This is a genomic window from Pseudomonas sp. LB3P81, from assembly GCF_054897965.1.
This window is the reverse complement of record NZ_JBUBVG010000001.1, coordinates 1,940,041-1,994,907: the sequence shown is the minus strand read 5'-3', so window position 1 is coordinate 1,994,907 and position 54,867 is coordinate 1,940,041. Positions and strand designations below refer to the sequence as shown.

At 59.6% G+C, this 54,867-nt stretch carries 56 protein-coding genes and 5 pseudogenes (2 of these 61 cut by a window edge); 40 read left to right on the top strand and 21 right to left on the bottom strand.

Going from position 1 to position 54,867, the window contains the following annotated elements; all coding sequences use genetic code 11:
* Window positions 1–167: the 5' portion of a hypothetical protein gene (locus tag ACYZTL_RS09265; RefSeq protein ID WP_007935837.1), read on the bottom strand. Its footprint begins 34 nt before the window's first position; 167 of the gene's 201 nt are visible here — the first part of the coding sequence; the start codon lies at window positions 165–167; its stop codon lies off the left edge, out of view.
* 669 nt (window positions 168–836) lie between these two features.
* Here ACYZTL_RS09265 and pcaR point away from each other — a divergent pair.
* The 11 genes and pseudogenes from pcaR to pcaC all read left to right on the top strand — a co-directional run bounded on the left by pcaR (window position 837) and on the right by pcaC (window position 11,010).
* Complete coding sequence (gene pcaR / locus ACYZTL_RS09260; protein ID WP_008025635.1) at window positions 837–1,679, top strand: pca regulon transcriptional regulator PcaR; 843 nt, start codon at window positions 837–839, stop codon at window positions 1,677–1,679.
* Between the two features lie 127 nt (window positions 1,680–1,806).
* Entirely contained in the window at window positions 1,807–3,153 is a 1,347-nt protein-coding gene (locus ACYZTL_RS09255) for a 4-hydroxybenzoate transporter PcaK (protein ID WP_084321750.1), read from the top strand.
* Window positions 3,154–3,425: 272 nt separating this feature from the next.
* On the top strand, window positions 3,426–4,283 hold the full coding sequence (locus tag ACYZTL_RS09250) for a CoA transferase subunit A (protein ID WP_461951534.1): 858 nt from the start codon (window positions 3,426–3,428) through the stop codon (window positions 4,281–4,283).
* Window positions 4,283–5,062, top strand: a complete 780-nt coding sequence (locus ACYZTL_RS09245; protein WP_461951533.1) for a CoA-transferase subunit beta — start codon at window positions 4,283–4,285, stop codon at window positions 5,060–5,062. The genes ACYZTL_RS09250 and ACYZTL_RS09245 overlap by 1 nt, the downstream gene beginning before the upstream one ends.
* The gene (gene pcaF / locus ACYZTL_RS09240) at window positions 5,059–6,264 is read left to right on the top strand and encodes a 3-oxoadipyl-CoA thiolase (protein ID WP_461951532.1); all 1,206 of its coding nucleotides are present in this window, start codon (window positions 5,059–5,061) and stop codon (window positions 6,262–6,264) included. The genes ACYZTL_RS09245 and pcaF overlap by 4 nt, the downstream gene beginning before the upstream one ends.
* Window positions 6,265–6,300: 36 nt before the next feature.
* Window positions 6,301–7,005: a protocatechuate 3,4-dioxygenase subunit beta gene (gene pcaH / locus ACYZTL_RS09235; protein WP_461951531.1), complete on the top strand. Its 705-nt coding sequence runs from the start codon at window positions 6,301–6,303 to the stop codon at window positions 7,003–7,005.
* 1 nt (window position 7,006) lies between these two features.
* A complete protein-coding gene (gene pcaG / locus ACYZTL_RS09230; RefSeq protein ID WP_461951530.1) occupies window positions 7,007–7,573 on the top strand; it encodes a protocatechuate 3,4-dioxygenase subunit alpha in 567 nt (188 codons plus the stop codon).
* A 266-nt stretch (window positions 7,574–7,839) separates the two neighbouring features.
* Window positions 7,840–8,394, top strand: a pseudogene (locus ACYZTL_RS09225) (MFS transporter); the annotation flags it as partial.
* A 45-nt stretch (window positions 8,395–8,439) separates the two neighbouring features.
* Window positions 8,440–9,804 carry a 3-carboxy-cis,cis-muconate cycloisomerase gene (locus tag ACYZTL_RS09220; protein WP_461951529.1) on the top strand — a complete coding sequence of 455 codons (1,365 nt, stop codon included), beginning with the start codon at window positions 8,440–8,442 and terminating at the stop codon, window positions 9,802–9,804.
* An 11-nt stretch (window positions 9,805–9,815) separates the two neighbouring features.
* Window positions 9,816–10,607, top strand: a complete 792-nt coding sequence (gene pcaD / locus ACYZTL_RS09215) for a 3-oxoadipate enol-lactonase (RefSeq protein ID WP_461951528.1) — start codon at window positions 9,816–9,818, stop codon at window positions 10,605–10,607.
* A gap of 10 nt (window positions 10,608–10,617) precedes the next feature.
* Window positions 10,618–11,010 carry a 4-carboxymuconolactone decarboxylase gene (gene pcaC / locus ACYZTL_RS09210; protein ID WP_461951527.1) on the top strand — a complete coding sequence of 131 codons (393 nt, stop codon included), beginning with the start codon at window positions 10,618–10,620 and terminating at the stop codon, window positions 11,008–11,010.
* A 119-nt stretch (window positions 11,011–11,129) separates the two neighbouring features.
* Here pcaC and ACYZTL_RS09205 read toward each other — a convergent pair whose 3' ends face one another.
* The 4 genes from ACYZTL_RS09205 to emhA form a co-directional block, all read right to left on the bottom strand.
* Entirely contained in the window at window positions 11,130–12,383 is a 1,254-nt protein-coding gene (locus tag ACYZTL_RS09205; protein ID WP_461951526.1) for an OprD family porin, read from the bottom strand.
* Between the two features lie 431 nt (window positions 12,384–12,814).
* Window positions 12,815–14,275 carry an efflux RND transporter outer membrane subunit EmhC gene (gene emhC / locus ACYZTL_RS09200; protein WP_461951525.1) on the bottom strand — a complete coding sequence of 487 codons (1,461 nt, stop codon included), beginning with the start codon at window positions 14,273–14,275 and terminating at the stop codon, window positions 12,815–12,817.
* The gene (gene emhB / locus ACYZTL_RS09195) at window positions 14,272–17,436 is read right to left on the bottom strand and encodes an efflux RND transporter permease subunit EmhB (protein WP_461951524.1); all 3,165 of its coding nucleotides are present in this window, start codon (window positions 17,434–17,436) and stop codon (window positions 14,272–14,274) included. Before emhB ends, emhC begins: the two co-directional genes overlap by 4 nt.
* A 3-nt stretch (window positions 17,437–17,439) precedes the next feature.
* Window positions 17,440–18,597, bottom strand: coding sequence for an efflux RND transporter periplasmic adaptor subunit EmhA (gene emhA, locus ACYZTL_RS09190; protein WP_461951523.1), 1,158 nt, complete (start codon window positions 18,595–18,597; stop codon window positions 17,440–17,442).
* Between the two features lie 265 nt (window positions 18,598–18,862).
* On the opposite strand from emhA, the gene emhR reads away from it, so the two are divergent.
* Window positions 18,863–19,495, top strand: coding sequence for an efflux system transcriptional repressor EmhR (gene emhR, locus ACYZTL_RS09185; protein ID WP_461951522.1), 633 nt, complete (start codon window positions 18,863–18,865; stop codon window positions 19,493–19,495).
* A 390-nt stretch (window positions 19,496–19,885) separates the two neighbouring features.
* Here the strand turns inward: emhR and ACYZTL_RS09180 are convergent, their stop codons facing one another.
* The 3 genes from ACYZTL_RS09180 to ACYZTL_RS09170 form a co-directional block, all read right to left on the bottom strand.
* On the bottom strand, window positions 19,886–20,935 hold the full coding sequence (locus ACYZTL_RS09180) for an alkene reductase (protein ID WP_461951521.1): 1,050 nt from the start codon (window positions 20,933–20,935) through the stop codon (window positions 19,886–19,888).
* Window positions 20,936–20,956: 21 nt separating this feature from the next.
* Window positions 20,957–22,123 (bottom strand): MFS transporter, encoded by a 1,167-nt coding sequence (locus ACYZTL_RS09175; RefSeq protein ID WP_461951520.1) that lies wholly within the window; start codon window positions 22,121–22,123, stop codon window positions 20,957–20,959.
* 77 nt (window positions 22,124–22,200) lie between these two features.
* Window positions 22,201–22,503 carry an ArsR/SmtB family transcription factor gene (locus ACYZTL_RS09170; protein ID WP_150712826.1) on the bottom strand — a complete coding sequence of 101 codons (303 nt, stop codon included), beginning with the start codon at window positions 22,501–22,503 and terminating at the stop codon, window positions 22,201–22,203.
* A 171-nt stretch (window positions 22,504–22,674) separates the two neighbouring features.
* Between ACYZTL_RS09170 and ACYZTL_RS09165 the strand changes: the two genes are divergently transcribed.
* Window positions 22,675–23,253, top strand: coding sequence for an acyl carrier protein phosphodiesterase (locus ACYZTL_RS09165; protein WP_461951519.1), 579 nt, complete (start codon window positions 22,675–22,677; stop codon window positions 23,251–23,253).
* A gap of 123 nt (window positions 23,254–23,376) precedes the next feature.
* On the opposite strand, the gene ACYZTL_RS09160 is transcribed toward ACYZTL_RS09165, so the two are convergent.
* Together ACYZTL_RS09160 and olsB are read right to left on the bottom strand one after the other, a co-directional pair.
* Window positions 23,377–24,168: a lysophospholipid acyltransferase family protein gene (locus tag ACYZTL_RS09160; protein WP_461951518.1), complete on the bottom strand. Its 792-nt coding sequence runs from the start codon at window positions 24,166–24,168 to the stop codon at window positions 23,377–23,379.
* Window positions 24,168–24,923 (bottom strand): L-ornithine N(alpha)-acyltransferase, encoded by a 756-nt coding sequence (gene olsB / locus ACYZTL_RS09155; protein WP_461951517.1) that lies wholly within the window; start codon window positions 24,921–24,923, stop codon window positions 24,168–24,170. Before olsB ends, ACYZTL_RS09160 begins: the two co-directional genes overlap by 1 nt.
* A 155-nt stretch (window positions 24,924–25,078) precedes the next feature.
* Here olsB and ACYZTL_RS09150 point away from each other — a divergent pair, with 155 nt between their 5' ends.
* The 7 genes from ACYZTL_RS09150 (at window position 25,079) to ACYZTL_RS09120 (ending at window position 30,748) form a co-directional block, all read left to right on the top strand.
* Window positions 25,079–25,966, top strand: a complete 888-nt coding sequence (locus ACYZTL_RS09150) for an acyl-CoA dehydrogenase (RefSeq protein ID WP_461951516.1) — start codon at window positions 25,079–25,081, stop codon at window positions 25,964–25,966.
* Window positions 25,967–26,150: 184 nt separating this feature from the next.
* Window positions 26,151–27,245, top strand: a complete 1,095-nt coding sequence (locus tag ACYZTL_RS09145) for a serine hydrolase domain-containing protein (protein ID WP_461951515.1) — start codon at window positions 26,151–26,153, stop codon at window positions 27,243–27,245.
* Window positions 27,242–27,571 (top strand): amidase, encoded by a 330-nt coding sequence (locus ACYZTL_RS09140; RefSeq protein ID WP_461951514.1) that lies wholly within the window; start codon window positions 27,242–27,244, stop codon window positions 27,569–27,571. The genes ACYZTL_RS09145 and ACYZTL_RS09140 overlap by 4 nt, the downstream gene beginning before the upstream one ends.
* A gap of 174 nt (window positions 27,572–27,745) precedes the next feature.
* A complete protein-coding gene (locus ACYZTL_RS09135; protein WP_461951513.1) occupies window positions 27,746–28,336 on the top strand; it encodes a YceI family protein in 591 nt (196 codons plus the stop codon).
* 1 nt (window position 28,337) lies between these two features.
* Entirely contained in the window at window positions 28,338–29,495 is a 1,158-nt protein-coding gene (locus tag ACYZTL_RS09130) for a phospholipase D-like domain-containing protein (RefSeq protein ID WP_461951512.1), read from the top strand.
* A gap of 126 nt (window positions 29,496–29,621) precedes the next feature.
* Window positions 29,622–29,918 (top strand): transposase, encoded by a 297-nt coding sequence (locus tag ACYZTL_RS09125; RefSeq protein WP_461951414.1) that lies wholly within the window; start codon window positions 29,622–29,624, stop codon window positions 29,916–29,918.
* Between the two features lie 35 nt (window positions 29,919–29,953).
* Window positions 29,954–30,748 carry an IS3 family transposase gene (locus ACYZTL_RS09120; protein WP_461950135.1) on the top strand — a complete coding sequence of 265 codons (795 nt, stop codon included), beginning with the start codon at window positions 29,954–29,956 and terminating at the stop codon, window positions 30,746–30,748.
* A gap of 69 nt (window positions 30,749–30,817) precedes the next feature.
* Here the strand turns inward: ACYZTL_RS09120 and bglX are convergent, their stop codons facing one another.
* On the bottom strand, window positions 30,818–33,109 hold the full coding sequence (bglX, locus tag ACYZTL_RS09115) for a beta-glucosidase BglX (protein ID WP_461951511.1): 2,292 nt from the start codon (window positions 33,107–33,109) through the stop codon (window positions 30,818–30,820).
* 238 nt (window positions 33,110–33,347) lie between these two features.
* Between bglX and ACYZTL_RS09110 the strand changes: the two genes are divergently transcribed.
* The 6 genes from ACYZTL_RS09110 to ACYZTL_RS09085 all read left to right on the top strand — a co-directional run bounded on the left by ACYZTL_RS09110 (window position 33,348) and on the right by ACYZTL_RS09085 (window position 38,240).
* Window positions 33,348–33,956 carry a LemA family protein gene (locus ACYZTL_RS09110; RefSeq protein WP_461951510.1) on the top strand — a complete coding sequence of 203 codons (609 nt, stop codon included), beginning with the start codon at window positions 33,348–33,350 and terminating at the stop codon, window positions 33,954–33,956.
* Window positions 33,957–34,090: 134 nt separating this feature from the next.
* The gene (locus tag ACYZTL_RS09105; protein WP_461954288.1) at window positions 34,091–34,855 is read left to right on the top strand and encodes a TPM domain-containing protein; all 765 of its coding nucleotides are present in this window, start codon (window positions 34,091–34,093) and stop codon (window positions 34,853–34,855) included.
* A 28-nt stretch (window positions 34,856–34,883) separates the two neighbouring features.
* Window positions 34,884–35,501: a TPM domain-containing protein gene (locus ACYZTL_RS09100; RefSeq protein WP_461951509.1), complete on the top strand. Its 618-nt coding sequence runs from the start codon at window positions 34,884–34,886 to the stop codon at window positions 35,499–35,501.
* 269 nt (window positions 35,502–35,770) lie between these two features.
* A complete protein-coding gene (locus ACYZTL_RS09095) occupies window positions 35,771–36,988 on the top strand; it encodes a class I SAM-dependent methyltransferase (protein WP_461951508.1) in 1,218 nt (405 codons plus the stop codon).
* 125 nt (window positions 36,989–37,113) lie between these two features.
* Complete coding sequence (locus ACYZTL_RS09090; RefSeq protein ID WP_461951414.1) at window positions 37,114–37,410, top strand: transposase; 297 nt, start codon at window positions 37,114–37,116, stop codon at window positions 37,408–37,410.
* A gap of 35 nt (window positions 37,411–37,445) precedes the next feature.
* Window positions 37,446–38,240 carry an IS3 family transposase gene (locus tag ACYZTL_RS09085; RefSeq protein WP_461950135.1) on the top strand — a complete coding sequence of 265 codons (795 nt, stop codon included), beginning with the start codon at window positions 37,446–37,448 and terminating at the stop codon, window positions 38,238–38,240.
* A gap of 67 nt (window positions 38,241–38,307) precedes the next feature.
* Here ACYZTL_RS09085 and ACYZTL_RS09080 read toward each other — a convergent pair whose 3' ends face one another.
* Window positions 38,308–39,198: a DMT family transporter gene (locus ACYZTL_RS09080; RefSeq protein ID WP_461951507.1), complete on the bottom strand. Its 891-nt coding sequence runs from the start codon at window positions 39,196–39,198 to the stop codon at window positions 38,308–38,310.
* A 339-nt stretch (window positions 39,199–39,537) separates the two neighbouring features.
* Here ACYZTL_RS09080 and ACYZTL_RS09075 point away from each other — a divergent pair, with 339 nt between their 5' ends.
* From ACYZTL_RS09075 to ACYZTL_RS09065, 3 genes are all read left to right on the top strand, one after another.
* Complete coding sequence (locus ACYZTL_RS09075) at window positions 39,538–40,119, top strand: DJ-1/PfpI family protein (protein WP_201255973.1); 582 nt, start codon at window positions 39,538–39,540, stop codon at window positions 40,117–40,119.
* A 14-nt stretch (window positions 40,120–40,133) separates the two neighbouring features.
* On the top strand, window positions 40,134–40,439 hold the full coding sequence (locus ACYZTL_RS09070) for a ribbon-helix-helix domain-containing protein (RefSeq protein ID WP_214381205.1): 306 nt from the start codon (window positions 40,134–40,136) through the stop codon (window positions 40,437–40,439).
* Window positions 40,440–40,618: 179 nt separating this feature from the next.
* The gene (locus ACYZTL_RS09065) at window positions 40,619–40,963 is read left to right on the top strand and encodes a YegP family protein (RefSeq protein ID WP_461951506.1); all 345 of its coding nucleotides are present in this window, start codon (window positions 40,619–40,621) and stop codon (window positions 40,961–40,963) included.
* A gap of 120 nt (window positions 40,964–41,083) precedes the next feature.
* Here the strand turns inward: ACYZTL_RS09065 and ACYZTL_RS09060 are convergent.
* Window positions 41,084–41,242 (bottom strand): annotated as a pseudogene (locus ACYZTL_RS09060) (dihydrodipicolinate synthase family protein); the annotation flags it as partial.
* A 42-nt stretch (window positions 41,243–41,284) separates the two neighbouring features.
* Here ACYZTL_RS09060 and ACYZTL_RS09055 point away from each other — a divergent pair.
* Window positions 41,285–41,383: pseudogene (locus ACYZTL_RS09055) on the top strand (cupin domain-containing protein); the annotation flags it as partial.
* A gap of 155 nt (window positions 41,384–41,538) precedes the next feature.
* Here the strand turns inward: ACYZTL_RS09055 and ACYZTL_RS09050 are convergent.
* Window positions 41,539–42,558, bottom strand: coding sequence for a DUF4917 family protein (locus ACYZTL_RS09050; protein ID WP_461951505.1), 1,020 nt, complete (start codon window positions 42,556–42,558; stop codon window positions 41,539–41,541).
* A 157-nt stretch (window positions 42,559–42,715) separates the two neighbouring features.
* Between ACYZTL_RS09050 and yiaY the strand changes: the two genes are divergently transcribed.
* Complete coding sequence (yiaY, locus tag ACYZTL_RS09045; RefSeq protein ID WP_461951504.1) at window positions 42,716–43,864, top strand: L-threonine dehydrogenase; 1,149 nt, start codon at window positions 42,716–42,718, stop codon at window positions 43,862–43,864.
* Here yiaY and ACYZTL_RS09040 read toward each other — a convergent pair.
* Together ACYZTL_RS09040 and ACYZTL_RS09035 are read right to left on the bottom strand one after the other, a co-directional pair.
* Window positions 43,861–45,027, bottom strand: coding sequence for an MFS transporter (locus tag ACYZTL_RS09040; RefSeq protein ID WP_461951503.1), 1,167 nt, complete (start codon window positions 45,025–45,027; stop codon window positions 43,861–43,863). The genes yiaY and ACYZTL_RS09040 overlap by 4 nt on opposite strands.
* An 18-nt stretch (window positions 45,028–45,045) precedes the next feature.
* Window positions 45,046–45,833: pseudogene (locus ACYZTL_RS09035) on the bottom strand (aminotransferase class I/II-fold pyridoxal phosphate-dependent enzyme); the annotation flags it as partial.
* Here ACYZTL_RS09035 and ACYZTL_RS09030 point away from each other — a divergent pair.
* Window positions 45,829–46,194 (top strand): annotated as a pseudogene (locus ACYZTL_RS09030) (MFS transporter); the annotation flags it as partial. The pseudogenes ACYZTL_RS09035 and ACYZTL_RS09030 sit on opposite strands and share 5 nt — an antisense overlap.
* 153 nt (window positions 46,195–46,347) lie before the next feature.
* Here ACYZTL_RS09030 and ACYZTL_RS09025 read toward each other — a convergent pair.
* Window positions 46,348–46,632, bottom strand: a complete 285-nt coding sequence (locus tag ACYZTL_RS09025; protein WP_461951502.1) for a type II toxin-antitoxin system RelE/ParE family toxin — start codon at window positions 46,630–46,632, stop codon at window positions 46,348–46,350.
* Window positions 46,622–46,861 (bottom strand): CopG family ribbon-helix-helix protein, encoded by a 240-nt coding sequence (locus ACYZTL_RS09020; protein WP_461951501.1) that lies wholly within the window; start codon window positions 46,859–46,861, stop codon window positions 46,622–46,624. Before ACYZTL_RS09020 ends, ACYZTL_RS09025 begins: the two co-directional genes overlap by 11 nt.
* 163 nt (window positions 46,862–47,024) lie before the next feature.
* Between ACYZTL_RS09020 and ACYZTL_RS09015 the strand changes: the two genes are divergently transcribed.
* The 6 genes from ACYZTL_RS09015 to ACYZTL_RS08990 all read left to right on the top strand — a co-directional run bounded on the left by ACYZTL_RS09015 (window position 47,025) and on the right by ACYZTL_RS08990 (window position 50,944).
* Entirely contained in the window at window positions 47,025–47,759 is a 735-nt protein-coding gene (locus ACYZTL_RS09015; protein ID WP_461951500.1) for a PA3715 family protein, read from the top strand.
* A 30-nt stretch (window positions 47,760–47,789) separates the two neighbouring features.
* Window positions 47,790–48,254, top strand: a complete 465-nt coding sequence (gene fos, locus ACYZTL_RS09010; protein WP_461951499.1) for a fosfomycin resistance glutathione transferase — start codon at window positions 47,790–47,792, stop codon at window positions 48,252–48,254.
* Between the two features lie 17 nt (window positions 48,255–48,271).
* A complete protein-coding gene (locus tag ACYZTL_RS09005; RefSeq protein ID WP_461951498.1) occupies window positions 48,272–48,697 on the top strand; it encodes a hypothetical protein in 426 nt (141 codons plus the stop codon).
* 45 nt (window positions 48,698–48,742) lie between these two features.
* The gene (locus ACYZTL_RS09000) at window positions 48,743–50,092 is read left to right on the top strand and encodes a sensor domain-containing protein (RefSeq protein WP_461951497.1); all 1,350 of its coding nucleotides are present in this window, start codon (window positions 48,743–48,745) and stop codon (window positions 50,090–50,092) included.
* A 116-nt stretch (window positions 50,093–50,208) separates the two neighbouring features.
* A complete protein-coding gene (locus ACYZTL_RS08995; protein ID WP_461951496.1) occupies window positions 50,209–50,367 on the top strand; it encodes a stress protein in 159 nt (52 codons plus the stop codon).
* A gap of 73 nt (window positions 50,368–50,440) precedes the next feature.
* Window positions 50,441–50,944, top strand: a complete 504-nt coding sequence (locus ACYZTL_RS08990; protein WP_461951495.1) for a DUF4142 domain-containing protein — start codon at window positions 50,441–50,443, stop codon at window positions 50,942–50,944.
* A 67-nt stretch (window positions 50,945–51,011) separates the two neighbouring features.
* Here ACYZTL_RS08990 and ACYZTL_RS08985 read toward each other — a convergent pair whose 3' ends face one another.
* Window positions 51,012–51,422 carry a low affinity iron permease family protein gene (locus ACYZTL_RS08985; RefSeq protein ID WP_461951494.1) on the bottom strand — a complete coding sequence of 137 codons (411 nt, stop codon included), beginning with the start codon at window positions 51,420–51,422 and terminating at the stop codon, window positions 51,012–51,014.
* Between the two features lie 247 nt (window positions 51,423–51,669).
* On the opposite strand from ACYZTL_RS08985, the gene tam reads away from it, so the two are divergent.
* On the top strand, window positions 51,670–52,440 hold the full coding sequence (gene tam, locus ACYZTL_RS08980) for a trans-aconitate 2-methyltransferase (protein WP_461951493.1): 771 nt from the start codon (window positions 51,670–51,672) through the stop codon (window positions 52,438–52,440).
* A 295-nt stretch (window positions 52,441–52,735) separates the two neighbouring features.
* On the opposite strand, the gene ACYZTL_RS08975 is transcribed toward tam, so the two are convergent.
* Window positions 52,736–53,005 (bottom strand): short-chain dehydrogenase, encoded by a 270-nt coding sequence (locus tag ACYZTL_RS08975; protein WP_461951492.1) that lies wholly within the window; start codon window positions 53,003–53,005, stop codon window positions 52,736–52,738.
* A gap of 445 nt (window positions 53,006–53,450) precedes the next feature.
* Here ACYZTL_RS08975 and ACYZTL_RS08970 point away from each other — a divergent pair, with 445 nt between their 5' ends.
* Window positions 53,451–53,630 carry a hypothetical protein gene (locus ACYZTL_RS08970; protein WP_461951491.1) on the top strand — a complete coding sequence of 60 codons (180 nt, stop codon included), beginning with the start codon at window positions 53,451–53,453 and terminating at the stop codon, window positions 53,628–53,630.
* 62 nt (window positions 53,631–53,692) lie between these two features.
* On the opposite strand, the gene ACYZTL_RS08965 is transcribed toward ACYZTL_RS08970, so the two are convergent.
* Window positions 53,693–54,867 carry the 3' portion of a Fic family protein gene (locus ACYZTL_RS08965; protein WP_461951490.1) on the bottom strand. It continues 370 nt past the right edge of the window, so the window shows 1,175 of its 1,545 coding nt (coding positions 371–1,545); the start codon falls outside the window, past its right edge; its stop codon occupies window positions 53,693–53,695.

The following is a 54,867-nucleotide window of genomic DNA, read 5'->3' as shown; positions in this document are numbered from 1 at the left end:
TTCTGCAGTTCCTGGGTGAAAGCCTGGTCCTGAACGGTGGCGCGTTTACGCCAGGGTTTGCGTTCCGGTTCGGGCTGAGCGGCGTAGGTGGTGACTTCCCCGCCGTAAACTTCCTTGTAACGTTGTTCCTGGCGCTCAAGTTCCGCGCGCAGTTCGTCTTTCGTCACAGTGCTACCTGTATGGGTTGAGATTAATTCTGGTAATTCGCGCTGCATCAAATGCATTGACCACGCTTGCAGAAAGGACAATGCCCGGGAAGGCTTTGTTTTACCGCACGGCGATCAATACTTCCATGTTGCAGGCGGCCACGGCACCAGAGCAAAACGGCTGACGTAGCATCAGTTTCCTGTTTCAGCGAGCGCACTGTCGGAGCATTTGAAATGAGCGTCAGGTGCTTGCTGCGGGCAGCAACGATGGAACATCGCGCTACCGGGTGACGGGACCAAGTACAAAAAAACCGGGTCGCCACTGAATTGCATTATAGCGGTCGATTTGAAGAACACTATCGCCAAAGAGTTAAAAATGGATCTTCATGTGTGATCGTTTTATTACCTGCAAGTTTTTACGGTCACTAGACAACGATGTCTTTCTGGCGCCATTAAGTCGAACAAGTTAGGAGATTACATGGGGCCTTTAACTCAGGGTTCAAGCACGGGTAAAACATGTGCGGAGAAGGGTACTAACGTGCCGGATCAGAGGCTTCTGTGTTAGCGGTCGATTGCGATTATCGGCCGAGGGTTCGATAATCGCCCAATCTTGGCTGCCTGTGGCTTGTGGGCCGGACCCGGAGCCGCTTGTAATAGCCGTCGCCAACCGGTGTGGGAAAAGGACCTGATATGAACGAGCAAATGCGCAATTCCTTCGCTTCCGTGGCGCCGCCGATCGTCGCGTCGCCCGCCAAGCGGATTCAGGCCCTGACCGGCGACCCGGACTTCATGACCTCCCTGGCCCGGGGTCTGGCCGTGGTGCAAGCGTTCCAGGAGCGTAAACGGCACCTGACCATCGCCCAGATCAGCCACCGCACGGAAATTCCCCGCGCAGCCGTCCGACGTTGCCTGCATACCCTGATCAAACTCGGCTACGCCACCACCGACGGTCGCACCTATTCGCTGCTGCCCAAAGTGCTGACCCTCGGCCATGCCTATCTGTCCTCGACCCCGCTGGCGGTGTCTGCCCAGCCTTACCTCGACCGCATGAGCGAACAACTCCACGAGGCCTGCAACATGGCCACGCTGGAAGGTGATGACATTTTGTACATCGCCCGCTCGGCGACGACCCAGCGGCTGATTTCCGTTGACCTGTCGGTAGGCGGACGCCTGCCGGCCTATTGCACCTCCATGGGCAGGATTCTTCTCGCGGCACTCGACGACACTTCACTGCGCGAGTACCTCGACCATGCCGACCTGCAAGCCAAGACCAGTCGCACCTTGCACACCCCCGAGGCGTTGCTCGAATGCCTGCAGGAAGTGCGGCAACAAGGCTGGTGCATCGTCGATCAGGAACTGGAACAAGGCCTGCGCTCTATTGCCGTTCCGGTGTACGACGCTTCCGGGCAAGTGGTGGCGGCGCTCAACGTCAGCACGCACGCCGGCCGGGTCAGCCGCAACGAGCTGGAGCAACGGTTCCTGCCCGGTCTGCTGGCGGCCAGCCGCAACCTCAGCGCTCAGCTGTTTGCCTAAGCTGTTCGATAATCGCCCAGACTCGCGTTTAACGAATTGACGCAGTTTCCCCAGGATCACTAATGTCGCGGCAGCGCCAGCCCAGGCTGGCACCTGTCCGACTGCGTTCTTGCGTGGAATAAAAATAATGAACCAGCCTCAGTCTGCTGTAGGAAACTGCCTCGATGTGCAGTCCTTCATCAATGCTCAACCCATCTCGCGCTACCAGTGGCGAGTAGTGATCCTGTGTTTCCTGATTGTTTTCCTCGATGGCCTCGACACCGCGGCCATGGGCTTCATCGCGCCGGCGCTGTCCCAGGACTGGGGCATCGATCGCGCCAGCCTCGGCCCGGTCATGAGTGCGGCGTTGATCGGCATGGTTTTCGGCGCACTGGGTTCCGGCCCGTTGGCTGACCGCTTCGGGCGAAAAGTCGTACTGGTGGGCGCGGTGCTGTTGTTCGGTGCCTTCAGCCTGGCATCGGCCTACAGCAGCAACGTCGATCAGTTGCTGGTGCTGCGCTTCCTCACCGGCCTGGGCCTTGGCGCCGGCATGCCGAACGCCACGACATTGCTGTCGGAATACACCCCGGAGCGAAAAAAATCCCTGCTGGTGACCAGCATGTTCTGCGGCTTCAACCTCGGCATGGCCGGTGGCGGGTTTATTTCGGCCAAGCTGATTCCGGCGTTCGGCTGGCACAGCTTGTTGCTGATCGGCGGGATTCTGCCGTTGATCCTTGCCGTCGTCTTGTTGTTCTGGCTGCCGGAGTCGGCGCGTTACCTGGTCGTGCGCAATCGCGGCACCGACAAAGTGCGCAAGGCGCTGGCACCGATCGATCCGACCGTCGTCGCGCAGGCCTCAAGCTTCAGTGTGCCGGAACAGAAAACCGTGAAGGCACGCAACGTGTTTGCGGTGATCTTCTCCGGCACCTACAGCACCGGCACCTTGTTGTTATGGCTGACCTACTTCATGGGCCTGGTGATCGTTTACCTGCTGACCAGTTGGCTGCCGACGCTGATGCGTGACAGCGGCGCGAGCATGGAGCAGGCGGCATTCATCGGCGCGTTGTTCCAGTTCGGCGGCGTGCTGAGCGCCGTGGGCGTGGGCTGGGCGATGGACCGGTTCAATCCGCACAAGGTCATTGGCACTTTCTACCTGCTGGCCGGGGTGTTTGCCTACGCGGTGGGGCAGAGCCTGGGCAACATCACGCTCTTGGCGACGCTGGTGCTGGTGGCCGGGATGTGTGTCAACGGCGCGCAATCGGCGATGCCTTCGCTGGCGGCGCGGTTTTATCCGACCCAAGGGCGGGCGACCGGGGTGTCGTGGATGCTCGGGATTGGTCGGTTCGGCGCGATTCTCGGTGCGTGGATGGGGGCAACGTTGCTGGGGTTGGGCTGGAACTTTGAACAAGTGCTGACGGCGTTGGTGATTCCGGCGGCGTTGGCGACGACGGCGGTGGTGATCAAGGGCATGGTCAGTCATGCGGATGCGACCTGAGTCGACTTGAATTAGCGGCGTGGTAGAAAAGATCGCAGCCTTCGGCAGCTCCTAAAGGTAGTACGCATTCCATGTAGGAGCTGCCGAAGGCTGCGATCTTTTTGGGGCTGACAGAGAACGATAGTCAGACAACAATCTGTTCGATAAACGAACACTTAGTCGATTATCGGATTGTTTGGCATTTTGCACAGGCTTAACCTTCAGTCATTCCGGCGCGCGCATCGCGCCTTTTTCTACCACTGTCGGTTCATAACAAAACGGGAGCCTGCCCCATGGCTGAAATCCTTTCGCTGCACGACGCGGTGAAGCAATTCGTCAACGACGGCGATACCGTTGCGCTCGAAGGCTTCACTCACCTGATCCCTACGGCGGCGGGTCACGAAATCATTCGCCAGGGCAAGAAAGATCTGACGCTGGTACGGATGACGCCTGACCTGATCTACGACCAATTGATCGGCGCCGGTTGTGCTCGCAAGCTGATTTTCTCTTGGGGCGGCAACCCGGGCGTCGGTTCGCTGCACCGTCTGCGTGACGCGGTCGAGAAGCAGTGGCCGCACGCGCTGGAAATCGAAGAACACAGCCACGCCGACCTGGCGAATGCCTACGTCGCTGGCGCCTCCGGCCTACCGTTCGCGGTGCTGCGTGCCTACGCCGGCTCGGACCTGCCGAAGGTCAACCCGCTGATCAAGAGCGTCACTTGCCCGTTCACCGGTGAAGTATTGGCGGCGGTGCCTTCGGTGCGTCCGGACATCACCGTGATTCACGCGCAGAAGGCCGACCGTAAAGGCAACGTGCTGCTTTGGGGCATTCTCGGCGTGCAGAAAGAAGCTGCGCTGGCCGCCAAGCGTTGCATCGTCACCGTCGAAGAAATCGTCGACGACCTCAACGCACCGATGAACGCCTGTGTGCTGCCGACCTGGGCCTTGAGCGCGGTCTGCCACGTTCCGGGCGGCGCGCATCCGTCCTACGCCCACGGTTACAACGAGCGCGATAACCGTTTCTACCAGGCCTGGGACCCGATTGCCCGCGACCGTGAAACCTTCACCGCGTGGATCAACGAGTACATCCATGGCTGCGCTGACTTCAGCGAGTTCCAGGCCAAGCTGGCCGCTGCATCGGAGGCGAAGTAATGACTTACACCACCAATGAAATGATGACTGTCGCCGCCGCTCGCCGTCTGAAGAACGGTTCGGTGTGCTTCGTCGGCATCGGCCTGCCGTCGAAAGCCGCCAACCTGGCGCGGCTGACGTCCTCACCGGACGTAGTCCTGATCTACGAATCGGGTCCGATCGGTGCCAAGCCGAGCGTATTGCCACTGTCGATCGGTGATGGCGAACTGGCGGAAACCGCCGACACCGTCGTCCCGACCGGTGAGATTTTTCGCTACTGGCTGCAGGGCGGGCGCATCGACGTCGGTTTTCTCGGCGCCGCGCAGGTCGACCGCTTCGGCAACATCAACACCACGGTGGTCGGCGATTATCACGCGCCCAAAGTCCGTCTGCCGGGCGCTGGTGGCGCGCCGGAAATCGCCGGCTCGGCCAAAAGCGTTCTGATCATTCTCAAGCAGTCGTCGCGCTCTTTCGTCGACAAACTCGACTTCATCACCTCGGTCGGCCATGGCGAGGGCGGCGATTCGCGCAAGCGTCTTGGTCTGCCGGGCGCTGGTCCGGTCGGCATCATTACTGACTTGTGCATCATGGAACCGGAAGCGGGCACTCATGAATTCGTGGTCACTGCGTTGCACCCTGGCGTGACCCGCGAGCATGTGGTTGCTGCCACCGGTTGGGCAGTTCGCTTCGCGGAAAATGTTGAAAACACCGCCGAGCCAACCATCGTTGAACTGACTGCACTCAGGGATCTGGAAGTCCGCACTGCTACGGCCCACGGCCAAGCACCCGGAGAAGCGTGATGCGTGACGTTTATATCTGCGACGCGATTCGCACCCCCATCGGCCGTTTCGGCGGTGGCCTGTCGGCCGTTCGCGCCGACGACCTGGCCGCCGTGCCGATCAAGGCGCTGATGGAACGCAACCCGTCGGTGGACTGGAACGCGGTGGACGAGGTGTTCCTCGGCTGCGCCAACCAGGCCGGTGAAGACAACCGTAACGTGGCGCGCATGGCGCTGCTGTTGGCGGGCCTGCCGGAAACCATTCCGGGTGTGACCCTCAATCGTCTCTGCGCTTCGGGCATGGATGCGATCGGCACCGCGTTCCGCGCCATCGCCAGCGGCGAAATGGAGTTGGCGATTGCCGGCGGCGTCGAGTCGATGTCCCGCGCGCCGTTCGTGATGGGCAAGGCCGATGCGGCGTTCTCGCGCAACATGAAGCTGGAAGACACCACCATCGGCTGGCGTTTCATCAACCCGTTGATGAAAACCCAGTACGGTGTCGATGCGATGCCGCAGACCGCCGATAACGTGGCGGACGATTACGAAGTGTCCCGGGAGGATCAGGACGCTTTCGCACTGCGCAGTCAGCAGCGCACAGCCGCCGCGCAAGCTGCAGGATTTTTCGCGGAAGAAATCGTCGAAGTGCGCATTGCCCACAAGAAGGGTGAAACAGTCGTCAGCCAGGACGAGCATCCTCGCGCCGACACGACACTGGAAACCCTGGCCAAACTGAAACCGGTCAATGGTCCCGACAAAACCGTCACTGCCGGCAACGCGTCGGGTGTGAACGACGGCGCGGCGGCGTTGATTCTGGCTTCGGCCGAAGCCGTGAAAAAACACGGTCTGACCGCTCGCGCCAAAGTGCTGGGCATGGCGAGCGCCGGTGTGGCGCCACGGGTAATGGGCATCGGCCCGGTCCCTGCGGTGCACAAGCTGACCGAACGCCTCGGTTTGGCCGTCGGCGATTTCGACGTGATCGAACTCAACGAAGCCTTCGCTAGCCAGGGCTTGGCCGTGCTGCGTGAATTGGGGCTGGCGGACGACGCGGCTCAGGTCAACCCGAACGGTGGGGCCATTGCCTTGGGTCATCCGTTGGGCATGAGCGGTGCGCGCCTGGTGCTGACCGCGTTGCATCAGCTGGAAAAAACCGGTGGCAAGAAAGGTCTGGCGACCATGTGTGTCGGCGTCGGCCAGGGTCTGGCCTTGGCGATCGAACGCGTCTGACGCGCAGCAGTGACAATAAGAACAGAGGAAAGTGAAATGACTGACAAGCCTGGTTACCGTCGCCCGCAGGAAGGCACCCAGCCGGAATACCTGCACCCGACTTATCAATCCACCAACCTGCGCTCGCCGTCGAAGCCGTTGGTGTTTTTGCCCCATTCGTTGTCGGAAATTACCGGCCCGACGGTCGGTGCCGAGCGCGTCAGCGAGAAGGACAACGACCTGACCGCCCAGCACACGGGCGAGCCGCTGGGCGAACGCATCATCATTCACGGCCGCGTGCTGGATGAAAACGGTCTGCCGGTGCCGGGGATTCTGGTGGAGATCTGGCAGGCTAACGCTGCCGGTCGCTACAACCATGCCCGCGACCTGCATGACGCGCCGCTGGACCCGAACTTCACCGGCACCGGCCGCACCGTGACCGACGTCGATGGCTGGTATCAATTCCAGACCATCAAGCCCGGCGCCTATCCGTGGGGTAACCACCACAACGCGTGGCGCCCGGCGCACATCCATTTCTCCTTGTTCGGACCGAGCATTCTGACGCGCCTGGTCACCCAGATGTATTTTCCGGGCGACCCGCTGCTGGCCTACGACCCGATCTACAACTGTGTGCCCGATACCAGCGCCAAAGAGCGCCTGATCGCCAGTTTCGACCTGGAAAAAACCATCCCTTCCTACGCCCTCGGTTATCGCTGGGACATCGTCTTGCGCGGCCGCGATGCCACGCCGATGGAGAAATAAGATGACGCTGACTGCGACCACGTCCCACACCGTCGGGCCGTACTACCACATCGGCCTGACCTGGCTGAACCGCGAAAACCTGACCGTCGAACAAACCCTGGGCGAGCGCGTGGCAATCACCGGGCAAGTCGTCGATGGCAACAGCGACATCGTCAATGACGCGATGCTGGAAGTCTGGCAGGCCAACGCCGCTGGCAAGTACGACCACCCCGAGGACGATCAGGACAAACCGCTGGACCCGAACTTCGAAGGCTTTGGCCGGATCCCGGTGGATGCTGAAGGACGCTTCCGGTTCACCACGATCAAGCCGGGTACGGTGGAAGGGCTGAAAGGTTCGACCCAGGCGCCGCATCTGGTGGTGCTGGTGTTTGCCCGTGGGTTGGTGAAGCACTTGTTGACGCGGATTTACTTTGATGGCGAACCGGCCAACGTGTCGGACCCGCTGCTCGAGTGCGTGCCGGCCGAGCGTCGCGATACCTTGCTGGCGAAGAAGGATGCGACCGGTGTTTACCAGTGGAATGTGATTTTGCAAGGCACTGATGCGGAGACGGTGTTCTTCGATTATTGAGTCATGAGCTCTTGTGGCGAGGGAGCTTGCTCCCGCTCGGCTGCGAAGCAGTCGTAAAACCGGCTGGCGAGGTCTGCCTGACAGAGCGCGTTTGAAGGTTTTGGGCTTGCTCCGCAAGCCAGCGGGAGCAAGCTCCCTCGCCACAGAATTTGTGCTGGCTTCTGATGAGTGATCTGTGGAATGGGACTGTTGCAAAGTGTGTCTAGACTTTCACTGCCCCCAAAGAGTGAGGAACGATGGCAACCCCTACCGCTGTTACAGCGCATTACACCGCCGGCGGCTCGCTGATTTTCTACACCTTCACCACGTACATGCAGAAGTACCTGGTGAACACCGCCGGCATGCACGCGAAGACCGCCAGTTACATCATGACCGGCGCGCTATTCCTTTATATGTGCATGCAACCGCTGTTCGGCATGCTCGCGGACAAGATCGGCCCACGTAACTCGATGCTGTGGTTCGGTGCTTTGGGTACGTTGTTCACCGTGCCGATTTTGCTGAGCCTTAAGAACGTTAGCAGTCCGCTCCTCGCTTTTGTGTTGATTACCCTGGCGCTGGCAATCGTCAGTTTCTACACCTCCATCAGTGGTCTGGTGAAAGCTGAAATGTTCCCGCCGCAAGTGCGCGCGTTGGGTGTCGGCCTGGCGTACGCGGTGGCGAATGCGATATTTGGCGGCTCGGCAGAGTACGTGGCGCTGAGCCTCAAAGCCGTGGGCATGGAAAACTCCTTCTACTGGTACGTCACGGTGATGATGGCGGTAGTGTTCCTGTTCAGCCTGCGTCTGCCGAAACAGGCGAAATACCTGCACCACGACCTTTGATCCATACGCGTGGGCCGCACCGGCCCACACCTTCAGGGACTGTTTATGAACCAGCGACCGGGCAATCAATTATTCGATGCCTATTTCACTGCCCGCGATATGCGTGACGTGTTCTGCGATCAGGGCCGGGTTCAGGCCATGCTTGATTTCGAAGCGGCGCTGGCCCGGGCCGAGGCGCGTGTCGGGTTGATACCCCAGGCGGCGGTGGCGCCTATCGAAGCGGCCTGTCGCGCCGGGCATTACGATTTCGCCGCGCTCGGCGAGGCGATTGCCACGGCCGGCAATTCGGCGATTCCGCTGGTGAAAGCCTTGGGCAAACAGATCGCAATCACCGATGCCGAAGCCGAGCGCTATGTGCATCTGGGCGCGACCAGTCAGGACGTGATGGACACCGGCCTGGTGCTGCAACTGCGCCGGGCACTGGAACTGATCGAAGGTGATCTGGCGCAACTGGGCGAAACCCTCGCGACGCAAGCCTTGCGTTTTGTTGCTACGCCGCTGGCCGGGCGCACCTGGTTGCAGCATGCGACGCCCGTCACCCTCGGCATGAAGATCGCCGGTTGGTTGGGCGCCGTGACCCGCAGCCGTCAGCGTCTGCAAGAACTCAAACCACGTCTGCTGGTGCTGCAATTCGGCGGCGCCTCCGGAACCCTCGCGGCCCTCGGCACGCAGGCGATGCCGATTGCCGATGGGCTGGCCGCCGAACTGCAACTGACCTTGCCCGACCAGCCTTGGCACACCCAGCGTGATCGCTTGGTGGAGTTCGGGTCGGTGCTGGGATTGATCGCCGGCAGCCTCGGCAAACTCGGCCGCGATATCAGCCTGTTGATGCAGACCGAAGCGGGCGAAGTGTTCGAACCCTCGGCACCGGGCAAGGGCGGTTCTTCGACCATGCCGCACAAACGCAATCCGGTGGGTGCTGCGGTGCTGATCGGCGCCGCTACGCGCGTGCCCGGTTTGCTCTCGACCCTGTTCAGCGCGATGCCGCAAGAGCACGAGCGCAGTCTGGGCCTGTGGCATGCCGAGTGGGAAACCTTGCCGGAGATTTGTTGCCTGGTGTCCGGCAGCCTCAAGCAAGCGCTGCTGGTGGCGGACGGACTGGAAGTGGACGCCGAACGCATGGCCCGCAACCTCGACCTGACTCAAGGGCTGGTGCTGGCCGAAGCGGTGAGCATCGTTCTCGCGCAACGGGTCGGCCGCGACACCGCGCACCATCTGTTGGAACAATGCTGCAAACGCGCCGTCGCTGAACAACGGCATTTGCGCGCGGTTCTCGGCGATGAGCCGCAAGTGACCGCCGAGCTCTCGCCTGCTGAACTCGATCATCTGCTGGACCCCGCGCACTATCTCGGACAGGCCCATACCTGGGTCGAGCGAGCGGTGGCTGAACATTCTGCGTTGACTGCCTGAAGGAGATTGCTGTGGCTTTCGTACAACTCGCCGAGGGCGAACTGAATTACCAACTCGATGGCCCGGTCGATGCGCCGGTGCTGGTGCTGTCCAACTCGCTGGGCACTGACCTGCACATGTGGGACGCGCAGATCGCCGCGTTCACCGAACATTTTCGCGTGCTGCGTTTCGATACCCGTGGCCACGGGAAATCGCTGGTCACACCGGGGCCGTACAGCATCGAGCAACTGGGCCATGACGTGCTCGCCTTGCTGGATGCGTTGCACATTGAAAAGGCGCATTTCTGCGGTCTGTCGATGGGTGGTTTGATCGGGCAGTGGCTGGGTATCAATGCCGGTGAGCGATTGAACAAACTGGTGGTGTGCAACACCGCCGCGAAAATCGGCGATCCGTCGATCTGGAACCCGCGCATCGAAACCGTGCTGCGTGACGGTGCGGCGGCCATGGTCGCGCTGCGCGATGCTTCGATTGCGCGCTGGTTTACTCCGGATTTTGCCGAAGCCAATCCTGCTGCGGCCAAGAAGATTACCGACATGCTCGCAGCGACTTCGCCGCAAGGTTACGCCGCCAATTGCGCTGCCGTGCGCGATGCTGATTTCCGTAGTCAGCTGTCCTCGATCAAGGTGCCGCTGCTGGTCATCGCCGGCACCGAAGATGCGGTTACGCCGCCGTCCGGTGGGCACTTCATCCAGGAACACGTGCAGGGCACCGAGTACGCCGAGTTCTACGCCGCGCACCTGTCCAACGTTCAGGCCGGTGCTGAGTTCAGCGAGCGGGTGCTGGCGTTTCTGTTAGCTGATTAAGGGGATTGTTGTGGACGAGAAACAACGTTACGACGAGGGCCTGAACGTCCGCCGCGCAGTGCTCGGCGACGCCCATGTCGACCGCAGCCTGAGCGCGCTGACCGAGTTCAACTCGGAGTTTCAGGAAATGATCACCCGCCACGCTTGGGGCGACATCTGGACCCGTCCGGGCCTGCCGCGCCATACCCGTAGCCTGATTACCATCGCCATGCTGATCGGCATGAACCGCAACGAAGAGCTCAAGTTGCACCTGCGTGCCGCTGCCAACAACGGCGTGACGCGCGGCGAGATCAAGGAAGTGATCATGCAGAGCGCGATCTATTGCGGCATTCCGGCGGCGAATGCGACGTTTCATCTGGCTGAGTCGGTGTGGGATGAGTTGGGGGTTGAGTCGCGGGAGTGATTGGCAGGCGCACATAACTGTGGGAGCGGGCTTGCTCGCGAAGGCGGTCGCACATTCAACACAGATGTTGACTGAGCCAACGCCTTCGCGAGCAAGCCCGCTCCCACATTGATTTGTGTTTACAGCAGGCTGATCGGGTAGCTGACGATCAACCGGTTCTCGTCGAACTCATTGTTGCTGTAGTCGCGGCGAATGGTCGAGTTGCGCCATTTGACGTTCAGGTCCTTCAGCGCACCGCTCTGCACGGTGTAGCCCAATTCACTTTCGCGGCCCCATTCCTTGCCGTCGGTGATGGTGCCGGTGTGCACGTTTTCGCCGCTGATGTAGCGGTTCATCAAAGTCAGGCCGGGAATGCCGAGCGCGACGAAGTTGTAGTCGTGACGCACCTGCCAGGATTTTTCCTGAGCGTTGTCATAGCTGGAGTTGTAGCTATCGTTAGCCAGCGTGCCGCCGCTGGTGCCGTTGACCCGCATCCAGGCGTTGTCGCCGGTGAGTTTTTGCAGGCCGACGTAGAAGGTGTTGCCGCCGTACTTCGCGGAGAACATTCCCGACCAGGTCTTGTTGTCCAGATCCCCGGCGCGGGCGCTGCCGTCGTCCTTGCCGTAGAAGAAACCGAGGTTGGCGCCCAAGGTCCAATCGCCGATGGGTTGGCTGTGGATCAGGTTGACGTATTGCTGGCTGTAGATGTCCTTGAGTTCGGCGTTCCACAGTCCGATTTGTGTGCGCTTCTCGTTGAACAGGTATTCGCCGCCCTGGAAGTTGAAACGGTCGGAGGTGAACGCCGCTTTGCCGGTCATCGACATGTCGTTCATGCTGCTGTCGTCACGCGGGCTGTTCTGGCGGAACTGACCGCCGTAGAGCGTCAGGCCATTGATTTCTTTTGAGGTGATCTGGCCGCCACGAAAGGTTTGCGGCAGTGAGCGACCATCGTCCGAACGCAGGATCGGCAGCACCGGCATCCACTCGCCGACTTTCACTTCGGTCTGCGACAGCTTCGCCTTGAACGCCACGTTGGTGCGACCGAAGCTGTCCGCCGGGCGTCCGTCATGATCCAGCGGCAGCAACTGCGTACCGCCGGTGCCTTTACCTCCGTCGAGTTTCACCGAGTACAGCCCCAACACATCCATGCCGAACCCGACAGTGCCCTGGGTGAACCCGGACTTGGCGTCGAGGATGAAACTTTGCGTCCACTCTTCAGCCTTGCCCTGCGCCTTGGTCGGGTTGGTGAAGTTGCGGTTGATGTAGAAGTTGCGCAGGTTGAGGTTGACCTTGGCACCTTCGACAAAACCCGATTCTTCGGCTGTGGCGGGCAGGGCGGCGCCGGTCAGTGCGATGGCGATCAGGCTGGGAACGAAATAATTGGAAGGCGTCATGTGCTCGGTCTCTCTAATTCTTGGGGATGAAACGGGTTGATGCCGCAACCGTCGGGTCGCAGACAAAAGATTCGAATTCAAATGAAACGGGGCGAAATCAGCCGGACAGGGCAGGGTGCGGGGGCATGGTGTCGAACCTGTTGTTATTGGTTTTGTGTGGCGAATGGTGCGGGGAATGAACTGGATGGTTCAATTGGTAAAAGCGGGTTTTGGGCGATTATCGAACATAGATTGGTTTAGGGTCTGTGTCGTTTGAGCTGGCCTCTTCGCGAGCAAGCCCGCTCCCACATTTGACTGAGTTCCTTCAGAAGGAATGCGGTCGAATGTGGGAGCGGGCTTGCTCGCGAAGGGGCCAGTATTGCCAACACAACTTTGCCCGCAGCCAACAAAAAGCCCATCAAACGGTGGGCTTCTTGTCTACAGCAGCACTATCAGAACAACTTCAACTTCGGCGCTTCTTCTTTCAGCGGCTCGACTTTCGCAGTCTGCTCATTCCAGCCACCGCCCAGTGCCTTGTACAGATTCACGGCGCTGGTCAGTTGCGCCAGACGGTCGGTGATCAGCGCTTGTTGCGCACTGAACAGCTGACGCTGGGCATCGAGGAAGGTCAGGTTGCTGTCGACGCCAATGCGATAACGACGCTCGGCCAGACGGTAGTAGTCCTGGTTGGCGGTGACGAAATCACGCTGGGCCTGCAACTGCTCGGTGTAGGTCTGGCGGGCGGCCAGGCCGTCGGCGACTTCCTGGAAGGCCGCTTGAATGGACTTCTCGTAGTTCGCCACGCCGATGTCTTTCTGGATTTTCGAGTAGTCCAGGCTGGCGCGCAGGCTGCCGGCGTTGAAGATCGGCAGGTTGATTTGCGGCTGGAACAACCAGGTGCCCGAGCCGCCCTTGAACAGGCCGGACAGGTCCGGGCTCAGGGTCCCGGCGTTGGCGGTCAGGCTGATGCTCGGGAAGAACGCCGCCCGTGCCGCGCCGATGTTGGCGTTGGCCGCTTTCAGGTTGTATTCGGCCTGGAGGATGTCCGGACGACGTTGCAGCAAGTCCGACGGCAGGCCGGGCGGAACATCGCTCAGCAAATCGTCAGACAGCGGCTTCGCTTCCCGCAGATTGGTCGGGATTCCGGTGCCGAGCAGCAGCACGAGGCTGTTTTCATCCTGGGCAACCTGACGGGTGTAACGAGCCAGCTGTGCACGGGCGTTTTCCACCGAGGTACGCGACTGCGCCAGATCCAGGGCGGAAGCCACACCCACTTCGTTGCTGCGCGCGGTGAGCTTGTAGCTCTCCTCGAACGCACCGAGAGTGTCCTGAGTCAGCTTGCGCAGCTCTTTGTCGGCCTGCCAGGTTAGGTAGGCATTCGCCACACTGCTCACCAGGCTGATTTGCGTACTGCGACGGCCTTCTTCCGTGGCGAAGTATTTCTGCAGCGCTTCTTCGCTCAGGCTGCGAACCCGACCGAACAGGTCGAGTTCATAGGCGCTGATGCCAACAGTAGCGGAGTAGGAACTGGTGATGCCCGCCTGGCCCGTCTGCGAAGCATCCGCCGGAACCCGCTGACGAGTGCCGGTGCCATTGGCAGACACGGCCGGGTACAGGTCCGCACGCTGGATGCGGTACTGCGCCGCGAACGCGTCGATGTTCAGCGCAGCGACACGCAGGTCACGGTTGTTTTCCAGGGCGACCTGGATCAGCTGTTGCAACGCCGGGTCATGGAAAAACTGCTTCCAGCCCTGTTCGGCGGCGGCCTGTGCAGGCGCCTGGGTCGGCGAGTACGCGGGGCCTTGCGGGTATTGCGCTGCCACCGGTGCTTCAGGCTGCTGATAATCGGGTATCAGCGAGCAGCCGCTCAGCACGAAGGCCGCGACGGCGATGGAGAGTAGTGACTTGCTCATTGGCCAGCCTCTTTAGAAGGTTCAATAGCGTCGTCCTGATCGGCGATTTTACGCTGACCCATGGCCGACACGGTGACAAAGAACAGCGGGACCCAGAAGATCGCCAGTACGGTGGCGGTGATCATACCGCCAATTACCACGGTACCGATGGCGTGTTGGCTGCCCGAGCCGGCGCCGGTGGAAATGGCCAGAGGCACCACGCCGAGAATGAACGCCAGGGAGGTCATGATGATCGGCCGCAAACGCATGCGACAAGCCTCAATCGCAGCCTCCTGCAAGCTCTTGCCCTGTTCATGCAGATCCTTGGCGAACTCGACGATCAGAATGGCGTTTTTCGCCGCCAGCCCGATGGTGGTCAACAGACCCACGAGGAAGTACACGTCGTTGGACAGGCCCCGCAGGCTGGTGGCCATCAGCGCACCGATAATCCCCAGTGGCACCACGAGCACGACCGCAATCGGAATCGACCAGCTTTCATACAACGCCGCCAGACACAGGAACACCATCAAGATCGACAGCGCAAACAGCGCCGGCGCCTGGGAGCCCGCCAGTCGTTCTTCATACGACAGACCGGTCCAGGAAATACCGACACCGGCCGGCAGTTTCTGGGCCAGCGCCTCGACTTCGGCCATGGCTTCACCGGTGGAATAACCCGGAGCCGGGGCGCCGAGGATTTCCATCGCTTCTACGCCGTTGTAACGGGCCAGTTTTGGCGAACCGTAAATCCACTCACCCTTGGCAAACGCGGTGAAAGGCACCATGGTCCCGGCGCTGTTGCGCACGTACCACTTCTTCAGGTCCTCAGGGCTCATGCGCGCGCCGGGCTGGCCTTGCACGTAAACCTTCTTCACCCGACCACGGTCGATGAAGTCGTTCACATAGCTACTGCCCAAGGCAATCGACAGGGTGTTGTTGATGTCGGCGATGGTAACGCCCAGCGCACTGGCCTTCTCGTCGTCTATTTCCAACTGGTATTGCGGCTCGTCGTTCAGACCGTTCGGGCGCACTTGCGACAGCACTTTGCTCTGCGCCGCCATGCCGAGGAACTGGTTACGGGCAGCCATCAGCTTTTCGTGACCGATACCGGCGCGGTCTTGCAAGTACACGTCGAAACCGGTGGCGTTACCCAGCTCCAGTACCGCTGGCGGTGCGAAAGCGAACACCATGGCGTCACGGAAGGTGAAGAAGTGCTGTTGGGCACGGGCCGCGACTTTGAACACGCTGTTGTCGGCGTTACGTTCATCCCACGGCCTCATCATGATGAACGCCATACCCGAACTCTGGCCACGGCCGGCGAAGTTGAAGCCGGTCACGGTAAACACCGAGTTCACCGCATCGCCTTCACCGCCATCCTTGCCTGGGCGCAGCAGGAATTCACGCATTTGGTCCACGACTACCTGAGTGCGCTGGGCCGTCGAACCGGCCGGGGTCTGCACTTGAGCAAACAGTACGCCCTGGTCTTCCTCAGGGAGGAACGAGGATGGAATACGCATGAACAACCAGATCATGCCGACGACGATGATCACGTAGGCCAGCAGGTACGGCGCCTTGTTGCGCAGAATGTTGCCGACACCACGCTCGTAGCTTTTCACGCTACGGTCGAAGTTGCGGTTGAACCAGCCGAAGAATCCGCGTTTCGGCACGCCGTGCTCGCCCTTGGGAATGGCTTTGAGCATGGTGGCGCAGAGCGCCGGGGTGAAGATCAGCGCGACCAGTACCGACAGGGCCATGGCCGAGACGATGGTGATCGAGAACTGCTTGTAGATCACACCGGTGGAGCCGCCGAAGAACGCCATCGGCAACAGTACCGCCGAGAGCACCAGGGCAATACCGACCAGCGCACCCTGGATCTGCCCCATGGATTTCTTGGTGGCTTCCTTGGGTGACAGGCCTTCTTCGCTCATGACCCGTTCGACGTTTTCCACCACGACGATGGCGTCGTCCACCAGCAGACCGATGGCCAACACCATGCCGAACATGGTCAGGGTATTGATGCTGAAACCGAACGCCGCGAGGATGCCGAATGTACCGAGCAATACCACCGGTACGGTCATCGTGGTGATGACGGTGGCGCGGAAGTTTTGCAGGAACAGGAACATCACCAGGAACACCAGCACGATCGCTTCGACCAGGGTTTCAACCACACCCTTGATCGACTCGGTCACCACGGGCGTGGTGTCGTACGGGAAGACCACTTCCATCCCTTGCGGGAAGAACGGCTTGAGGCTGTCGATGGTCTTGCGCAAGGCTTTCGCGGTGTCGAGGGCGTTGGCGCCGGTGGCCAGTTTCACCGCCAGACCGGAAGCCGGGGCGCCGTTGAACTGGGCGTTGATGCTGTAGTTCTCACCACCCAGACCGACGTTGGCGACATCTTTCAAGCGAACCTGAGAGCCGTCCTTGTTGACTTTGAGCAGGATGTTGCTGAATTGCTCAGCGGTCTGCAGGCGGGTCTTGCCGATGATCGTAGCGTTCAACTGAGTGCCGGGCATCGCAGGCAGGCCGCCGAGCTGGCCGGACGATACCTGGACGTTTTGCGCGGCGATGGCGGTTTTGACGTCTATCGGGGTCAGGTTGAAGTTGTTCAACTTGGCCGGGTCGAGCCAGATACGCATGGCGTACTGGGAGCCGAACACCTGGAAGTCGCCCACGCCGGCTGTCCGCGAGATCGGATCCTGCATGTTGGACACGATGTAGTTGGACAGGTCGTCCTTGGTCATGCTGCCGTCACGCGAGACCACGCCGATCACCAGCAGGAAGTTCTTCACAGCCTTGGTGACGCGGATACCTTGCTGCTGTACTTCTTGCGGCAGCAGCGGGGTGGCCAGGTTCAGTTTGTTCTGGACCTGAACCTGCGCGGTATCGGAGTTGGTGCCTTGCTCGAAGGTCGCGGTGATCGTCATGGTGCCGTCAGAGTTACTTTCCGAGGACACATAACGTAGGTTGTCGATACCGTTGAGCTGCTGTTCGATCACCTGCACCACGGTGTCTTGCACGGTTTGCGCGGAAGCGCCCGGGTAGGCCACGGAGATGGCGATCGCCGGCGGCGCAATGCTCGGGTACTGGTTGATCGGCAACTTGAGGATCGATAGAGCCCCGACCAGCATGATCACCAGGGCAATTACCCAGGCGAAAATCGGACGGTCGATAAAAAATTTCGACATGGTTTACTCCCCTTTGCCGCTGGAAGCCTTGTCAGCTACCTGTGCGGGGGCCGGGTTCTTTGCGCCAACGTTAGTCGCCTCAGTGGCTTTGACTTCAATGCCAGGTTTGACGAATTGCAGTCCTTCGGTGATCAGGCGATCGCCAGCCTTCAGGCCGTCTTCGATCAGCCACTGGCTGCCGACAGTGCGGCTGGCCTTGAGCTGACGCAGCTGGACCTTGTTGTCCGGACCGACGACCAGCGCGGTCGGGGTGCCTTTGAGGTCGCGGGTCACGCCTTGTTGCGGTGCCAGAATGGCGGCGGCGTTGACACCGGCCTGAAGCTGGGCGTGAACGAACATGCCGGGCAGCAGGATGTGATCCGGGTTCGGGAACACCGCACGCAAGGTCACGGAACCGGTGGTCTGGTCAACCGAGACTTCGGAGAACTCGAGCTTGCCGTCGAGTTTGTACTGGCTGCCATCTTCGAGGGTCAGCTTGACCGCAGCCGAGTTGTCGCCGGCCTTTTGCAGGCGACCGCTTTCCAGTTCGCGGCGCAGTTCAAGCAGCTCCACGGAAGACTGGGTGACGTCGACGTAGATCGGGTCCAGTTGCTGGATCACCGCCATGGCATCTGCCTGGCCACTGGTGACCAGTGCGCCTTCGGTGACGCTGGAACGGCCGATACGACCAGAGAGTGGCGCGTAAACTTTGGTGTAGCGCACATTGATCTGGGCGCTTTGCAGGGCGGCTTCCGATTGCAGGCGGTTGGCCTGGGCGGTGTCGTATTCCTGACGGCTGACGGCCTGTTCGTTGACCAGTTGCTTGTAGCGATCGGAAATCGATTTGGTCTGTTGCAGATTGGCTTCGGCGCTTTTCAGCGTGGCTTCATAAACGGCTGGATCGATCTGGTACAGCTGCTGGCCGGCCTTGACGTCGCCGCCTTCCTTGAACAGACGTTTGAGAATGATGCCGTTGACCTGAGGGCGAACTTCGGCAACGCGGTAAGCGCTGGTGCGACCCGGCAGCTCGGACGTCAGGGTGAAGGTTTGAGGTTGCAGGGTGACGACGCCGACCTGAGGCGGTGGAGCGACCGGTGCCGCCTCTTCCTTTTTACAGCCGCTGAGCAGCGATGCGAGGGCGACGGCGGTGACCAGAGCGGTAACAGCTGGCTTGAATTGCATGAAAATCCTCGGGTCAGGCGCGCAAATTGCGCACAAGAAATGTGTAAGGGTAAAAAATGTGCGCTGAGTGGATAAGTAGCTTGCTAATGAATATACTTACGTTCATGGTTGTTTGTAAATACCTTGGCTGCGTACCCACTCCGTTACAAAAGCCGTTCAAAGGTTCGGATTGTAGGCCGGGGACGACACCCAAGAGCGTTCGCCCCACTTTTATTCAGCGGATGTTCAGGCATCGCTGAAGCACCCTGATTGAGGTTGTACTGACATGGTCCGTCGTACCAAAGAGGAAGCTCAGGAAACCCGTAGCCAGATACTCGAAGCGGCAGAGAAAGCCTTTTACGAACGGGGCGTGGCGCGCACCACGCTGGCGGACATCGCGACCCTGGCCGGCGTGACGCGCGGGGCCATCTACTGGCATTTCAGTAACAAGGCGGACCTGGTGCAGGCCATGCTCGATACGTTGCAAGAGCCGCTGGACGAAATGGCCAAGGCGAGTGAAAGCGAAGATGAACTCGACCCGTTGGGTTGCATGCGCAAGCTGCTGATTCATTTGTTTCATCAAGTTGCCCTGGACCCGAAAACCCGACGCATTAATGAGATTTTGTATCATAAGTGCGAATTTACCGATGAAATGTGCGACCTGCGCCAGCAGCGCCGGGAGGTCAGCCTCAATTGCAATGTGCGCATCGGCCTGGCCTTGCGTAATGCTGTGAATCGTGGACAGTTGCCGGAAAATCTCGACACCGCCCGCGCGGCCATCTGCATTCATGCCTATATCGACGGCCTGCTGTACGAGTGGTTGCTCGCGCCGGACAGTTTCCAGCTGCACACCGAGGCCGAGCGTTGGGTCGATACCGGGTTGGAGATGCTGCGTTTGAGTCCCAGCCTGCGCAAATGAAGCAACATGTGTAATCGGCTTCGCGTGGTCAACCGTTGAAGCCGTAGATGAACGATTCTTCACGCGCTCTACGGCAGTGGGGTGCTTTTATATACGCCCGTTCGCTTGGATGACAGGTAGCAAGCTCAGTATTTTGTAGGAATTTTGTGTCTGGTCTGTGAGCGAATGTGAGTACCGGGCATCAGACACAACACCCTGTGGGAGCGGGCTTGCTCGCGAAGGGGCCATAACACTCAACATCATCGTTGACTGATACACCGCTTTCGTCGGAACGCCGCCCGGACCAAGCCCGCTCCCACAATGAATGGTGTTAAACCCCTGACTTTGTTTCAGGTAATAAAAAGCCCCGGCTCTTTCGAGTCGGGGCTTTTGCGTTTCAACGGGTAGCGATTACAGCGTCGGGTAGTCGATGTAGCCGACCGGGCCTTTGCCGTAGAACAGTTCCGGACGCGCCTCGTTCAGCGGCGCATCGGCCTTCAAACGGGCCGGCAGATCCGGGTTGGCAATGAACGGCACGCCGAAGGCGACCGCATCGGCCTTGCCGCTGGCCAGCCAGGCGTTGGCGCTGTCCTTGGTGAAGCGTTCGTTGGCGATGTACGGGCCGCCGAACGCTTCTTTCAGTTGTGGACCGAGGCTGTCGGCGCCTTCTTTCTCGCGGGAGCAGATGAACGCGATGCCACGTTTGCCCAGTTCGCGGGCGACGTAGGTGAAGGTCTCGGACAGGTTGTCGTCGCCCATGTCATGGGAGTCGGCGCGCGGTGCCAGGTGCACACCGACGCGGCCGGCGCCCCAGACTTCGATTGCTGCGTCGGTCACTTCCAGCAACAGGCGAGCACGGTTTTCCAGGGAGCCGCCGTAGTTGTCGGTGCGCTGGTTGGTGCTGCTTTGCAGGAACTGGTCGAGCAGGTAACCATTGGCGCCGTGGATTTCCACACCGTCAAAACCGGCGGCCTTGGCGTTTTCGGCACCGGTGCGGTAGGCGTCGATGATGTCGGCGATTTCAGCGGTTTCCAGTGCGCGCGGGGTGGGGTAGTCGGCCAGTGGGCGAACCAGGCTGACGTGACCTTTTGGCTGGATGGCACTCGGTGCGACCGGCGCTTCACCGTTCAGGTACGACGCGTGGGACACCCGGCCAACGTGCCACAGCTGCAGGAAAATCTTGCCGCCCGCGCCGTGGATCGCTTTGGTCACGTTGGCCCAGCCACGCACCTGGTCGTTGGACCAGATGCCTGGGGTATCCGGGTAGCCGACGCCCATCGGCGTGACCGAAGTGGCCTCGCTGAGAATCAGGCCGGCCGAGGCGCGTTGTACGTAGTATTCGGCCATCAGCGCGTTCGGCACACGGCCTTCGTCGGCGCGGCAGCGGGTCAGTGGCGCCATGATGATGCGGTTGGCCAACTCGAGGTCGCCCAGTTTGATCGGATCGAAAATAGTCGTCATTTATACAACCCTCGTGAGGTATCAGTTGGTAGCAGGGGCCAGTTCGGGATTACCGCTCTGACGGAAAGTAATCAGGGTCACCAGCAGGGCGAGTACCGCCAGTGCGGCGGCCGCGAGTGGCACGCTGGTCAGGCCGTAGCCGTGGGCGATGACGCTGCCGCCGACCCAGGCGCCGAGTGCGTTGCCGACGTTGAACGCGCCGATGTTCAAGGTCGACACCAGGTTCGGTGCAGCCTTGCCGTAGGTCACCACGTTGACTTGCAGGGCAGGCACGGCGGCGAAGCACGCGGTGGCCCAGAGGAACAGGGTGATTTCGGTCGGGATGAGTGCAACGCTGGTCCAGGTCAGCACGGTGGAAACCACCGCCATGGTGACGAACACGCCGATCAGCGTCGCCGCCAGGCCTTTGTCAGCCATTTTGCCGCCGATGATGTTGCCGACGGTCAGGCCCAGGCCAATGAGCATCAGAGTCCAGGTCACGCCGCGTGGCGAGACACCGGTCACTTCGCCCAGCAGCGGTGCGACGTAGGTGAACAGGGTGAAGACCGATGCCGCGAACAATGCCGTCATGCTCAACGACAGCCAGATGCCGGCGCCTTTGAGGGCACGCAGCTCGGCGCGCATGTCGAGTTTTTCTTCGTCGCGCTTGGCCGGCAGGACACGGATCAGGCCGATCAGGGCGATCACACCAATCACGGTCACTGCCCAGAAGGTCGAGCGCCAGCCAGCTTGCTGACCGAGCGCAGTGCCCAGTGGTACGCCGAGCACATTGGCCAGGGTCAGGCCGGTGAACATCAGGGCCACGGCCGACGCGCGTTTGTTGGCCGGGACCAGGCCTGCCGCCACCACCGAACCGATGCCGAAGAAGGCGCCGTGGCACAGGGCAGTCACCACGCGGGCAAACATCAGCACGTTGTAGTCACTGGCCAATGCACACAGCAGATTGCCGATGATGAAGATGCCCATCAACGCTACCAGTGCGGCCTTGCGCGGCAGCCTTGCGGTGGCCAGTGCCATGAACGGCGCACCGATGGCCACGCCCAGGGCGTAACCGGTCACCAGCCAGCCGGCGCCGGGGATCGACACACCGAGGTCGGCCGCCACATCGGGCAGCAGGCCCATGATGACGAACTCGGTGGTGCCGATGGCGAAGGCGCTCAAGGCCAGAATGAGTAGCGAGAGGGGCATTGTTGATTCCTTGTGGGAGCGGGCTTGCTCGCGAAAGCGGTATATCAGTCGACAAAGATGCTGAATGACGAAATGACTTAAAGCTCTTTGCTGAACGTGCGGAGGAACTCCTGGATGGTTTCCTCGTTGCGTTTGAAAAAGTGCCACTGGCCGACTTTGCGGCTGCTGATCAGGCCGGCGCGTTGCAGGGTCGCCAGATGGGCGGACACCGTGGACTGCGACAAGCCGCAGCGTTGATCGATCTGTCCGGCGCAGACGCCATGTTCATTGCTGTGAGACTGGTCGGGAAATTCGACGGTCGGGTCTTTGAGCCAGTGCAGGATGTCTCGCCGTACCGGGTGCGCCAGGGCTTTTATTATTTCGTCGAGGTCGAGGTTCATGGCTTGGGGCTCGTGATGAGTAAAACGTTATATCGCGATGAGGCGAACTTTAAATCGGTATTTCGCGATATACCAATATGATTTTGGTCTGAAGACCGCTTAAATCGGTATATCGGGTTATAACGATATGATGTTGCAAAGAGGAGTATCCGCAGTGCTAAGCTGCGCGGCATGAACTATCTCGCACATCTTCACCTCGGTGGCCAGCGTCCCGGTCAATTGCTCGGCAGTCTGTATGGCGATTTCGTCAAAGGACGGCTGCAAGGGCAGTTCGACCCGGAGATCGAGGCGGCCATCCAGCTGCATCGCAGCATCGACGTGTTTACCGACCGCCATCCGATGGTGGACGTGGCGTTGTCGCGATTTTCCCTGACGCGTCGTCGGTACGCCGGGATCGTGCTCGATGTGTTTTTCGATCATTGCCTGGCGCGTGACTGGACGTTGTACGCGGATCTGCCGTTGGAGCAGTTCACTTCGGACGTGTATCGGGTGTTGTCCGCCGAGCGGCAATTGCCGGAGCGGTTGGCAAGGATTGCGCCGCACATGGTGGCGAATGACTGGTTGGGGTCTTACCGGGAGTTCGACGTGCTGGAGCAGGTGTTGCGGGGGATTTCGCGGCGGCTGACCAAGCCTGAGGAATTGGCGGCGGCGATGCAGGAGTTGCGGGTGTTGTATGAGCCGTTGAGTGATGACTTCAGATTGTTCTACCCGCAACTTCAGGTCTTTGTCCAAAACTACCCAACAACATAAATCCCTTGTGGGAGCGGGCTTGCTCGCGAATGCGGTGTATCAGCCGACATCAATGGCGGCTGACAGACCGCTTTCGCGAGCAAGTCGAATCGTCGCACCGCCGCTCCCACAGGGGATATGTGTTTAAGCCGCGATAGCCGGACGCATCGGAACTTGCTGTGTTTCCGGAATCGCCCCGAACAACGCCTTCTGCACCGCCTGCTGCGCCTCGAACGCCAGTGCCGCACGTTCGCGACCTTCGCAGGCAATCGGCTTGAGCAGATGAATCTCCACCTCACCCCGGTCATTGGCAAACAACCGCATCAGGTGCGAGAGCAAGTCATCATCACCAATGAACGGCGCCAGCGAATCCACTTCACCTTCGCGCAAATAACGAATCGCCACCGGTTGCAGCTTCACTTGCGAATCAATCGCTGATGACAGCAGGCGCCCATGAAACGTACGCAGGGAGCGGCCATCGGTGGTGGTGCCCTCCGGAAACATCAGCAACGCATGCTCCTGTTCCAGATGACGGGTCATTTGTTTGCGGATCAACTGACTGTCGCCCGAACCGCGACGGATAAACAGGCTGCCAGCCTTGGCCGCCAACCAGCCCGCCACCGGCCAGGTGCGCACTTCGGCCTTTGACAGAAACGACAGCGGCGTCAGCATGCCCAGCAGCGGGATGTCGGTCCAGGACACATGGTTGCTGACCCAGAGCATCGATTCCTTCGGCAACTTACCGTGCACCGTCACGCGAAAGGGCAGGGCATTCGCCAGGCGCGCCATGAAAAATCGCGACCAACGCTGACGGCGGACCATCGAGTGGGCAATCCCCAAACGTTCGAACAGCCCAAAGACGCTGGCCATGCTCAAGCCCAGCGCGACCACCACCAACACTCGCGCAATCCGCGCGTACACCCGCAGACGGCTCATTAAACAGCCGCCTTGAAGTGCTTGGCGTAGCGCGGGCAGAGCTCGTCGCGCTTGAGCAGGATGAACACGTCGGCAACCTGGAAGTCTTCGTCCCAGCACGGCTCGCCGCAGATCTTCGCACCGAGGCGCATGTAGGCCTTGAGCAGCGGCGGCATTTCGGCGATGACGTTGGAGGGGATGTCCAAAACCGGCAGCGGCTTTTTCGGCTCGGCGCGCAGGTGTTCGGTGCACAGATAACGTTCGCGCAGACGCTGCATGATCGCGTGGGCCTGAATGCCGCCGTCCTGCATCGGGATGCTCGCGCAACCCATCAAATAGCTGTAGCCGCCCTGGTTCAGGACTTCAGCCAGTTCACCCCAGAGCACGGCGATGGTGCCGCCGTTGCGGTAGGCCGGGTCGACGCAGGTGCGACCGATTTCGAGGATCGGGCCTTTGAGGTGGACCAGGCCGTGGAGGCTGAATTCTTCTTCGCTGTAAAACCTGCCCAGGCTGCTGGCGGCCGTGTGGTCGAGCAAGCGAGTGGTCGCCACCAGGCGCCCGGTGTTCAAGTCGCGCACGCCGATGTGAGCGCAGTGAACATCGTAATCATCCATGTCCAGACCCAGCTCCGCGCCTTTCAGCTTGGCGTTGAATTCGCCGCTGAACACGTTGAAGCGCAAGGCCTGGGCTTCCTGCAAGGCCTCGGTGCCCACCAGGCGTTCGGCTTGCAGGCGGCGTTCATTGCCGGTGTCGCTGATGCGGGCGATCTGAGTCATGACGAATCTCCGTGCGGGCTGCTCACCCGTCTTGGGGTTACAGCGGATCGACTTTCTTTATCCAGCCTTGTTGTGCAAAGTCAGGCTATGTAGCCCCGGTGTCATCGCCATGAAGCTTTGGTGATGCTTATATGACAGCCCACAAGGAGCCTCTTATGCCCTGGCAAAACCTGTTGAACCGCCGCGATCGCTTGCCTGCCAATCCAGACCTGGCGGAGGGTTTCGCGACCTTGTTGCATCAGTTGGGTACGGTCACGCCGTTTGAGCTGGCGGTGGTCGGTGGACGCCTGATGGCGACACCGGGACTGGCCTTTCTGGTGGGCTATCAAGCGGCGTTGCGCATGCTCTGGCCGAGCGCGCCACCGAGCCTCGGCGCGTTGTGCGCGACCGAACAGCGCAGCCTGCGGGTGGCGGACATGCAGACACGTCTGACCGACCTGCGTCTGAGCGGACGCAAGGATTTCGTCACCGCCGGCGATGCGGCGGACTGGCTGTTGATCGCTGCCCGCAGTGAAGAACCCGGCGATGATCCGCGCCTGAGTCTGGCCGTGGTCTATCCCGGCGAACCGGGTGTACGGGTGGAAAAACTCCCGGCGATCCCGCTGATGCCGGACATCAGCCACGGTCGGTTGCTGCTGGAAAACGCGCTGTGCGAATTGCTGGCGGGGGATGGCTGGGACGCGTACGTCAAACCGTTCCGCACCCTCGAAGACATCTATGTGCTGAGCGCCATGACGGCGTGGTTGTATGGGGTTGGTCAGGACAGTGACTGGCCGCAGAGCTTGTTACTGCGTTTGCTGGCGTTGCTGGCCGGATGCGCGGAAGTCAGCCGGCAGGCGCCGAACAACCCGGCCGGGCATGTGCTGTTGGGTGGGTTGTTTGCGCAGTTTGACGGGTTGAAGGTTGAGGTGAATCAGGCGTTGGCCGATGGGCCGCCGGAGTGGGCGGCGATGTGGCAGCGGGATCAGTCGGTGATGGATTTGGCAGCGGGGGCCAGAGGGAAGCGGTTGGTCAAGGCACTTGCTGGATCTTCGCTGAATTGACTGGCCCCTTCGAGAGCAAGCCCGCTCCCACATTGAATTTATGTTGTGCCAAAGATTTGAGTCCGGCACATATCCCATGTGGGAGCGGGCTTGCTCGCGAAGACGGCTTCGTTGACGACACAAAATCCAAAACTGTCATCAACCTCGACTAAGCTCAGCCGGTTCATCCCTCCGAGCCCCCACCATGTGCAAAGGCTTGTCCCTGCTGTTCATGCTGCTGCTCAGCCTCACGGCCCACGCCGAAAACTGGCCCGCCGAGCAATGGTCCACCGGCCCGACCCTCACCGGCCCGGCGCTCCAGGCCCTGGAAACCTACGCCTTCCCACCACGCGACGACAGCACCCGAAAAGGTATCCGCACCGATGCCTTGCTGGTGATCCGCGATGGCCAGTTGATCTACGAACGCTACGCCGGCCCGACCACTGCCGATACGCCGCACCTGACCTGGTCGATCAGCAAAAGCCTCATGGCCGCGGTCCTCGGCGTCGCCTATGGCGAAGGTCTGTTCAAACTCCAGGACCCGGCGCTGAAGTTCTATCCACCGCTGGAAAAACACCCGGCGATCACTATCGCCGATCTGCTGCACTGGGCCTCCGGCCTGGACTGGCAGGAAGACTACGAATACGCCCCGTTGAAGTCCTCGGTGGTGGCGATGCTTTACACCCGCGGTCATCACGACATGACTGCATTCACCACCGATCACGCCGAGTATGCCCAGCCCGGTCAGGCCTTTCGGTATTCCAGTGGCGACAGCAATCTGCTGGCCGCCGCGCTGAAAAACATCGTCGGCCCGGCGCGGTATCCGGACTATCCATGGACGGCGCTGTTCGTGCCATTGGGCATTCGCCACGCCGTTTGGGAAACCGACGCCACGGGCACCTTCGTCGCCTCATCCTATGCCTACCTCACCGCGCGGGACCTGGCACGAGTCGGCCTGTTGATGGCCCGCGATGGTCGTTGGGGCGACCGGCAATTGCTGCCCAAAGAGTGGGTCGCCTTCAATCGCCAGCCTTTCGACCGCTATCGAGCCCATCAGGACGAGGCGGTGCCGGGCGGTCATTGGTGGCTCAATCGTGCAGCGGATGGCGCCGCACAACCCTGGCCCGATGCCCCCGTCGACACCTTCGCCGCACTCGGTCATTGGGGCCAGGCGATGTACGTGATCCCCAGCGAACACCTGGTGATCGTGCGCTACGGCGATGATCGCGATGGCCGCTATCGACACAACGAACTGCTCAAACTCGTGCGCATGGCATTCGCCGGGAAGGTGCAGCCATGAACCGCCGCAGTTTTGTCCGCCGCCGACCGTTCAGCACGCTGTGGTTGATCCTGCTGATCGCCTTGCTCGGCTGGATCTGGCAGGAGCGGGTGGCGCTGTGGGCGTTCCCGGACATCATCAGCGCCTACACCGCCAAGGAATATTGCTCGTGCCGGTATGTGATGAACAACGACGTCGAGTATTGCCGTGGTTATGTGAAGCAATGGCTGCCCGTCACCGGCTTCACCGATGACCCCGCCAGCAAACGCGTCACCGTCAGCGGCATGGGCCGCAGCAACAACGCGCAATGGATCGGCGAACGCCAAGGCTGCCGGTTGATGCCTTGAAAAGATCGCAGCCTGCGGCAGCTCCTACAGGGATTGCATGTCCACCCATGTAATCAGGGATGTAACCCGATCTTGTAGGAGCTGCCGCAGGCTGCGATCTTTTGATCTTCACGGTTTGCAATGCGCTCGCGTGCAGTTAAGGTTCGTGCAGGTTTATCTTCAGCACGAGTCTTTATGTTCAAGCGGTCCCTTACCAAAACCCTGGCCTTTGTGCTGCTGGCCGGCGCCACATTCTCGGCCCAGGCCAATTGGTACCTGGACGGCGAATCCTCGCGGCTGTCGTTCGTCAGCACCAAAAACGCCAATGTTTCCGAAGTGCAACGCTTCCTGGTGCTGCACGGCAAAGTCAGTCCCAAAGGCCTGGCCGAGGTGGAAGTCGAGCTGGAGTCGGTGAACAGCGGCATCCCCTTGCGTGACGAACGCATGCGCAAGGAATTATTCGAGATCCAGACCTTCCCCGAAGCCTTGATCACCGCGCAGATTGATTTGCGCCCGATCAACGACCTCGCGCCCGGCGCGCAACTCGAATTGCGCCTGCCGGTGACCGTCAACCTCCATGGCAAACAACATGACTACAACTCCGAACTGCTGGCGACCCGTCTCGATGACCGACGCTTTCAGGTGGTGACGCTCGAACCGCTGGTGATCAACGCTGCGGATTTCGACCTGACGCCAGGGCTGGACAGTTTGCGCAAGGTCGCCGGTTTGTCGGCGATCAGTCTGTCGGTGCCGGTGGGTGCGGTACTGATTTTCACGGCGCGCTGACATGGCCGGCGCGATTTTTCCCTGGCGTGAAGGCAACCACTTCGAGCTGCTGATCGACGGTCCGCAGTTCTTCCCGCGCATGCTGGTCGCGATTGCCCGCGCCGAAGAGCAGGTCGAACTGGAGCTGTACCTGGTGGAGGCGGGCGCCTGTGCCGAAGCCATGGTTCAGGCGTTGGTCCAGGCGGCCGAACGCGGCGTGCGGGTGCGCTGCCTGTTCGATGATTACGGCAGCCTCGCGTTTACCCTGACCTTGCGTCAGCGGCTGATGGCGGCGGGTGTCGAACTGCGTTTCTACAATCGCCTGAGCTGGCGGCGCTGGGTCGGCAATTTCTATCGCGATCATCGCAAGCTGCTGCTGGTCGATCAGAGCATGGCGGTGGTCGGCGGCACCGGTGTCACCGATGAGTTCTGGACGCCGGGCGAAGACACCAGCGAATGGCATGAAGTGATGGTGGAAATCACTGGCCCCCTGGTCATCGACTGGCAGTTGCTGTTCGACCGCCAATGGATCGCCAACCGCCACCGCCGCGCCTGGAAACCTGCCTCGCAATTCGGCTTGCCGCGATTGCCGCGCGTGCCGTCCACAGGTGAGGGCATGGGCCGCGTTGCGTATGCCGACGCCCGTCAACACCGCGACATTCTGCAGTCACTGGTTCGCGCGTTGAACAGTGGCCAGAAGCGCATCTGGCTGGCCACACCGTATTTTCTGCCAACGTGGAAAGTCCGCCGCTCGTTGCGTCGGGCGGCCGGTCGAGGTGTTGATGTGCGTCTGCTGTTGACCGGCCCGCGCACCGATCACCCGTCGGTGCGCTACGCCGGGCACCGTTATTACCCGCGACTGCTCAAGGCCGGGGTGCAGATCTTCGAATACCAGCCGTGCTTCCTGCACCTGAAAATGGTGCTGGTCGATGACTGGGTGAGCATTGGCTCGTGCAACTTCGATCACTGGAATTTGCGATTCAATCTGGAAGCCAACCTTGAGGCACTGGACCCCGGGTTGACGCGGGCGGTGGCGGCGAGTTTCGAGCAGGACTTTGCGTTGAGCCAAGAGGTGAGCCTGGAGACATGGCAACGCCGACCGCTGTGGCGACGGGTCAAGCAGAGGGTCTGGGGATGGGTGGATCGGCTGGTGGTGAATCTGCTGGATCGGCGGGGGTAGGGCAAGATCAAAAGATCGCAGCCTTTGGCAGCTCCTACAGGGTTATGTGAACACCTGTAGGAGCTGCCGTGTGGTGGTCGAACGTTTTTGGACCATGATGTAGGAGCGTCGATTTAAGGAAGCATCATGGGATATCGGGTTGTTACCTCTGAGGAAAAAGCGGAAGCCATTCGCTTGGTTGTGGAGATGAATTACTCCATACCTAAAGCCTGTGAGGCTACAGGTGTGGGGCCAACAGCGTTACGCCGCTGGGTTTCACGCTGGCGCCGGGAGCAGGAAGGAATTGTGCAAGCTCCTCGCCTACAGGATCAGGAGCTGATTGAGTCGCTCCAGGCGAAACTGGCGCTACTTGAAGCCGAGAACCAAGTGCTAAAAAAGCAATTGCCCTCTCATCTAAAGGTTCTGTTCGGTCGAACCAAGTGATTGATGGCATCAGAGGGGCAATGTCGATTCGGCGTATGTGTGTCTTGTTCGGCTTGGCCCGCAGCAGCTATTACGTGAAACGTAAAGCCGTGCGGCAGCGACCAGTTTTGGGAGATCTGGGGAGTAAACTTCGTGCGTTGCATAAGCAGCATCGAGAAGCATTGGGTACTCGCGGGCTATCCAAGGAGTTGAGGAAAGAGGGAGTTTTTATAGGGCGTTATCGAATGCGTACCTTGATCAAGACCTTTGACCTACAGCGGCGCAGGCCACGTTATGCGCACTATCGCCGGGCCACGAAGCCAGCTGTCGTTGCACCGAACATACTTGATCGTCGTTTCAATCCAGCCCGGTCAGACACGCTTTGGGCAGGTGATATCACCTACATCAGAGTGGGACATGGCTGGCTGTACCTGGCAGTGGTGATGGACCTGTTTTCGCGCAGGATTGTGGGATGGGCTTGCTCACGAACAGCGGATGCCGAGCTGTCTATGAAGGCACTGAAGCTTGCGGTAGCACTACGCCGTCCGATGCCTGAACTGCTATTTCACTCTGATCAGGGCTGCCAATACACCGCCGATCGCTTTGTTGAGTGCTTGGCAGAAAACCGGATCGTTCAGAGCATGAGTCGTCGAGGTAACTGCTGGGATAACGCAGTAGTCGAGCGCTACTTCAGGACGTTGAAGCACGATTGGATGCCGGAAAACGGATACCAGAATCATTTCGAAGCGGAGAAGGATGTGATGGATTTCATCTCGCACTACAACCATCGCCGTTGCCACTCAGCCTCGAACAACTTGCCGCCTGCGCTGTTTGAGCAGCAGGCGGCTTAATGCTCCTACGGAGTGGTGCAAAAAAACTGAACCACTACACCGAAGGCTGCGATCTTTTGCTTTTAAGGGTTACAGCAACTCAAAGCTCTGCTGCGTCACGTCCTGGGAATCCAGGCCGATCTGCACGTTGAACTTGCCTGGCTCCGCCGCGTACTTGAGCTGAGCATTGAAGAACTTCAGGTCATCCTCGGTGATGGTGAAGCGCACGACTTTCTGTTCGCCGGCCTTGAGCATGATTTTCTGGAAGTTCTTCAATTCCTTCAGCGGCCGGATCATCGAACCGGTCACGTCCTGGATGTACAGCTGCACCACGGTTTCGCCGTCACGCTTGCCGGTGTTTTTCACCATGACGCTGGCTTCGAGCTTGCCGGTCTTGTTCAGCGTGGTCGATGACAGCGCCATGTCGGTCAGGCTGAAGTCGGTGTAGCTCAGACCGAAGCCGAACGGGAACAGCGGACCGGTGGTGTCATCGAAATACTGCGAGGTGTAGTTGCCCGGTTTGCCCGGCGTGAACGGCCGGCCAATGCTCAGGTGGTTGTAGTAGGTCGGAATCTGGCCCACCGAACGCGGGAAGGTGATCGGCAGTTTGCCCGACGGGTTGTAGTCGCCGAACAGCACGTCGGCGATGGCGTTGCCGCCTTCGGTGCCGCTGAACCAGGTTTCCAGAATCGCGTCGGCCTGGTCTTTCTCTTCGAGAATCGACAGCGGACGGCCGTTCATCAACACCAATACCAGCGGTTTGCCGGTGGCTTTCAACGCCTTGATCAGATCGCGCTGGTTGGCCGGGATGTTCAGGTCGGTGCGGCTCGACGATTCGTGGGACATGCCACGGGATTCGCCCACGGCTGCAACCACCACATCGGCATCCTTGGCGGCTTTCACCGCTTCGTCGATCAGCACTTGCGCCGAACGCGGATCGTCCACCACTTCCGGGGCGTCAAAGTTGAGGAAGTTCAGGTAATCCAGCACCTTCTTGTCGCTGGTGATGTTGGCGCCACGGGCGTAGATCAGCGTCGATTGCGCGCCCAGTGCGGTGGTCATGCCGTCGAACAGGGTCACCGATTGCGCAGGGCGACCCGCGGCGGCCCAACTGCCCATCATGTCGATCGGTGCCTTGGCCAACGGGCCGACCAGTACGATCTTCGCGGTTTTCTTCAACGGCAGGGTTTCGCCCTGGTTCTTCAGCAACACCAGGCTGCGGCGCGCGATGTCGCGGGCCTCGGCGCGGTGCAGACGGTTTTCGGCGTAGGTGTCGGCCGGGTCATCTTCAGCCTTGCCGATGCGCAGGTACGGGTCCTTGAACAGGCCCATGTCGTACTTGGCGGCGAGCACTTCACGCACGGCGTTGTCGATGTCGCTTTGCTCGATCTCGCCGGCCTTCAACAGACCCGGCAGTTCTTTGCCATACAGGGTGTCGTTCATGCTCATGTCGATGCCGGCCTTGATCGCCAGCTTCGCGGCTTCGCGACCGTCAGCGGCAACGCCGTGCTTGATCAGCTCGAAAATCGCCCCGTGGTCGCTGACCGCCAGGCCCTTGAAGCCCCATTCCTTGCGCAGCAGGTCATTCATCAGCCAGGTGTTGGCGGTGGCCGGCACGCCATTGATCGAGTTCAGCGCAACCATCACCCCGCCAGCACCGGCGTCAATCGCGGCGCGGTACGGTGGCAGGTAGTCCTGGTACATCTTGACCGGGCTCATGTCGACGACGTTGTAGTCGCGACCACCCTCGACCGCGCCGTACAAGGCAAAGTGCTTGACGCTGGCCATGATGCTGTCGGCTGCGTTCGCGCCAGTACCCTGGAAGGCTCTGACCATGACGCCGGCGATGCGCGACACCAGATACGTGTCTTCGCCGAAGCCTTCGGAAGTCCGGCCCCAACGCGGGTCGCGGGAGACGTCGACCATCGGCGCGAAGGTGATGTCGAGGCTGTCCGCCGCGGCTTCCTTGGCGGCGATGCGCCCGGACAGGCCAATGGCGTCCATGTCCCAGCTCGACGCCAGCGCAATCGGAATCGGGAAAATCGTGCGGTGGCCGTGGATCACGTCATAGGCGAAGAACATCGGGATCTTCAACCGGCTGCGCATGGCCGCGTCCTGCATCGGACGGTTTTCCGGGCGGGTGATGGAGTTGAACGTACCGCCGATATTGCCGGCGGCGATTTCCTTGCGGATCAGCTCCCGAGGCATTTCCGGGCCGATGCTGATCAGGCGCAACTGGCCGATTTTTTCATCGAGGGTCATCTGCTTCATCAGGTTGCTGATGAAAGCGTCCTTGTTCTCCAGAGGTGCGGGCGTCGTGGCGGCCAATACGGTATGACTGGCCAGGCTGACGAACAGGCCCAGCAAACACAGCTTCTTCATGAATGGTTTTCTCAAGGGCCTAAACGGCAGTGAATACGCGCCGGTCAGCCAAAAATTAGGGAGCGACTATTGTTGTTCAGGTAAATGCAGCACACTTCTGCAGTGTTTTTGCGCTGGTGCATCTTTTAGCCCATTGGCTCGATGCAATCCAGTGGCGGCGGCAGATTATGCCCCAAGAGGCCGTCCAGAGGGTTGCTGGTTGTTTTTTCAACGGAATGTGCAAGGGAGCGTCAACCAGATGAATGCAAGACACCACACTCGGTCGAGCCTGCACGTCGCAGCCTTGCTGTTGCTGACCACGATGCTGGCCGGTTGCGGCATCAACAACATTCCGACGCTCGACGAACAGGCCAAGGCGGCCTGGGGCCAGGTGCAGAACCAGTACCAGCGTCGCGCCGACCTGATCCCCAATCTGGTGGAAACTGTCAAAGGCTATGCCAGGCACGAAGAAGAAACCCTGACCGCGGTGATCGAAGCACGGGCCAAGGCCACTTCGATCCAGGTGGATGCCAGCACCCTCGACAATCCCGAGAAGCTCAAGCAGTTCCAGCAAGCGCAGGATCAGTTGACCGGTGCCTTGAGTCGTTTGATGGTGGTGTCCGAACGCTATCCGGACCTGAAGGCCAACCAGAATTTCCTGGCGTTGCAATCGCAACTGGAAGGCACCGAGAATCGCATCGCCGTGGCGCGTCGTGATTTCATTCTCGCGGTGCAGAAATACAACACCGAAATCCGCACCTTCCCGGGGCGCTTGTGGCACACCGTGATGTACAGCGATCTGCCGATTCGTGAAACCTTCGAAGCCACCAGCCCCGGTGCCGAGAAAGCGCCTGAAGTGAAGTTCTGATCACCCTGTAGGAGCTGCCGCAGGCTGCGATCTTTTGATCTTGATTTTCAGCGATCCCCCAAGAAAAGATCGCAGCCTTCGGCAGCTCCTACAGGAGCAAACGTGTTGATGTTGGTGCACGGATGAGGTTGCCAATACGCGTGTTGAAAGTGGGCCTGGTGCTGATGCTCTGGGTGTTTGCCCTGACGGCCCGGGCCGAGCTGAAATTTCCGGAGCTGACCGGGCGGGTGGTGGACAACGCCCAAATGATCGAGCAGTCGGTGCGCGAGCAGTTGACGCAACAGCTCAACGCCCATGAAAAAGCCACCGGCGAGCAATTGGTGGTGGTGACGTTGCCGGACCTGCAGGGCACTGACATTGCCGACTTCGGTTATCAACTCGGGCGCCACTGGGGCATCGGTCAGAAGGACAAGAACAACGGCGCGCTGCTGATCATTGCCCGCGATGAGCGCAGGTTGCGGATCGAAGTCGGTTATGGCCTGGAAGATCGCCTGACCGATGCGCAGAGTTCGGTGATCATCAACCAGGTGATCACCCCGGCGTTCAAGACCGGCAACTTCAGCAAGGGCATCAGCGACGGGGTCGCGGCGATGCTGGTGGTGTTGGGCGGCAGTCCGCTGGATGAGCCATCGACGGTTTACGACTCTGGCGGGAATCAGGAGAGTGACTTCGTTTCGCGGCATCCAGGGATTTTCGTGTTTCTGGTGTTGCTGTTCATCCTGACGGTTTTCGTCTTGCAGATGTTCGGGATTCTGCCAGCGGGCCGAGGTGGCTCGGGCGGTTCCAGTGGTGGTTTCGGCGGCGGAGGTTTTGGGGGTGGCGGTGGTGGCGGTGGAGGCGGGGGCTTCAGCGGTGGCGGGGGCAGTTTCGGGGGCGGCGGTTCGTCGGGCGGCTGGTGATAACAACAATGAACGGGCATTCGTAAACATGGCACTACTGACTGAACACGAACAACGCAAAGTCGCCGAGGCAATTGCCCGGGTCGAGCGCGACACCGACGCCGAACTGGTGACCGTGCTCGCGGCCCGCGCCGACGACTACGCGTACATCCCGCTGCTGTGGGCCAGTTTGCTGGCGCTGGTGGTGCCGGGTGTCGTGCATTACCTGACCGGCTGGCTGACCATGCACAGCCTGTTGCTGGTGCAATGGCTCACCTTCATCGTGCTGTGCCTGGTGTTCCGGATTCCGAAAGTCACCACGCACCTGATCCCGCGTTCGGTGCGGCACTGGCGCGCGTCGAACCTGGCGCGCCGGCAGTTTCTGGAGCAGAACCTGCACCACACCGTGGGCAGCACCGGCATGCTGATTTTTGTCTGCGAGGCCGAGCGTTATGTGGAAATTCTGGTGGGTGAAGGGATTTCCAAACGGCTGGATAACAAGAACTGGGACGCCATTGTTGCGGCGTTCACCCAGCAGGTAAAGCAGGGGCAGACGTTGCAGGGATTTGTGACGTGCGTCGAGGCGTGTGGCGAGTTGCTCAAGGTGCATGTGCCGGTGACGCATGTGCGCAATGAGTTGCCGAACCGGTTGGTGGTGTTGGGCTGAGTTTACGCTCCGGATGTGACATACATCATTGTGGTGAGGGGATTTATCCCCGTTGGGTCGCGAAGCGGCCCCATTCGATTCATCGGTCAGACCGAGTTCTCAGGTTTTTACGACTGCTTCGCAGCCGAACGGGGATAAATCCCCTCGCCACAGGGAACTCGTTCAGCAGACGATTCTCACCGTTCGGTAAATAACTGCGTGTTCCGAGCGGCCATCCCCCCTAAAATACCTGCCATTCCCGATTCGCTCCGCCCGAGGCCGTTTTTTCCATGTCCGTCACCGCCACTCCCGCCAGCCTCGCGCCGGATCACCACGCCCAGTTCATCGACCTGCTGCAAACCAGCCTCGACGCCAACGCCTTCATCAAACTGGTGCTGGCCAAGTACGTCGGCACCGAAGCGGATCTGCAGCGGCTGATCATCAAGCAGCTAACGGTCAAGGATCAGCCCTGCCTGTCCTTCGTCTACCGCTACAAAACCCGCGACATCACCAAAAATCTGCCGCTGGCCGAGGGCGTGGCGACCATCGCCGCGTTGTTGCCGGCCTCGTTCAAAAATGCGCATTTATTGTCGCTGACCGACGAAGCCCAGCTCGAATACAGCAAAAAGGGCAAGTCTTCGCTGTTCAAGAGCAAACCTCAGCAATTGCGCGAAGTGCCGTCCGCTGAGCATAACCGCGAAAAGAACCGATTCCTCGACCTGAGCCGCCCGTTCCTCGCCGACCTCGGTGTGACGAACAGCAAGCACGAGCTGATTCCGGCGATGTCGCGCAAGTGGAAACAGATCAACAAGTTCATCGAAGTCTTCAGCCATGCGCTGACCACCTCGCCGCTGGCGCTGGACAAACCGGTGCGGGTCGCGGATTTCGGTTCGGGCAAGGGTTACCTGACGTTCGCGATCCACGACTACCTGCGCAACACCTTGAACGCCGAAGGCGAGGTGACCGGCGTCGAATTGCGTGAAGAAATGGTCAACTTGTGCAACGCCGCCGCCGCGAAGCTGGAACATCCGGGCCTGGTATTCAAGTGCGGCGACGTGCGCAGCGTCGCGCCGAGCGAGCTGGACGTGATGATCGCGCTGCACGCCTGCGACATCGCCACCGACTATGCGATTCACACCGGCATCCGCTCCGGCGCCTCGATCATCATGTGTTCGCCGTGCTGCCACAAACAGATCCGCCTGCAAATCCAGAGCCCGGCGCTGCTCAAGCCGATGCTGCAATACGGTTTGCATCTGGGTCAGCAAGCGGAAATGGTCACCGACAGTTTGCGTGCGCTGTTCCTTGAAGCCTGCGGTTATGAAACCAAGGTGTTCGAGTTCATCTCACTGGACCACACCAACAAGAACAAGATGATCCTGGCGGTCAAACGCGCCGAGCCGGTGGACCCGGCGCAGTTGTTGGTGAAGATTCAGGAGCTGAAGGATTTCTATCAGATCAGCGAACACTGCCTCGAAACCTTGCTGCGGGCTGACGGCTATTTAAGCTAACCCCCGAAAAGATCGCAGCCTTCGGCAGCTCCTACAGTTTGATGGCGTACATCCTGTAGGAGCTGCCGTGTGGTGGTCGAACGTTTTTGGACCATGATGTAGGAGCGTCGATTTAAGGAAGCATCATGGGATATCGGGTTGTTACCTCTGAGGAAAAAGCGGAAGCCATTCGCTTGGTTGTGGAGATGAATTACTCCATACCTAAAGCCTGTGAGGCTACAGGTGTGGGGCCAACAGCGTTACGCCGCTGGGTTTCACGCTGGCGCCGGGAGCAGGAAGGAATTGTGCAAGCTCCTCGCCTACAGGATCAGGAGCTGATTGAGTCGCTCCAGGCGAAACTGGCGCTACTTGAAGCCGAGAACCAAGTGCTAAAAAAGCAATTGCCCTCTCATCTAAAGGTTCTGTTCGGTCGAACCAAGTGATTGATGGCATCAGAGGGGCAATGTCGATTCGGCGTATGTGTGTCTTGTTCGGCTTGGCCCGCAGCAGCTATTACGTGAAACGTAAAGCCGTGCGGCAGCGACCAGTTTTGGGAGATCTGGGGAGTAAACTTCGTGCGTTGCATAAGCAGCATCGAGAAGCATTGGGTACTCGCGGGCTATCCAAGGAGTTGAGGAAAGAGGGAGTTTTTATAGGGCGTTATCGAATGCGTACCTTGATCAAGACCTTTGACCTACAGCGGCGCAGGCCACGTTATGCGCACTATCGCCGGGCCACGAAGCCAGCTGTCGTTGCACCGAACATACTTGATCGTCGTTTCAATCCAGCCCGGTCAGACACGCTTTGGGCAGGTGATATCACCTACATCAGAGTGGGACATGGCTGGCTGTACCTGGCAGTGGTGATGGACCTGTTTTCGCGCAGGATTGTGGGATGGGCTTGCTCACGAACAGCGGATGCCGAGCTGTCTATGAAGGCACTGAAGCTTGCGGTAGCACTACGCCGTCCGATGCCTGAACTGCTATTTCACTCTGATCAGGGCTGCCAATACACCGCCGATCGCTTTGTTGAGTGCTTGGCAGAAAACCGGATCGTTCAGAGCATGAGTCGTCGAGGTAACTGCTGGGATAACGCAGTAGTCGAGCGCTACTTCAGGACGTTGAAGCACGATTGGATGCCGGAAAACGGATACCAGAATCATTTCGAAGCGGAGAAGGATGTGATGGATTTCATCTCGCACTACAACCATCGCCGTTGCCACTCAGCCTCGAACAACTTGCCGCCTGCGCTGTTTGAGCAGCAGGCGGCTTAATGCTCCTACGGAGTGGTGCAAAAAAACTGAACCACTACACCGAAGGCTGCGATCTTTTGATTTTGCTTTATGCCGTTGCAATGCGTGCGGGTTTCACCGCAGTCTTGCGTCCGAGCATCACCGTCACGATCACCCCGGCAGCAAACAGCCAGGTGATCGGCTCGATGTGTTCACCAAAGAACAGTGCCGAGAACGCGATGGTGAAGAAGATCTGCAACAACTGAATCTGACTGACCCGGGCAATGCCGCCCATCGCCAAGCCGGCGTACCAGGCAAAGAAACCAATGAACTGCGAGAACAGCGAAACATAACCAAACGCCCACCAGGTCTTGGCCGAAATCTCGCCCTGATGTTGCAACGCCAGGTATACCACCGGCCCGATCAACAGCGGCGTCGACAGCACCAGCGCCCAGCAGATCACCTGCCAGCCACCCATCTCCCTGGCCAGTCGGCCACCTTCGGCATAACCCAGACCACCCACGGCAATTGCGCCAAGCATCAGCAAATCACCGGCCTGAATGCTGCCGGCGCCGCTGATCAGCGCGTAACCCAGCACCAGCGCACTGCCCAGCGCGGCGCAGGCCCAGAAGGCTTTCGACGGTCGTTCGTGGGACAACCACGCGGCGTACAACGCCACGCACAGCGGTTGCAGGCCGTTGACCAATGCACCGTGAGACGCCGGCAAGGTTTGCATGGCCCAGGCCGAGAGCACCGGGAAACCTAGGATCACCCCGGCGATCACCAGGGTCAGGCCTTTGACCTGTTTCCAGGTCGGCCATTGTTCCCGGCGCCACAGCAACAATATCGCTGCCGGAATCGCCGCGAACAGCGCACGACCCAGGCCGTTGAGCAGTGGATGGAGTTCCTGCACGACGATCCGTGTGAAGGGCAGGGTGAGGCTGAAAATCACAACGCCGAGCAGGCCGAGGGCCATGCCGGTGTTTTCGCGCGAGGACATGAGGGCAACCAGAATCGAGGGTGGTGGAAAGTGTTTTCATATAGCCATAAACCTATGGTTTTGGCGCTTACAGCTAGGCACAGAAATATCCGTACAGTTGAGCGCGATCCCTGTGGCGAGGGAGCTCGCTCCCGCTCGGCTGCGCAGCAGTCGTGAAACCTGCAGACCTGATTCTGTGCGAAGAATGCAAGGGGCCGCTCCGCAGCCCAGCGGGAGCAAGCTCCCTCGCCACAAAAGCCAAATCCAATCTGCATCGCCCGTAGTAGCTGGTTATTACCCGCCCCGGCAGATTAGGACTACCTTGAATACTCCCAAGCATTCCCCAGAGGAGTCCTCCCCATGGCTGCCAAGAAAATCCTGATGCTGGTCGGCGATTACGTCGAAGACTACGAAGTGATGGTGCCGTTCCAGGCATTGCTGATGGTCGGTCACACGGTACATGCCGTCTGTCCGGACAAAACCGCCGGCCAGACCGTGCGCACAGCGATCCATGACTTCGAAGGCGACCAGACCTACAGCGAAAAACCCGGCCACCTGTTCGCCCTGAACTTCGATTTCGCCAAGGTCGCCGAAGCCGACTACGACGCGCTGTTGATCCCCGGCGGTCGGGCACCGGAATACCTGCGCCTGAACGAAAAAGTCCTGGAACTGGTACGCGCCTTCGACAAGGCCGGCAAGCCGATCGCCGCCGTGTGTCACGGTGCGCAATTGCTGGCGGCGGCAGGCATTCTCGAGGGTCGCGAGTGCAGCGCTTACCCGGCCTGCGCACCGGAAGTACGTTTGGCGGGCGGTACGTTCATCGACATCCCGGTGACGGAAGGTCACGTTCAAGGCAATCTGGCCACGGCTCCGGCCTGGCCGGCCCACCCGAGCTGGCTCGCCGGTTTCCTCGGCTTGCTGGGCACCAAAATCACGCTGTAACGAGGGTCGTTTGCATGTGCGAGCTCTACGTCAAAGCCGATCCGATTCTCTACGAATCGCGCTCCCGCTCGCTGCGCATCTGCGGGGTGGTCACCACCCTGCGGCTGGAGAATCAGTTCTGGGACATCCTCAGCGAAATCGCCGAGGTCGACGGCATGACCACCAACCAGTTGATCGCCAAGCTGTATGAAGAGGTGATGGATTATCGCGGTGAGGTGGTGAATTTTGCTTCGTTTTTGCGGGTGAGTTGTACGCGGTATTTGTCGCAGCGGCGGGTGGCTGCGCCGGAGTTGTCGGTGGTGCGGGCGGCTGCGAAGTAGTCCGGACCGCGTCGCCCCCTTCGCGAGCAAGCCCGCTCCCACAGGGGAGCGCATTCCTATGTGGGAGCGGCGGTGCGGCGATCCGACTTGCTCGCGAAGGGGCCGGTACAGGCGACAGAAATCCTGAGGTGGTCTTTACTCTGAAGCGCGAAACCTCTCAATCGCCAAGGAGAAAGAGCATGTCTGGATGGTACGAGTTGAGCAAAACCAGCAACGGCCAATTTCGGTTTGTGCTGAAAGCGGCGAATGCCGAACCGATTCTGAACAGCGAGCACTACACCACCCGCAGCGCCGCCGAAAACGGCATAGCCTCGGTGCAGAAGAACAGCCCGCTGGACGAACGCTACGAGAAAAAGACCACCAAGGACGGCCATCCTTACTTCAACCTCAAGGCCGGCAACCACGAGATTATCGGCAGCAGCGAAGCCTATTCCTCTGATTCCGCGCGGGATAAAGGCATCGCCAGCGTCAAGGCCAACGGCCCGACCACGGTGATCAAGGACAAGACCTTGCCGGTGCTTTAAAAACACCACAATTTCTGTAGGAGCCGGCTTGCTGGCGATGGTGTGTCAGTCGACGCTTATATCGCTGACACTCCATCGCCAGCAAGCCGGCTCCTACAGGGGATTTGTGTGGGTTGAAGGTCAGCGCAATGCGTCCAGCAATGCCTGCAACTGACCACGTCCGGCCTCACCCAACGGAAACACCGGCAACCGCGGATCCCCCACTTCCAGCCCGGTCGAGCGCAAGCCGGCCTTGATCGTCGCCGGCAACCCACCCTTCAAAATGAAATCCAGCAGCGGCGAGGTGGGCAGCACCATCAAAACGTCGGCGCCGTGGGCTTTCGCGGCGATGCGCTGCACTTCAATGCGCAGAAACCGCACCGGATCCGCTCAGTGGGCGAGGTTCAGGCGCAGTTGTTGGTGGTGGTGCAAAGGAATGATTGGGCGCCGCGGGCGCTTTTGTGGCGAGGGAGCTTGCTCCCGCTCGGCTGCGAAGCAGCCGTAAAACCTGACAATGAGTTTTCTCTGAAAGAATGCAGGGGGCTGCTTCGCAACCCAGCGGGAGCAAGCTCCCTCGCCACAGGTATGTGTTCGCTTCAGACCTCGACGGGAACCGTAAGCTTCGGGCTACCCAGTGCATGCGTCTTCGAATCAAAAAAACGCAGTTCTGATCCGGTTCCCTCAAACACCTTCGCGTAATGCCGCTTCTGATGCTGGATGAACGCCTTGCTGCGCGGATAAATCGAGATCGCTACCACCTTCGGTTGCGCCTGGCGCAGCGCATGAACGATGTGGCTGTCCTGCTCACCCAGCGCGTGCCCAAAGACACACAACCCCTCGCCATGACCCAATAGCTGGTCATAACAAAACGACAAATAATCCGAACTTCGAATCGTCTTGAGCTTGTCCGTGCTCGGCCCTTCGTTCACAAACAGCGGAACGTCATCCAGCGTCTTGATCGTGTTGTTGATCGCAAAACTGCCCAGCAACGTGCCCTCGGTCGACATCAGTTTGCGTGCCGTACCGTCTTGATTGCGCACCAGATGCAAACCGCCGTGCAGGTATAGCAAGCGGGTTTTATCGGTGGCCGTGGCGCTCAAGTCAAACCCCGGCTCGGCACCCTGGAACAGGTCGGTGATGGCATCAGGCTGGTGCTGAATCGCCCAGTAGTTGAGCAAGTCGTAATTGGTGGTGAACACCGTCCGATAACGCCCCAGTTCCTGACTGATCGTCGCCAGTGTCGAGGGCACCACCAGCCGCCACGGGATATGCACCGCGTGCACGGTGTTGATCAGCGCTTCCTTGATCGCGTAGTAGCGATTGCGCGGCGCGGCGGAGCTGACGGCCAGGGCCTTGTTCACGCGGCTGGTGGTTTTCAGCGCGCCCAGCACCTGCTCGAAACTGCGCGTCTGCATCGCGTCGAACACGCTCAGTTCGGACTGGCTCAGGGGTTTTTCTTCGACGGTGCGGGCGTTTTCGAACAGCGAGTCGTAGCCGAAATCGTCCCACACGGCGCGGCTGGCGCCGTTGCCCACCAGCAGGCCGCTGAACGAGGCGGTGGCGCGCAAGACGTTCCAGTCTTCAAGTTGGGCATCGACATCCTGGAAATCGGTCATTGCGGTGGTCGTCTCAAAAAGCAAAAGGTCGGATGGCCGGCGACTTTATCACGACCCGGACTTGAGCCAGATCAAGTTAGCGCTGGACCGATGGGTCGATCCTGTGGATATACGCCGGATCGAACAGCCGATACGGCCCCAGACTGGAGATTCGCTCATGAGCAGCACGTTTTTCATTCCCTCCGTGAACATCATGGGCATCGGTTGCCTCGACGAAGCGATGGACGCCATTCGCAAGTACGGCTTTCGCAAGGCGCTGATCGTCACCGACACAGGGCTGGCCAAGGCCGGTGTGGCGGCGATGATTGCCGAAAAACTGGCGATGCAGGACATCGACTCGGTGATCTTCGACGGTGCCAAACCCAACCCGAGCATCGCCAACGTCGAGAGCGGTCTGGGCCTGCTCAAGGAGAGTCGCTGTGATTTTGTCGTGTCACTGGGCGGTGGTTCGCCCCACGACTGCGCCAAAGGCATCGCGTTGTGTGCGACCAATGGCGGGCAGATCCGCGATTACGAAGGCGTCGATCAATCCGAGAAGCCGCAACTGCCCCTGATCGCCATCAACACCACCGCCGGCACGGCCAGCGAGATGACGCGTTTCTGCATCATCACCGACGAATCGCGCCACGTGAAAATGGCCATCGTCGACCGCAACGTCACGCCGCTGCTGTCGGTCAACGACCCGGCGCTGATGGTCGCCATGCCCAAGAGCCTGACGGCGGCCACCGGCATGGACGCGCTGACTCACGCCATCGAAGCCTACGTGTCCACCGCCGCCAACCCGATCACCGATGCCTGCGCGTTGAAGGCGATCACGCTGATCAGCAACAACCTGCGCCTGGCCGTGCGCGATGGCAGCGACATGGCGGCGCGGGAGAACATGGCGTACGCGCAATTCCTCGCGGGCATGGCGTTCAACAATGCTTCGTTGGGCTATGTGCACGCCATGGCTCACCAGTTGGGTGGCTTCTACGATCTGCCCCATGGCGTATGTAACGCGGTGCTGTTGCCACACGTGCAGAGCTTCAACGCGTTGGTATGCGCCGATCGCCTGACCGACGTGGCCCATGCAATGGGCGCCGATGTTCGCGGCTTCAGCCCCGAAGAAGGTGCCCAGGCGGCCATCGAGTCAATTCGTAGCCTGGCCAAAGATGTAGAAATTCCCGCCGGCCTTCGCGAACTCGGTGCCCGGCTCAACGACATCCCGACCCTCGCCACCAACGCCCTGAAAGACGCGTGTGGTGTGACCAATCCGCGGGCGGCGGATCAGCGGCAGATCGAGGAGATTTTCCGCAACGCGTTTTAAGCGTTTTTACGACCGGGCGCGATGATCACGCAGAGTATCGCGCCCAAGGCCAGCAAGGTGCATAACAGTGACAGCGGCCATGCCTGCTGACTGGCGATCAAACTGGCAATCCCACCGATAACGGCGGCCATCAGTTGATGAATGAACCCGCTCAATGCCATTGCATAAGCCCCGCCGACCGGCGAACCGTCGTTGGCCAGCGACAGGCTGATCGGGTAATTCAATGACTGGCCAAACACCGCAATGCAGTAGGGCAACCAGAACAACAGCGCAATCGAAGTGCCCGCAATGCTCCCCAGCAACATCACCGCGCTGCCAGCCAGTACCAGCCCCACGCCCGCCGTCATCAACCGACGCTGACCGGTGCGCAGCACCAAACCGTTGACCCCCAATGCCCCCAGAAAATAGGCCGCGCTGATCGGCCAGCCTAACAGTCCGTATTCCACGGCCGACCAGTTGAACGGTCCTTGCAGAACCAGCGGCGCCGCTGTGTTGAATGCGATGATCACCCCATAACCGAGCCCGCCGGTAAGTGCCGGCAGCAGGAAAGCTCGATCCCGCAGAATGCGCCCGTAGCTCGGCCACGCGGGCGATTGAACATTGTCTTCCACCCGCATTGGGAACGTGACCTGTGCCACCACCATCGCGAGCAACAGACTCACACTGCCCAGCAGGTAGAAAATCGCCGGCCAGCCCAGCGTTACCTGGATGATCGACCCCAGGTACTGACCGATACCCAGCGCCACCACGAAAGAAATTGAAAGCCAGGACAGTGCCTTGGCCAGCAAGTCCCCCCGAAAGCTGTCACGGATCAGCACCCGGGCCATGACCGAAATCCCGCTGGCGCCGATGCCTTGAACCAGTCTGAAAAACAGAAAGGATTCGAGCGTCTGGCCCAGGGGCAGGGCGAGGTTGCCCAACCCATAAATGCCTAGCGCCGCGAGCAGCACCGGCTTTCGGCCGATGCGCTGACCAAGGCTGCCCCAGAACAGCATCGGCAGGGCCATTCCGATCAGATACACCGCCAATCCCCACGAAACCTGCGAGGCGTCGCCGGACACGTCCCGGGAAATTTCCGGTAGTGCCGGCAGGTAAATGCTCATGCCCAATTGCGCGAGAAAAACCGTGCTGCAGGTGACTAGGAGGGTGGTGCTGCTCTTCATCGAATCTTCCTTGGGTTTTCAATCACCGATGTTCCGAGCGTGTAAGAGTTCGGTCACGAGTTCACAAAACTGGCGGATCAGTATCGGCTCCATGTCGGCACGCAGGGTGATACGGAGGGCTGCCTGACCTTGTGCAACTACCGGGAAAAACACGGCCGAGGTAAAGAATCCGAGATTGGCCAGTTCGATGGCGATGTTGTTGGCTAACGCCGCTTCACCGCAGCGAATCGGTCGAATCGCCATGTTGCTGCCGTGTTGTCCGGTTCGAATCAGGCTGTCAAAGAGCTGGATATTAGCCTGAAGTTTTTCCTGTAACGCGGCGAATTCCAAGGTGCGATGCAACTGGATGGACGCGCTGCCGGCACCAATGGCTGCGCTGTTCAGGCTTTGCGACCAGTTACAGGGGCCGCCATAGCGTTGAATCAGTTTTTTCTGTCGCTCGATGCCCAGCATCACCAGCCCGCCACTGGCGCCAAACGATTTGGCCAGGGACGCGACGATCAGGCAATTATCATCAAACGCCTGAATTCTGGGGCGTACGAGGCCGGCACCGAATGTTCCGACAGCGGACAGTGCGTGGGAATCATCCAGGTACAGAAACAGCCCATAACGCTCTTTCAGGTACAAAAGGCTATTCATGTCTGCGACCCCGCCCATGCTGTACGCGCCGTCGGCGATGTACGCGACAGGTCCTCGAGAAAATCCATGCCGTTATGCGGGCACGTCACTACGTGGGTTTCGTCTGCGCATGTCGATTTCAAGTGGTTCATCGAATAATGGGCCAGCCGATCGAACGCCATCAGGGGGCTGGTGGCGGTGGGCTCGCTGGGGTTCTTCTGCGCAGAGATCTTTGCCAACCACACGACCTTCCTGATCGTCGCGCTGGGCTTGCCCGGCGCCGGGATCATCGCCTCCATTCCGAGTTTCTGGACCCGGCCGCCGAAATTGCTGGCTGGTGCCGGCGCAGGCGCTGCGGGCGGGATTGCGGTGATCAACACCCTCGGCCAGTTCGGCGGCATCGTCAGCCCGGTCATGGTCGGACGGATCAAGGACCTGACCGGCAGCACCACGCCTGCGCTCTATGTCATCGGCGTCTGCGCGCTGATCGCGGATGCGCTGTTGTTGTGGGGATTGCCGCAGAAACTGCGCACGCTCGACAAGTTCTGAAATCTGCGGCGTCAGTTAAACCGCTTTCGTCGGATCGCCGCCCGGAGCAAGCCCGCTCCCACATTGGATCGGCGGAGGACACAATAGTCGTGTCTAGCGCTGTCCCTGTGGGAGCGGGCTTGCTCGCGAAGACTGACTGACAGTCGCTGATCTCTACCAATTAGTGGGCGGAAGGCGTCGTGTATGAAAGACCCGAAGCACTTGTAGGCGACCTTGGCGAACTCGATAGGGAATCAAATATGGCTGGTCAGGCAGGATCCATTCACGAGTGCCGGGCAAACGACCTTCACGGCCTGTTGCAGGAAAGCGAGCCAAGTGATCGACGCTGGCGAGAATGGCTTGAACGAAATCTGCTGCTGCTTTTGGATTTTCCATCGCGATGTACGCAGCTTCGTCATCGAGGTTCTTTGATGCAGTACGCAACCACTCAACGCGCATTGGCTATCCATTTGTTGGCGATTGCATTTACTTCTTCAGGCGTTGCGAAATCCCCTGCGTCGGCTTCTATCAATGCTTTTTGAATTTCTTCGATTTGCCAGGCTTCCCGGGCCAGGTATTCGCGCAATGCATCCACGGCAAGAAACGATTTGCTGCGGCCTGTGGCTTTGGAAAGAGTGGCGAGGGTATCGGCAATTTCGTCTGGCAGGCGCAAGGACATGACGGACATGATGGTCTCGATGTAGTTGTTTGTAATACAACATACTACATCGTCATATAGAGAGAGCGGTCAGCCGTTCGTCTGTCGCAACAATCGATTGAATGAGATCACAGAGCCAAGGATAGTGCCCGCCTGGAACCGCCTGGTATTCGAAGCACATTAGGAGGAAAGAATGACATTGAAGTCTGGATGGATGAATTGTGTGGCGCTGTGCGGTCTGGTGTCGACGATGCAGGTTTTCGCTGCTTGCGAGAAGCCGTTTCTGGCAGGCGATTTCGGCTATTCGGTGTGCAAAGACTGGCCGGCTTATCCGGGGCTGACGATAAAGGCGTTGTCGCAATTCGAGTCGGGATATTCAGCGAGCGATTATGGCCCTCAGGGTAAATACGACCTCAATCTTGCCGTTGTATCGGCTGGCGATTCGAAACCGCTGGCGACGTATCACAAGGCAGCGGCTTTTGAGTCGGATGCCATTGCCTTTGAAGACCTGCAACTCGATACCGCACGTTACCAGCTCACGCCCGACCTGAGAGCGTTTGGCGTGCGCGCCACGTTCAATGGCTCGTCCCGCGTCAATCCTGTGAATGAAAAGTTGCTCTCGCTCTATGTGAAGGAGGTGGACAGGTTACGTCCGGTCCTGGAAAAGCTCATCACCTATGAGTACGGAGGTGAATGGGATGGCAATTGCGGCGGAGAGCTTTATCAACACACCCGTACACTCGAAATCGGCAAAACCAGTTCACATGGCTACGCGGATCTGATCGTCAAAACAGTAACCACCCGCGAAGTCGGGAAGGGCGAAGTGGAGGCTTGTGAATCCAAAACCCTTACAGCCAAACCGGTGCTTACGACGCTTCGATACGACGGTAAAAGCTACATCCTGCCTCAAGGTTTCAAAGGTATATAAATACTGCGCACCGATCAGGGTTAATCACTAATGCTCACAGGCCTCAACCACCTGACCCTCGCCGTCACCGACCTGACCCGCAGCGTAGCGTTCTATCACGACATCCTTCACCTTCAGCTCGACGCCACCTGGAACACCGGCGCCTACCTCTCGCTGCCGGGCCTGTGGCTGTGCCTTTCCCTCGATCCGCTGCGCAGTTCAGAGCCCGCCGCCGATTACACCCATTACGCCTTCAGCATCAGCGCACCAGACTTCCCGCAATTCGTCGAACGCCTTAGGGCCAGCAACGTCGAGGAATGGCGGGATAACCGCAGCGAAGGCGCATCCTTCTACTTCCTCGACCCCGACGGCCACAAGCTCGAAGCCCATGTTGGCGATCTGGCATCGCGACTGGCGGCCTGTCGACAACGGCCCTACGCAGGCATGAAGTTCTTCGACGATCAGTCAGTCGATTCCCGAGGACCTGATCTAGACTTGCGCCCATTCACCAAATAGTACAAAAGAATTTCCCGATGACCCCATCGCTGCTAATGGCCGTTCTCGCCTCGGGCTTCATTTACGGCATCACACCGGGGGTGTTGGCGGTGTTTGGCATCGGCGCGGCGCGTGGGCGGCGGGCTGGGGCGGGTTTTTGTGCGAGCATTTGCACGGCGCTGCTGTCCAGCCGTGCGGAGTTGCTGCATTGGTCGATGTTGCCCTGGCTGATCGTTCTGAGCTTCGTCGGTGGTCTGATCGCCTACGCTATCCTCATTGGCATCGTCGGTGCACGGCAGGTGCGCTGCCTGTATCAACGGCATGAACTGGCGATCACCCGGCTGTGCGGGGTGATGTTTATCGGTTTCGCCATCAACGCCCTGGTGCATGCTTTGCCGGGGGCTGATGCCGAACAAGGCTTGAAGCTGATCGCAGGGACGCGTCAGCGGCATCATCACCGGTAAGGGATGGTTTTTAGTGCTGCATTGTTCGGACATGCGCTCTGCACCATGGCAACCACAAATTCCGCGCCGTTGGCGAGTTACATCGATCTACTGCTGGACGCCGTTTGCGCGGTTGATAAACAAGGTCGCTTTGTTTTTGTCAGCGCGGCCTGCGAGCGCATGTTCGGTTATACACCTGACGAACTGGTCGGCCAGCCGATGATCGATCTGGTGCATCCCGCCGATCGCCAGCGCACCCTCGACGCCGCCCGGGAGATCATGGGCGGCGAACCCAAACTCAACTTCGAAAACCGTTACGTGTGCAAGGATGGCCGTGTAGTGCACATCCTGTGGTCCGCGCGCTGGTCCGAAGTCGATCAACTGCGCATTGCCGTGGCCCGCGACATCACCGAGCGCAAGCAGGCCGAGTCCCGGCAAGCGGCACTGTATGCGATCTCCGAAGCGGCCCACGCGGCGGAAGATTTGTTGGCGCTGTTCAAGCGCATTCACTTGATCATCGGTGAATGGCTGCCGGCGCTGAATTTCTCCGTGGCGCTGTATGACGAGCACTGCGCGCAGCTCAATTTCCCTTACCACGTCGACGACAAAGAACAGCAACCCGAACAGCCCGGAACAGTCACCGGGCGGCTGTGTGCCGAAGTGATCCGCAGCGGCCAACCGATCCTGTTGACCCCGAATCAGGAAAACACACCCGCAGGATTCGAGGCGCTGGTCGCGGGCCAGCATTCGCCCTGCTGGCTCGGCGTGCCGTTGAGCTCGCAGAACGGCACCATCGGCGCGTTGATCGTTAAAAGCGTGGCCGGTGGCGAGCGCTATACCGAGCAAGACAAGGAACTGTTGCAGTTCGTGTGCGCCCAGATCGCGACCGCGATCGAGCGTAAGCAGTTGCATACCCGGCTGCAGCGCATGGCCCAATACGATCAACTGACCCAACTGCCCAATCGCGAGTTGCTCCGTGACCGGCTGAAAGCCTCGCTGACACGGGCCAAGTCGGAGTGCGGGCGCATGGCGCTGCTGTATGTCGACCTCGACCGCTTCAAGGAAGTCAACGACACCCACGGCCATGCGGTCGGCGACATGCTGCTGCAAGCGGTCGCCAATCGTCTGAAAGGTTGCGTGCGCGAAACCGACACCGTGGCGCGTATCGGCGGTGATGAATTTGTGGTGTTGTTGCACAGCATCCAGGCTGCGGAAGATGCTGACGGCGTCGCCGGAAAAATCCGTCAGATACTGGCTCAGCCATTGCGACTGGACGGGCACAACCTCAACATCCAGCCGAGCATCGGCGTCGCCCATTACCCCGAACACGGTACGGAAGAGGAGCAATTGTTCCGCCACGCCGACGAGGCCATGTACAGCGCCAAACGCCAGAATCACCTGCAGTACGGGGCCTGAATGGCTGTCACCGTTCGTCGCATCGATCCCATTTTTTCTAAACCTTTGCAGTGATCCAAATTCAGATTCTATGCGGGCTCCTGCTCGCCGCGATCATTAGCAAGAGGTAGAGAATCATGCCTAACTCACGAAACTCGAACGCGGGACATACTGCCGCCGATCGAACGAAAGCGTCTGAAGCCGATCGTAAAGGTGGGAAAACTACCACCACGACCGTCGATAAAGAGCCTGCGAAACCCGATATGGGCCGTAAAGGTGGCCAGAAATCCAAGTAGTGGTGAAAGTAGTTTTGATTGAGAGACGGGAGCGAAAGCTCCCGTTTGAATTTATAGAGAGGAGGGCGCGACCATGAGCCGGATGGCCACCCGAATACGCAACGCCGGTTTTGCCACGTTACTGGGCCTGTGTGCCAGCAGTGCCTTTGCCCAGTCCCCCGCCGAATTCATTAACGATGCTTCGGCCAAAGGCATGGCCGACATCGAAGCCAGCCGCTTGGCGCACCTGAAGTCCGAATCCAGAGAGGTCAAGGACTACACCATCGTCGTCATCAATGATCGCACCACCGCCAACCAGCACCTGGCGAAAATCGCCAGGCAACTGGATCTGCCGGTGGCGCCACGGGAAGAGGTGATCGACAAGGCCAAAACCTTGATGCCGGAAGTGCAGGACGGCGCGACCTTCGATCAGGCCTATGCCGCCAGTCAGGTGAAGACCACGCAGGAATCCATCGAACAACTGCAGCAGGAAGCGCAGACCACCGATGTGCCGGAAATCAAAGCCTTTGCTGAAGAAACCCTGCCCAAACTGCAAAACCATCTGCAAATGGCCAAGGCGCTGCAAGCAGGTCGATGAGGCCGCGGTTGACGGCGTTTAAAACAAACGGCGCGTGATTCACATCACGCGCCGTTTTTGTTAGTACTCAGCAGTCGTTCAAGTTCTGTTTGTGCTTGCTCGTGGTCGCCAGCCCCGCCAGATCATGCACCTCGTTTTCGCCCATGGCGCGGTAGTGTTTACGCAGCGCTTCCAGCTGCTTCAGGTCGAGTGACTCCAGCCCCAGCATCGCGTTCTTCGCTTCCTTGTTCACCCGCAGCAGTTCGTCGATTTTCAAATGCAAGATGTCGGTATCGCGGTTTTGCGTGTTCTGGATCAGGAACACCATCAGGAAGGTGATGATCGTGGTCGAGGTGTTGATGATCAGTTGCCAAGTGTCGTTGTAGTCAAAAAACGGCCCGCTCAACCCCCACAGACCGATGAGAATCAACGCCCCCATGAACGTCTTGGGACTTCCGGCCCACAAGGCGAGTTTCTGCGAGATTTTTGCGAATTTCATTGCCGTGTTCCTTAAAGGGATGCGCCTGAATTTGTGACAGCGCGGGCGTGATGAAAATTCTGATTACATTTTCGAAACCACCGAAATCTGTAGGAGCCGGCTTGCTGGCGATGGCGTTGTCAGTTAATACAAAGGTTAATTGATGAGCCGCCGCCACAGGTCGAATAGAGCTAAGTTCCTCGGTCGATGTATCGTAGCGAACCGGTTGTCTGCCCAGGTCGAGACAACGTTTCTACAGGAGAACGCAATGAGTTGGTCCGCCAAACAATACGTCGCTTTTGAAGATGAACGCACCCGCCCGGCACGCGACCTGCTCGCGGCGATCCCGCCTGTGGACGCACGCTCGGCCATCGACATCGGTTGCGGCCCGGGCAACTCGACCGAGCTGCTGGTGGAGCGCTTCACCAGCGCCACGGTGCGTGGCGTGGACAGTTCGAGCGACATGATCGACGCCGCCCGCAAGCGCTTGCCGCAGGTGCAGTTCGACACCGTTGATATCGGCACCTGGAACGAGAGCGGCCCGTTCGACGTGATATTCGCCAACGCGGTGTTGCAGTGGTTGCCCGATCACGCGACGTTACTGCCTTCGCTGGCCGCCCGACTGACCCAGGGCGGCAGCCTGGCCATTCAGATGCCCGACAACCTCAACGAGCCGTCCCATCGCCTGATGCGCGAAGTCGCTGCCGATGGCCCGTGGGCCAGCAAGTTGGCAGACGCCGCCGGGCAACGCACGGAAATGGCCAGTGCCAGCGATTACTACTCAATGCTGCGACCGCACTGCGCGCGCGTCGATGTGTGGCGCACCTCCTACCATCATCCGTTGGCGGGCGGTGCGTCGGGCGTGGTCGAGTGGTTCAAGGGCAGCGGTTTGCGGCCGTTTCTCGAACCGCTGGATGACGCGGAAAAGGCGCAGTACCTCAAGCAATATCACACCGCGATCGAGCAGGCGTATCCGGCGCTGAGCGATGGTTCGGTGCTGCTGCCGTTCCCGCGATTGTTCATCGTCGCGACGCGCTAAGCGCAAAAAAGGGACGGATAACGTTGAACGTTATCTGTCCCTTCGCTTGGCGCTCAAGTAATCGAAAAGAAACGAAGCAAAGCCGAACAACCCAATCATTGAAATGATCATGATCCCCAACTCTGAATTTTCCATGCTGATCTCTAAGCGAAAGGTGAGCTGGCAGAGTAGGGGGGGGGGTGTCGGGCTTGATGTTGCGCTACTGCTTCTTTACGGGCTTGTGGGGATCTATACGGAAAATATACGTGATGGGCGAAAACGCAAAGGGCGCCCCGCAAGGCGCCGCTGTTTAACGTCAGGACGGTTCCGCATCCATACGTCGCGCAATGACATCCAGCACATCGCAGCCATCTCGCAAGGGGATGCTGCAGAGCATTGCGAAGTCGCTGAGAATCACCGAGTCGGTGATGATTTCGCCGCGCATCGCGAGGTTTTCCAGGACCTGCGTTACCGCGCCAATTCTGTAGCGGGCGGAGCTGAGCAGTGAATGCAGCGGTTGGGTGGTATTTACGTAGAACGTGGGAAGGTCGTCGGCGTTGCTGGTTAAAGCCATATATTCATTCATGAGTGATCACCATATCTAAGGGAAGACCTACCACTCAATCGTCGCCAAACAATAGGGTGGTAGCTGTACGTGGGTTGGCGAACCGGGACATGGCAAAACCGGCAGACCCTGGGGTCTCCCACGCACAGCCACCAAAAAAAGGCAGCCAAGTGCGTTCAAAAGCGCTCCGAGAAATTCTCGGAGGCTTCTGTACCAGTCATCGAGTCGCCAAACCCAATACGCCATTTGGGCGCGTTCGGACTATAGGACTCATGACAAAGGCACAGCAATGGACAAGTCTACGGACAATTCCCAGAGTCGTGTAGGACCTTGCCTTTTCTGGTAAACCGGCTCGATTCGAAACCTGAATGGCAACCGGATTGGTGTAATTTTGAGTCGGGTAGAGAAGGGAATATCAGGTATGACGTCAGAAAATTTAGCTCGATTAACGGAGGTCTGAAAATTAATGAGTACCGCTAATGGCGAGAAAGCCAGCGCATTGACTGAGTTTTTCTCCAACACGCCTGCCAAAACCCGGCGCGAGATTTTGATGGGCGTAATTTGCAAGGCTAACGCGTCCCAACGTGACGTCGTGCAAAAAGCAGAAGCTATCAAAGCTGCACTGTCCACGACTCCGGCAGCCTGAGCTTTCGCCGCAATGCCAATTTAAAACCCGGCGTAGTTCTGGCTATCCGGATCCGCAACATATCACTCTTCACCAGCCCCCATCTGCCGATCCTCAAACGCAGAACGCACCGCCTCCACGACGCGGCCCGCCATGCCCTCATCTTCAAGCTGCGGATACCCTTTCTTCAACTTGCCAGACACCATCCAGCCATTCTCCTTGATGGAGCGAATAATGCGGTTCGCATCCTGGTCCGGCATTTCCAATACCTCTTTCAGCTGCTCTTGAGCTCGCTGAAAGATCACCAGTACTCTGGCTTCATCCGCCATTTCCGTTCGAATCGTGTGCTCGACGACGCGTGCGGTGTACAGGACGTGTTCGGTCAGATCGGGATACCGCCAGGCAAAGCATGCGTCCTCGTATTCATCGAAGATGAAATTGCTGGGAGTGCCATCCTCGTAGGTCACGAGTTCGCCGAAGCGATAGGCCGTCGCGTAACGTCGCATGAACGGTCGCGAGAACACTTCGAGCGTACGATCGTAGCCGGCCCGGAAGTCGATCGAACTGGTGATGGTGGCTGACACCGGCAGGATCACGCCGTCGGGTACTGCCTTATCCCGAATCAGAGTGTCGTTGATCAGGAAGCGATGAATCCGGCCGTTGCCATCGCGCATGGGATGGATATAGACGAAGCCAAATGCCAACACAGCGGCACGTGCCAGTGACTCCGCGCCACGGGTTGCGACCTCAAACTCGTTGAGTCCTGCCAGCAACTGCGCAAGATCCGCGGAATGGGGGGCAATGTAATGCACGATGTCCTCGCGCATTGTGGCCTGACCCACAAACACAGGAGAGCGCCGCAAGCCCAGTCCGATGGCATCACGCCCCAGAATGCCGGCTTGCAGGGATTGCAGGCTGGCGTTGCTCAACGGGTTTTCGATATGGCCGCAATGCTGGGCAATTACATGGGCGAACCGCTGGATGCGGTCAGCCTGATCGGCTTCTTTTTCGATAAGGAAGCTCGCGCGGGACTCCTTGAACGTCAGCCAACTGGCCGTTCGCATAAGGATGTCGGCGCCGAATGCCTGATCCAACTCAGCCAATGCCGCGCGTAGATCGAACTGCAAAGCTTCCTGTACTGACGTCGTACGACGAACCAAGGGGCAGAACTCAGCCGTCCCCGGCAGGTTGTTATTGATTCGCCAGCGTCGCGTTCGCAGTGGCTCGCGACGAGTCAGATATTTTTGGGGTGAAAGTG

Bases quoted from the DNA above. Each gene is read 5' to 3' on its own strand.
- pcaR (WP_008025635.1), top strand. From the start codon at position 837: ATGAACGAGCAAATGCGCAATTCCTTCGCTTCCGTGGCGCCGCCGATC.
- ACYZTL_RS09255 (WP_084321750.1), top strand. From the start codon at position 1,807: ATGAACCAGCCTCAGTCTGCTGTAGGAAACTGCCTCGATGTGCAGTCC.
- ACYZTL_RS09250 (WP_461951534.1), top strand. From the start codon at position 3,426: ATGGCTGAAATCCTTTCGCTGCACGACGCGGTGAAGCAATTCGTCAAC.
- ACYZTL_RS09245 (WP_461951533.1), top strand. From the start codon at position 4,283: ATGACTTACACCACCAATGAAATGATGACTGTCGCCGCCGCTCGCCGT.
- pcaH (WP_461951531.1), top strand. From the start codon at position 6,301: ATGACTGACAAGCCTGGTTACCGTCGCCCGCAGGAAGGCACCCAGCCG.
- pcaG (WP_461951530.1), top strand. From the start codon at position 7,007: ATGACGCTGACTGCGACCACGTCCCACACCGTCGGGCCGTACTACCAC.
- ACYZTL_RS09220 (WP_461951529.1), top strand. From the start codon at position 8,440: ATGAACCAGCGACCGGGCAATCAATTATTCGATGCCTATTTCACTGCC.
- ACYZTL_RS09205 (WP_461951526.1), bottom strand. From the start codon at position 12,383: ATGACGCCTTCCAATTATTTCGTTCCCAGCCTGATCGCCATCGCACTG.
- emhC (WP_461951525.1), bottom strand. From the start codon at position 14,275: ATGAGCAAGTCACTACTCTCCATCGCCGTCGCGGCCTTCGTGCTGAGC.
- emhB (WP_461951524.1), bottom strand. From the start codon at position 17,436: ATGTCGAAATTTTTTATCGACCGTCCGATTTTCGCCTGGGTAATTGCC.
- emhA (WP_461951523.1), bottom strand. From the start codon at position 18,597: ATGCAATTCAAGCCAGCTGTTACCGCTCTGGTCACCGCCGTCGCCCTC.
- emhR (WP_461951522.1), top strand. From the start codon at position 18,863: ATGGTCCGTCGTACCAAAGAGGAAGCTCAGGAAACCCGTAGCCAGATA.
- ACYZTL_RS09180 (WP_461951521.1), bottom strand. From the start codon at position 20,935: ATGACGACTATTTTCGATCCGATCAAACTGGGCGACCTCGAGTTGGCC.
- ACYZTL_RS09175 (WP_461951520.1), bottom strand. From the start codon at position 22,123: ATGCCCCTCTCGCTACTCATTCTGGCCTTGAGCGCCTTCGCCATCGGC.
- ACYZTL_RS09170 (WP_150712826.1), bottom strand. From the start codon at position 22,503: ATGAACCTCGACCTCGACGAAATAATAAAAGCCCTGGCGCACCCGGTA.
- ACYZTL_RS09165 (WP_461951519.1), top strand. From the start codon at position 22,675: ATGAACTATCTCGCACATCTTCACCTCGGTGGCCAGCGTCCCGGTCAA.
- ACYZTL_RS09160 (WP_461951518.1), bottom strand. From the start codon at position 24,168: ATGAGCCGTCTGCGGGTGTACGCGCGGATTGCGCGAGTGTTGGTGGTG.
- olsB (WP_461951517.1), bottom strand. From the start codon at position 24,923: ATGACTCAGATCGCCCGCATCAGCGACACCGGCAATGAACGCCGCCTG.
- ACYZTL_RS09150 (WP_461951516.1), top strand. From the start codon at position 25,079: ATGCCCTGGCAAAACCTGTTGAACCGCCGCGATCGCTTGCCTGCCAAT.
- ACYZTL_RS09145 (WP_461951515.1), top strand. From the start codon at position 26,151: ATGTGCAAAGGCTTGTCCCTGCTGTTCATGCTGCTGCTCAGCCTCACG.
- ACYZTL_RS09140 (WP_461951514.1), top strand. From the start codon at position 27,242: ATGAACCGCCGCAGTTTTGTCCGCCGCCGACCGTTCAGCACGCTGTGG.
- ACYZTL_RS09135 (WP_461951513.1), top strand. From the start codon at position 27,746: ATGTTCAAGCGGTCCCTTACCAAAACCCTGGCCTTTGTGCTGCTGGCC.
- ACYZTL_RS09130 (WP_461951512.1), top strand. From the start codon at position 28,338: ATGGCCGGCGCGATTTTTCCCTGGCGTGAAGGCAACCACTTCGAGCTG.
- ACYZTL_RS09125 (WP_461951414.1), top strand. From the start codon at position 29,622: ATGGGATATCGGGTTGTTACCTCTGAGGAAAAAGCGGAAGCCATTCGC.
- ACYZTL_RS09120 (WP_461950135.1), top strand. From the start codon at position 29,954: ATGTGTGTCTTGTTCGGCTTGGCCCGCAGCAGCTATTACGTGAAACGT.
- bglX (WP_461951511.1), bottom strand. From the start codon at position 33,109: ATGAAGAAGCTGTGTTTGCTGGGCCTGTTCGTCAGCCTGGCCAGTCAT.
- ACYZTL_RS09110 (WP_461951510.1), top strand. From the start codon at position 33,348: ATGAATGCAAGACACCACACTCGGTCGAGCCTGCACGTCGCAGCCTTG.
- ACYZTL_RS09100 (WP_461951509.1), top strand. From the start codon at position 34,884: ATGGCACTACTGACTGAACACGAACAACGCAAAGTCGCCGAGGCAATT.
- ACYZTL_RS09095 (WP_461951508.1), top strand. From the start codon at position 35,771: ATGTCCGTCACCGCCACTCCCGCCAGCCTCGCGCCGGATCACCACGCC.
- ACYZTL_RS09090 (WP_461951414.1), top strand. From the start codon at position 37,114: ATGGGATATCGGGTTGTTACCTCTGAGGAAAAAGCGGAAGCCATTCGC.
- ACYZTL_RS09085 (WP_461950135.1), top strand. From the start codon at position 37,446: ATGTGTGTCTTGTTCGGCTTGGCCCGCAGCAGCTATTACGTGAAACGT.
- ACYZTL_RS09080 (WP_461951507.1), bottom strand. From the start codon at position 39,198: ATGTCCTCGCGCGAAAACACCGGCATGGCCCTCGGCCTGCTCGGCGTT.
- ACYZTL_RS09075 (WP_201255973.1), top strand. From the start codon at position 39,538: ATGGCTGCCAAGAAAATCCTGATGCTGGTCGGCGATTACGTCGAAGAC.
- ACYZTL_RS09070 (WP_214381205.1), top strand. From the start codon at position 40,134: ATGTGCGAGCTCTACGTCAAAGCCGATCCGATTCTCTACGAATCGCGC.
- ACYZTL_RS09065 (WP_461951506.1), top strand. From the start codon at position 40,619: ATGTCTGGATGGTACGAGTTGAGCAAAACCAGCAACGGCCAATTTCGG.
- ACYZTL_RS09050 (WP_461951505.1), bottom strand. From the start codon at position 42,558: ATGACCGATTTCCAGGATGTCGATGCCCAACTTGAAGACTGGAACGTC.
- yiaY (WP_461951504.1), top strand. From the start codon at position 42,716: ATGAGCAGCACGTTTTTCATTCCCTCCGTGAACATCATGGGCATCGGT.
- ACYZTL_RS09040 (WP_461951503.1), bottom strand. From the start codon at position 45,027: ATGAAGAGCAGCACCACCCTCCTAGTCACCTGCAGCACGGTTTTTCTC.
- ACYZTL_RS09025 (WP_461951502.1), bottom strand. From the start codon at position 46,632: ATGCGCGTTGAGTGGTTGCGTACTGCATCAAAGAACCTCGATGACGAA.
- ACYZTL_RS09020 (WP_461951501.1), bottom strand. From the start codon at position 46,861: ATGTCCGTCATGTCCTTGCGCCTGCCAGACGAAATTGCCGATACCCTC.
- ACYZTL_RS09015 (WP_461951500.1), top strand. From the start codon at position 47,025: ATGACATTGAAGTCTGGATGGATGAATTGTGTGGCGCTGTGCGGTCTG.
- fos (WP_461951499.1), top strand. From the start codon at position 47,790: ATGCTCACAGGCCTCAACCACCTGACCCTCGCCGTCACCGACCTGACC.
- ACYZTL_RS09005 (WP_461951498.1), top strand. From the start codon at position 48,272: ATGACCCCATCGCTGCTAATGGCCGTTCTCGCCTCGGGCTTCATTTAC.
- ACYZTL_RS09000 (WP_461951497.1), top strand. From the start codon at position 48,743: ATGGCAACCACAAATTCCGCGCCGTTGGCGAGTTACATCGATCTACTG.
- ACYZTL_RS08995 (WP_461951496.1), top strand. From the start codon at position 50,209: ATGCCTAACTCACGAAACTCGAACGCGGGACATACTGCCGCCGATCGA.
- ACYZTL_RS08990 (WP_461951495.1), top strand. From the start codon at position 50,441: ATGAGCCGGATGGCCACCCGAATACGCAACGCCGGTTTTGCCACGTTA.
- ACYZTL_RS08985 (WP_461951494.1), bottom strand. From the start codon at position 51,422: ATGAAATTCGCAAAAATCTCGCAGAAACTCGCCTTGTGGGCCGGAAGT.
- tam (WP_461951493.1), top strand. From the start codon at position 51,670: ATGAGTTGGTCCGCCAAACAATACGTCGCTTTTGAAGATGAACGCACC.
- ACYZTL_RS08975 (WP_461951492.1), bottom strand. From the start codon at position 53,005: ATGAATGAATATATGGCTTTAACCAGCAACGCCGACGACCTTCCCACG.
- ACYZTL_RS08970 (WP_461951491.1), top strand. From the start codon at position 53,451: ATGAGTACCGCTAATGGCGAGAAAGCCAGCGCATTGACTGAGTTTTTC.